Source organism: Saccharopolyspora sp. NPDC050642, from assembly GCF_040654735.1.
Lineage (GTDB): Bacteria > Actinomycetota > Actinomycetes > Mycobacteriales > Pseudonocardiaceae > Saccharopolyspora > Saccharopolyspora elongata.
Window position 1 is genome coordinate 113,445 of record NZ_JBFAIN010000003.1, and the last position, 56,123, is coordinate 169,567.

The 56,123-nt window shown below is 71.3% G+C and carries 55 protein-coding genes and 1 riboswitch (2 of these 56 cut by a window edge); of the genes, 23 read left to right on the forward strand and 32 right to left on the reverse strand.

Annotation, left to right across the window (positions count from 1 at the left end):
• The 4 genes from AB0H93_RS07245 to AB0H93_RS07260 form a co-directional block, all read left to right on the forward strand.
• A protein-coding gene (locus AB0H93_RS07245) for a hemolysin family protein (RefSeq protein WP_358568815.1) crosses the window boundary here: on the forward strand, positions 1-698 show its 3' portion. The gene continues 640 nt to the left of window position 1, outside the view; the window shows 698 of its 1,338 coding nt (coding positions 641-1,338); the start codon falls outside the window, past its left edge; its stop codon occupies positions 696-698.
• The gene (locus tag AB0H93_RS07250; protein ID WP_358568818.1) at positions 695-1,735 is read left to right on the forward strand and encodes a hemolysin family protein; all 1,041 of its coding nucleotides are present in this window, start codon (positions 695-697) and stop codon (positions 1,733-1,735) included. Before AB0H93_RS07245 ends, AB0H93_RS07250 begins: the two co-directional genes overlap by 4 nt.
• Positions 1,736-1,847: 112 nt before the next feature.
• Entirely contained in the window at positions 1,848-3,374 is a 1,527-nt protein-coding gene (locus AB0H93_RS07255) for a protein kinase (protein ID WP_358568821.1), read from the forward strand.
• Positions 3,375-3,410: 36 nt separating this feature from the next.
• Entirely contained in the window at positions 3,411-4,286 is an 876-nt protein-coding gene (locus AB0H93_RS07260) for a 3-methyladenine DNA glycosylase (protein ID WP_358568824.1), read from the forward strand.
• Here AB0H93_RS07260 and AB0H93_RS07265 read toward each other — a convergent pair whose 3' ends face one another.
• Entirely contained in the window at positions 4,287-4,667 is a 381-nt protein-coding gene (locus AB0H93_RS07265) for a helix-turn-helix domain-containing protein (RefSeq protein ID WP_358568827.1), read from the reverse strand. It abuts the gene before it with no gap.
• Between the two features lie 40 nt (positions 4,668-4,707).
• Positions 4,708-5,970 carry an MFS transporter gene (locus AB0H93_RS07270; protein ID WP_358568830.1) on the reverse strand — a complete coding sequence of 421 codons (1,263 nt, stop codon included), beginning with the start codon at positions 5,968-5,970 and terminating at the stop codon, positions 4,708-4,710.
• Positions 5,971-6,061: 91 nt separating this feature from the next.
• On the opposite strand from AB0H93_RS07270, the gene AB0H93_RS07275 reads away from it, so the two are divergent.
• A complete protein-coding gene (locus AB0H93_RS07275) occupies positions 6,062-7,024 on the forward strand; it encodes a DUF5937 family protein (RefSeq protein WP_358568833.1) in 963 nt (320 codons plus the stop codon).
• Here the strand turns inward: AB0H93_RS07275 and AB0H93_RS07280 are convergent, their stop codons facing one another.
• A complete protein-coding gene (locus AB0H93_RS07280) occupies positions 7,025-8,257 on the reverse strand; it encodes a Bcr/CflA family multidrug efflux MFS transporter (protein ID WP_358568836.1) in 1,233 nt (410 codons plus the stop codon).
• Between the two features lie 138 nt (positions 8,258-8,395).
• On the opposite strand from AB0H93_RS07280, the gene AB0H93_RS07285 reads away from it, so the two are divergent.
• A complete protein-coding gene (locus AB0H93_RS07285) occupies positions 8,396-8,977 on the forward strand; it encodes a TIGR03086 family metal-binding protein (protein WP_358568839.1) in 582 nt (193 codons plus the stop codon).
• A 58-nt stretch (positions 8,978-9,035) separates the two neighbouring features.
• Here the strand turns inward: AB0H93_RS07285 and AB0H93_RS07290 are convergent, their stop codons facing one another.
• From AB0H93_RS07290 to AB0H93_RS07350, 13 genes are all read right to left on the reverse strand, one after another.
• Positions 9,036-10,574: an AMP-binding protein gene (locus tag AB0H93_RS07290; protein WP_358568842.1), complete on the reverse strand. Its 1,539-nt coding sequence runs from the start codon at positions 10,572-10,574 to the stop codon at positions 9,036-9,038.
• Positions 10,575-10,744: 170 nt separating this feature from the next.
• Entirely contained in the window at positions 10,745-11,524 is a 780-nt protein-coding gene (locus AB0H93_RS07295) for an ABC transporter ATP-binding protein (protein WP_358568845.1), read from the reverse strand.
• Positions 11,512-12,279, reverse strand: a complete 768-nt coding sequence (gene cbiQ, locus AB0H93_RS07300; protein ID WP_358568848.1) for a cobalt ECF transporter T component CbiQ — start codon at positions 12,277-12,279, stop codon at positions 11,512-11,514. Before cbiQ ends, AB0H93_RS07295 begins: the two co-directional genes overlap by 13 nt.
• A gap of 2 nt (positions 12,280-12,281) precedes the next feature.
• Positions 12,282-12,623, reverse strand: a complete 342-nt coding sequence (locus AB0H93_RS07305) for a PDGLE domain-containing protein (RefSeq protein ID WP_358568851.1) — start codon at positions 12,621-12,623, stop codon at positions 12,282-12,284.
• Positions 12,620-13,291, reverse strand: a complete 672-nt coding sequence (locus AB0H93_RS07310; protein WP_358569503.1) for an energy-coupling factor ABC transporter permease — start codon at positions 13,289-13,291, stop codon at positions 12,620-12,622. The genes AB0H93_RS07305 and AB0H93_RS07310 overlap by 4 nt, the downstream gene beginning before the upstream one ends.
• A 177-nt stretch (positions 13,292-13,468) precedes the next feature.
• Positions 13,469-13,738, reverse strand: a complete 270-nt coding sequence (locus AB0H93_RS07315; protein WP_358568854.1) for a HesB/YadR/YfhF-family protein — start codon at positions 13,736-13,738, stop codon at positions 13,469-13,471.
• Between the two features lie 156 nt (positions 13,739-13,894).
• Positions 13,895-16,789: an aminomethyl-transferring glycine dehydrogenase gene (gene gcvP, locus AB0H93_RS07320; protein WP_358568856.1), complete on the reverse strand. Its 2,895-nt coding sequence runs from the start codon at positions 16,787-16,789 to the stop codon at positions 13,895-13,897.
• 172 nt (positions 16,790-16,961) lie between these two features.
• A riboswitch (glycine riboswitch) is annotated at positions 16,962-17,063 on the reverse strand.
• 87 nt (positions 17,064-17,150) lie between these two features.
• Entirely contained in the window at positions 17,151-17,720 is a 570-nt protein-coding gene (locus AB0H93_RS07325) for a MerR family transcriptional regulator (RefSeq protein ID WP_132484337.1), read from the reverse strand.
• A gap of 239 nt (positions 17,721-17,959) precedes the next feature.
• A complete protein-coding gene (locus AB0H93_RS07330; protein WP_029534961.1) occupies positions 17,960-18,436 on the reverse strand; it encodes a bifunctional nuclease family protein in 477 nt (158 codons plus the stop codon).
• Between the two features lie 391 nt (positions 18,437-18,827).
• Positions 18,828-19,295, reverse strand: a complete 468-nt coding sequence (gene garA / locus AB0H93_RS07335) for a glycogen accumulation regulator GarA (protein ID WP_101376763.1) — start codon at positions 19,293-19,295, stop codon at positions 18,828-18,830.
• A 133-nt stretch (positions 19,296-19,428) separates the two neighbouring features.
• Complete coding sequence (gene gcvH / locus AB0H93_RS07340; protein WP_358568861.1) at positions 19,429-19,812, reverse strand: glycine cleavage system protein GcvH; 384 nt, start codon at positions 19,810-19,812, stop codon at positions 19,429-19,431.
• A 190-nt stretch (positions 19,813-20,002) separates the two neighbouring features.
• Positions 20,003-20,716 carry a CDP-alcohol phosphatidyltransferase family protein gene (locus tag AB0H93_RS07345; protein WP_358568864.1) on the reverse strand — a complete coding sequence of 238 codons (714 nt, stop codon included), beginning with the start codon at positions 20,714-20,716 and terminating at the stop codon, positions 20,003-20,005.
• 169 nt (positions 20,717-20,885) lie between these two features.
• Positions 20,886-21,143, reverse strand: coding sequence for a hypothetical protein (locus tag AB0H93_RS07350; protein ID WP_358568867.1), 258 nt, complete (start codon positions 21,141-21,143; stop codon positions 20,886-20,888).
• 330 nt (positions 21,144-21,473) lie between these two features.
• Here AB0H93_RS07350 and AB0H93_RS07355 point away from each other — a divergent pair, with 330 nt between their 5' ends.
• A complete protein-coding gene (locus AB0H93_RS07355) occupies positions 21,474-23,354 on the forward strand; it encodes a propionyl-CoA synthetase (protein ID WP_358568870.1) in 1,881 nt (626 codons plus the stop codon).
• A gap of 10 nt (positions 23,355-23,364) precedes the next feature.
• On the opposite strand, the gene AB0H93_RS07360 is transcribed toward AB0H93_RS07355, so the two are convergent.
• Entirely contained in the window at positions 23,365-24,270 is a 906-nt protein-coding gene (locus AB0H93_RS07360; protein WP_358568873.1) for a LysR family transcriptional regulator, read from the reverse strand.
• Between the two features lie 548 nt (positions 24,271-24,818).
• Between AB0H93_RS07360 and AB0H93_RS07365 the strand changes: the two genes are divergently transcribed.
• Positions 24,819-25,196 carry an EamA family transporter gene (locus AB0H93_RS07365; protein ID WP_358568876.1) on the forward strand — a complete coding sequence of 126 codons (378 nt, stop codon included), beginning with the start codon at positions 24,819-24,821 and terminating at the stop codon, positions 25,194-25,196.
• Between the two features lie 105 nt (positions 25,197-25,301).
• Positions 25,302-26,879, forward strand: a complete 1,578-nt coding sequence (locus tag AB0H93_RS07370) for a beta-N-acetylhexosaminidase (RefSeq protein ID WP_358568879.1) — start codon at positions 25,302-25,304, stop codon at positions 26,877-26,879.
• Between the two features lie 66 nt (positions 26,880-26,945).
• Here the strand turns inward: AB0H93_RS07370 and AB0H93_RS07375 are convergent, their stop codons facing one another.
• The 6 genes from AB0H93_RS07375 to AB0H93_RS07400 form a co-directional block, all read right to left on the reverse strand.
• Positions 26,946-27,191 (reverse strand): phosphopantetheine-binding protein, encoded by a 246-nt coding sequence (locus AB0H93_RS07375; RefSeq protein ID WP_358568882.1) that lies wholly within the window; start codon positions 27,189-27,191, stop codon positions 26,946-26,948.
• 24 nt (positions 27,192-27,215) lie between these two features.
• Positions 27,216-27,869 (reverse strand): isochorismatase family protein, encoded by a 654-nt coding sequence (locus tag AB0H93_RS07380; RefSeq protein ID WP_358568885.1) that lies wholly within the window; start codon positions 27,867-27,869, stop codon positions 27,216-27,218.
• Positions 27,870-27,907: 38 nt separating this feature from the next.
• Positions 27,908-29,539, reverse strand: coding sequence for a (2,3-dihydroxybenzoyl)adenylate synthase (locus tag AB0H93_RS07385; RefSeq protein WP_358568888.1), 1,632 nt, complete (start codon positions 29,537-29,539; stop codon positions 27,908-27,910).
• Between the two features lie 10 nt (positions 29,540-29,549).
• Positions 29,550-30,785 (reverse strand): isochorismate synthase DhbC, encoded by a 1,236-nt coding sequence (gene dhbC, locus AB0H93_RS07390; RefSeq protein WP_358568891.1) that lies wholly within the window; start codon positions 30,783-30,785, stop codon positions 29,550-29,552.
• A 40-nt stretch (positions 30,786-30,825) separates the two neighbouring features.
• On the reverse strand, positions 30,826-31,611 hold the full coding sequence (locus AB0H93_RS07395) for a 2,3-dihydro-2,3-dihydroxybenzoate dehydrogenase (protein WP_358568894.1): 786 nt from the start codon (positions 31,609-31,611) through the stop codon (positions 30,826-30,828).
• A gap of 156 nt (positions 31,612-31,767) precedes the next feature.
• Entirely contained in the window at positions 31,768-32,364 is a 597-nt protein-coding gene (locus AB0H93_RS07400) for a TetR family transcriptional regulator (protein WP_358568897.1), read from the reverse strand.
• Positions 32,365-32,453: 89 nt separating this feature from the next.
• On the opposite strand from AB0H93_RS07400, the gene AB0H93_RS07405 reads away from it, so the two are divergent.
• Positions 32,454-33,224, forward strand: a complete 771-nt coding sequence (locus AB0H93_RS07405; RefSeq protein ID WP_358568900.1) for an SDR family oxidoreductase — start codon at positions 32,454-32,456, stop codon at positions 33,222-33,224.
• Positions 33,225-33,434: 210 nt separating this feature from the next.
• Here the strand turns inward: AB0H93_RS07405 and AB0H93_RS07410 are convergent, their stop codons facing one another.
• Complete coding sequence (locus AB0H93_RS07410; RefSeq protein WP_358568903.1) at positions 33,435-34,772, reverse strand: carboxyl transferase domain-containing protein; 1,338 nt, start codon at positions 34,770-34,772, stop codon at positions 33,435-33,437.
• A complete protein-coding gene (locus tag AB0H93_RS07415) occupies positions 34,765-36,213 on the reverse strand; it encodes an acyl-CoA synthetase (protein WP_358568906.1) in 1,449 nt (482 codons plus the stop codon). Before AB0H93_RS07415 ends, AB0H93_RS07410 begins: the two co-directional genes overlap by 8 nt.
• A 193-nt stretch (positions 36,214-36,406) precedes the next feature.
• Here AB0H93_RS07415 and AB0H93_RS07420 point away from each other — a divergent pair, with 193 nt between their 5' ends.
• The 4 genes from AB0H93_RS07420 to AB0H93_RS07435 all read left to right on the forward strand — a co-directional run bounded on the left by AB0H93_RS07420 (position 36,407) and on the right by AB0H93_RS07435 (position 41,760).
• Positions 36,407-37,132, forward strand: coding sequence for a FadR/GntR family transcriptional regulator (locus AB0H93_RS07420; RefSeq protein WP_358568909.1), 726 nt, complete (start codon positions 36,407-36,409; stop codon positions 37,130-37,132).
• 297 nt (positions 37,133-37,429) lie between these two features.
• Positions 37,430-37,924 (forward strand): VTT domain-containing protein, encoded by a 495-nt coding sequence (locus AB0H93_RS07425; protein ID WP_358568912.1) that lies wholly within the window; start codon positions 37,430-37,432, stop codon positions 37,922-37,924.
• 71 nt (positions 37,925-37,995) lie between these two features.
• Entirely contained in the window at positions 37,996-40,110 is a 2,115-nt protein-coding gene (locus AB0H93_RS07430) for a catalase (RefSeq protein ID WP_358568915.1), read from the forward strand.
• Positions 40,111-40,311: 201 nt separating this feature from the next.
• Complete coding sequence (locus AB0H93_RS07435; RefSeq protein WP_358568918.1) at positions 40,312-41,760, forward strand: amino acid permease; 1,449 nt, start codon at positions 40,312-40,314, stop codon at positions 41,758-41,760.
• Positions 41,761-41,820: 60 nt separating this feature from the next.
• On the opposite strand, the gene AB0H93_RS07440 is transcribed toward AB0H93_RS07435, so the two are convergent.
• Positions 41,821-42,033, reverse strand: coding sequence for a hypothetical protein (locus tag AB0H93_RS07440; RefSeq protein ID WP_358568921.1), 213 nt, complete (start codon positions 42,031-42,033; stop codon positions 41,821-41,823).
• A gap of 145 nt (positions 42,034-42,178) precedes the next feature.
• On the opposite strand from AB0H93_RS07440, the gene AB0H93_RS07445 reads away from it, so the two are divergent.
• Both AB0H93_RS07445 and AB0H93_RS07450 read left to right on the forward strand, forming a co-directional pair.
• Entirely contained in the window at positions 42,179-43,045 is an 867-nt protein-coding gene (locus AB0H93_RS07445) for a helix-turn-helix transcriptional regulator (RefSeq protein ID WP_358568924.1), read from the forward strand.
• Between the two features lie 2 nt (positions 43,046-43,047).
• Entirely contained in the window at positions 43,048-43,236 is a 189-nt protein-coding gene (locus tag AB0H93_RS07450) for a DUF397 domain-containing protein (RefSeq protein ID WP_358568927.1), read from the forward strand.
• Here the strand turns inward: AB0H93_RS07450 and AB0H93_RS07455 are convergent.
• Positions 43,225-44,673: an MFS transporter gene (locus tag AB0H93_RS07455; RefSeq protein ID WP_358568930.1), complete on the reverse strand. Its 1,449-nt coding sequence runs from the start codon at positions 44,671-44,673 to the stop codon at positions 43,225-43,227. The genes AB0H93_RS07450 and AB0H93_RS07455 overlap by 12 nt on opposite strands.
• 223 nt (positions 44,674-44,896) lie before the next feature.
• Between AB0H93_RS07455 and AB0H93_RS07460 the strand changes: the two genes are divergently transcribed.
• The 4 genes from AB0H93_RS07460 to AB0H93_RS07475 all read left to right on the forward strand — a co-directional run bounded on the left by AB0H93_RS07460 (position 44,897) and on the right by AB0H93_RS07475 (position 48,335).
• Complete coding sequence (locus AB0H93_RS07460) at positions 44,897-45,757, forward strand: TetR/AcrR family transcriptional regulator (protein WP_358568933.1); 861 nt, start codon at positions 44,897-44,899, stop codon at positions 45,755-45,757.
• Between the two features lie 75 nt (positions 45,758-45,832).
• Positions 45,833-46,717, forward strand: a complete 885-nt coding sequence (locus AB0H93_RS07465) for a 3-keto-5-aminohexanoate cleavage protein (RefSeq protein ID WP_358568936.1) — start codon at positions 45,833-45,835, stop codon at positions 46,715-46,717.
• 218 nt (positions 46,718-46,935) lie between these two features.
• Entirely contained in the window at positions 46,936-47,898 is a 963-nt protein-coding gene (locus tag AB0H93_RS07470; protein ID WP_358568939.1) for a 3-hydroxyacyl-CoA dehydrogenase NAD-binding domain-containing protein, read from the forward strand.
• Positions 47,895-48,335, forward strand: coding sequence for a thioesterase family protein (locus tag AB0H93_RS07475; RefSeq protein ID WP_358568942.1), 441 nt, complete (start codon positions 47,895-47,897; stop codon positions 48,333-48,335). The genes AB0H93_RS07470 and AB0H93_RS07475 overlap by 4 nt, the downstream gene beginning before the upstream one ends.
• 28 nt (positions 48,336-48,363) lie before the next feature.
• On the opposite strand, the gene AB0H93_RS07480 is transcribed toward AB0H93_RS07475, so the two are convergent.
• Positions 48,364-49,497: a hypothetical protein gene (locus AB0H93_RS07480; protein ID WP_358568945.1), complete on the reverse strand. Its 1,134-nt coding sequence runs from the start codon at positions 49,495-49,497 to the stop codon at positions 48,364-48,366.
• 139 nt (positions 49,498-49,636) lie between these two features.
• On the opposite strand from AB0H93_RS07480, the gene AB0H93_RS07485 reads away from it, so the two are divergent.
• Entirely contained in the window at positions 49,637-50,581 is a 945-nt protein-coding gene (locus AB0H93_RS07485) for an ADP-ribosylglycohydrolase family protein (protein ID WP_358568948.1), read from the forward strand.
• Between the two features lie 69 nt (positions 50,582-50,650).
• Positions 50,651-50,821 (forward strand): hypothetical protein, encoded by a 171-nt coding sequence (locus AB0H93_RS07490; protein ID WP_358568950.1) that lies wholly within the window; start codon positions 50,651-50,653, stop codon positions 50,819-50,821.
• A gap of 136 nt (positions 50,822-50,957) precedes the next feature.
• Here the strand turns inward: AB0H93_RS07490 and AB0H93_RS07495 are convergent, their stop codons facing one another.
• The 4 genes from AB0H93_RS07495 to AB0H93_RS07510 form a co-directional block, all read right to left on the reverse strand.
• Complete coding sequence (locus AB0H93_RS07495) at positions 50,958-52,343, reverse strand: FAD-linked oxidase C-terminal domain-containing protein (RefSeq protein WP_358568953.1); 1,386 nt, start codon at positions 52,341-52,343, stop codon at positions 50,958-50,960.
• Between the two features lie 107 nt (positions 52,344-52,450).
• On the reverse strand, positions 52,451-53,392 hold the full coding sequence (locus AB0H93_RS07500) for an NAD(P)-dependent oxidoreductase (RefSeq protein ID WP_358568956.1): 942 nt from the start codon (positions 53,390-53,392) through the stop codon (positions 52,451-52,453).
• 191 nt (positions 53,393-53,583) lie between these two features.
• Entirely contained in the window at positions 53,584-53,787 is a 204-nt protein-coding gene (locus tag AB0H93_RS07505) for a cold-shock protein (protein ID WP_093271248.1), read from the reverse strand.
• 266 nt (positions 53,788-54,053) lie between these two features.
• A complete protein-coding gene (locus AB0H93_RS07510; protein ID WP_358569506.1) occupies positions 54,054-55,220 on the reverse strand; it encodes a Glu/Leu/Phe/Val dehydrogenase dimerization domain-containing protein in 1,167 nt (388 codons plus the stop codon).
• Positions 55,221-55,807: 587 nt separating this feature from the next.
• Here AB0H93_RS07510 and AB0H93_RS07515 point away from each other — a divergent pair.
• On the forward strand, positions 55,808-56,123 hold the 5' portion of the coding sequence (locus AB0H93_RS07515) for a hypothetical protein (RefSeq protein WP_358568959.1). Its footprint extends 506 nt past the window's final position; 316 of the gene's 822 nt are visible here — the first part of the coding sequence; its start codon is at positions 55,808-55,810; the stop codon falls past the right edge of the window.

Below are 56,123 nucleotides of genomic sequence, written 5' to 3' on the forward strand. Positions count from 1 at the left end.
TGCGTTTCGGCGACCGGACCGCCGAGGAGCTGATGACCCCGCGCGTGCGCGTCGAGTCGCTGACGGCCGGCGAAAGCGTGCTGGACCTGCTCGACATCGCCCGCCGCACCGGGTTCTCCCGCTTCCCGGTGCACGGCGCCGACCTGGACGAGGTGCACGGTGTCGTGCACGTCAAGCAGGCGTTCGGCGTGCCCGCCTCCCGCCGTGCGACGACTCCGGTGGGGTCGCTGGCCCGGCCGGTGCCGACGGTGCCGGAGACGCTGGACGGCGACGCGCTGCTGAACCGGCTGCGCGGATCCGGGCTCCAGCTCGCCGTGGTGGTCGACGAGTACGGCGGCACCGCGGGCATCGTGACGCTGGAAGACGTCGTCGAGGAGATCATCGGCGACGTCCGCGACGAGCACGACCGCCGCGAGATCGCCGCCGTGCGCCGCGTTGGCGATGGCACCTGGATCATCTCCGGGCGGCTGCGCCCGGACGAGCTCGCCGAGGCCACCGAGTTCGCGGTGCCCGACGGGGACTACGAGACCGTCGCCGGTTTCGTGCTGGCCCGGCTGGGCCGCATCCCCGAGGTCGGCGATCGCCTCGACCCCGATGGATGGGAGCTGACCGTCACGCGGATGGACCGCCACCGCATCGCCGAGCTGCGGCTCACCCGACAGCCGGCGCCCGTCGAGGCCGTGGAGGAAGTCCGATGAGCGACGGTTTCGCGATCGTCCTCGGTGTCGTTCTGCTGCTGCTCAACGCGTTCTTCGTGGGCGCGGAGTTCTCGTTGCTGTCGTCCCGCCGGGACCGGCTGGAGGCGCTGCTGGCCCAGGGCAAGAGCCGGGCCAGGATCGTGATCAAGGCGAGCCAGGAGGGCTCGCTGATGCTCACCAGCGCCCAGCTGGGCATCACGCTGTGCTCGCTGGGCCTGGGGCGGCTGGGCGAACCCGCCGTCGCCCACCAGCTGGAGGTGCCCTTCGCCGCCCTCGGCGTCCCCGAGCCGGTCATGCACGCCGTGGCGTTCGCGATCGCGCTGGCGATCGTGGTCGTCCTGCACGTGCTCGTCGGCGAGATGGTGCCGAAGAACCTGGCGATCGCCGAGCCCGAGCGGCTCGCGCTGTGGCTGGTGCCGCCGCTGGTCGGGTTCGTCACCCTGGCCCGGCCGCTGATCGCCGTGTTCAACATGCTGGCCAACGCCGTGCTGCGGCTGCTGCGGGTGGAGCCCAAGGAGGAACTCGACACCGCCTACACCTCGGCGGAACTCGCCGAGCTCCTGGTGGAATCCCGCCGCGAAGGCCTGCTGGAGCAGTCCGAGCACCGCAGGCTGGCGCAGACGCTGTCGTCGGTGGAGCACACCGTGGCCGACGTCCTCGTGCCGCTGCCGGACCTGACGACGCTGCCGCAGCGCCCGACGCTGGGCGATGTGGAGCGGGTGGTGACCGAGACCGGGTTCTCCCGGTTCCCGGTGCGGGGTGATGACGGTGCGCTGCGCGGCTACTTGCACGTCAAGGACGTGCTGGACCAGGCCGGGCACGATCCCTCCACCCCCATCGCGCCCGGTCGCATCCGGCGGCTGCCGACGGTGCCGGTGGGCGCCCTGCTCGACGAGGCGCTGACGTCGCTGCGCCGGGCCGGGAGCCACCTCGCCGTGGCCGTCGACACCTCGGGCGAACCCGTCGGCGTCGTCGCCATGGAGGACCTCGTCGAGGAATACGTGGGCACCGTCCGCGACGCCACCCACGTGCACTGACGGCCGCGCGTCTTCCGGGCTGCCGCCGCGGCCCGGAAGACGCGGTTCGACAACCGTGGCCATTGGCCGATTTATCACCCATTAGGGTCACGGTGTGCGAGATGATCGGGTCGTGGCTCACCATCAACAGGTCAGCACCGCCCCCCGTGTCATCGGCGGCCGGTACCGGCTGGAGGGCACCATCGGCCGCGGCGCGATGGGTTACGTCTGGTCCGGCACCGACGAGCTGCTGCAGCGGCCGGTGGCGGTCAAAGAGCTCCGGTTGTCCCCCGGCATCCCCGAAGAGGAAGCCGCCGAGCTGCGCGAACGAGCCCTGCGCGAGGCGCGCTCGATGGCTGTGCTCAGCCATCCCAACGCCGTGATGCTCTACGACGTCGCGCGCGATGGCGAGCAGCCGTTCGTCGTGATGGAGCTGGTGCGGGCCCAGAGCCTGTCGAGCGTGCTCAACAAGCACGGGGCGCTGAACCCGCACCAACTCGCCGTGCTGGTCGACAGCGTCGCCGCGGCCCTGCAGGCGGCGCACCAGGTGGGCATCGTGCACCGCGACGTCAAGCCCGGCAACGTGCTGCTGGGGCGGCATGGCCAGGTCAAGCTCGCCGACTTCGGCATCTCCCGCAACGCCGCGGAATCGACGCTCACCCGCACCGGCGTCCTGGTCGGCACGCCCGCCTACCTGGCGCCGGAGATCGCGATGGGTCGCTCCCTGGGGCCGTCGGCCGACCTGTGGAGCCTCGGCGCGACGCTGTTCGCGGCGGCCGAAGGCCGGCTTCCGTACGACACCTCCGGCGACCCGCTGATCACCGTCAGCTCCATCGTGCACGGGCCGGTGCCGCAGCACCGCCAGAGCGGCCCGATCGGCGAGGTCATCAGCGGCCTGATGATCAAGGACCCGGAGCGGCGGATGCCGCTGCTCGAGGTGCGCCGCCGCCTCCAGGACCTGGCGCGCGACTCCGGGGAGGCCCCGTTCGACGCCCTGCTCGACGCCACCGAGCCCGCGCCGCTCCCACTCACCCACCCGAGCGCCTCGTCGCAAACCCTGCCCACCGCGCCGGTGAACGCGCCGAAAAGCCGGAACGGGCGCCGGGCGGCGGTCGTGGCGGGCGGGCTCGCGGTGCTGCTCGCGGGCGCGGCCGGGGTTGCCGGTTTCTACGCCGGAGTCGCCGAACGCCCGAGTGGAGCCCCGGGCGTGGCGCCGCTGGAGCCGACGTCCGGGCAGAATCTCGGCACGTCCGCCTACCGCATGATCGAGGCGGAGTCCTTCGTGACGGAGTCCGGTGGCGTCGCCACCGACAAGGAGGGGCAGGTCGGGTTCATCGGGCCGATCGACAACGGTGACGGGGTGCTGTTCCGGGGCATCGACTTCGGCTCCGCGCCTGCGACCCAGGTTTCCGCGCGGCTGCGGACGTGGGCCGACGACGGGGTGAAGGCGAAGATCGAGGTCCGGCTCGGCGGTCCGAAGGGCAAGGTCGTCGGCAAGATCAACGTGTCGTCCACGACCGCCGACGGCCAGGCGTGGAAGGAGGTGCCGGTCGACCTGCAGGAGCCCGTGACCGGCAAGCGGGACGTGTACCTGTCCTTCGCCTCGGACGGAGGCGGGGACTTCCTGGACCTCGACTGGTTCAAGTTCTTCCGCCGCTGACCGCCCCCGCACCCGCCTCGACTACCCTGACCGGCGATGATTGTGCTGTCTGAGCAGGACTGGCGCTCCCGGCAGGCCGCCCACCGGGAGCGGGTCGCGCGCTGGACGCAGCCGCACCGCCGGCGCCAGCACGAGCACCGGAAGCACCCGGTGCTGGACTTCCTCTTCACCTACTACTCGTTCCGCCCGGCCCGGCTGGAGCGCTGGCAGCCCGGCGTCGGCGTCGCGCTGGCGGGCGGCGAGGAGTTCCTGGCCCGCCGGGGCTTCGCCGAGACGCCGGAGGGCGTCGCGCTCGATCCCGCCGCGCTGACCGAGAAACGCCGCGCCAGCACCGAATTCGTGCTCGGGCTGCTGACCGCCACGGCCTCCCGCAAGGCCCGGCTCGGCTGCTTCGGCCTGCACGAGTGGGCCATGGTCTACCGGACGCGACCGGAAGAGATCCGGCACACCGGGTGGCCGCTGCGCCTCGGGCACGGCGGCACCGACGAGGTCGTCGAATCGATGCCGATCAGCTGCACGCACCACGACGCGTTCCGGTTCTTCACCCCGCAGGCCCGGCCGCTCAACGCGCTGCAGCCCGAGCGCGCCGACCAGGTCCGCCTGGAACAGCCGGGCTGCCTCCACGCGAACATGGACCTGTTCAAGTGGAGCTACAAGCTCGAACCGTTCGTGCCCGCCGAACTGGTCGCCGACTGCTTCGAGCTGGCCGTGCGGGTGCGCGAACTGGACATGCGCGCCAGCCCGTACGACCTGCACGAACTCGGCTACGAGCCGGTTCCGGTCGAAACCCCCGACGGCCGCGCCGACTACGTCCGGCGGCAGCGCGATTTCGCCACCGAGGCCGCGGTCCTGCGGCAACGGCTGATCGACACCTGCCGCGAGGTCCTCGACTGGGCGGCGCAGCCGGTGTGATCACCCCTGGTCGGCGGCGGCCCGGGCGGCGAGAATGCGGTTGACGTTGCGCTCGGACCAGTCGGCGATCGCCTCCACCGGCCCGCGCAGCGAATGCCCGAGGTCGGTCAGCTCGTAGGTCACCCTCGGCGGCACCTCCGGGTACGCGGTCCGGATCACCAGTCCGTCGCGCTCCATCGCGCGCAACGTCTGCGTCAGCACCTTCGGGGCGACACCGCCGATGCCGGTGCGCAGCCGGGTGAAGCGCATCGGGCCGTCGGACAGCAGCGTCACCACCAGCACCGTCCACTTGTCCCCGATGCGGTCCAGCACCAGCCGGGTCGGGCAGTTCGGATCGGTCAGATCCCCGCGCTTGAGGATGCTGTCCTCACTGGTAACCACCAGATACCTATAGCACGACCGAGAAGTCGGTTACAACTGGTTACCGAGGTGCCGGAACGCGCGGCTCCGCAGGCAGCTCTCGCAGGAAGCGCAGCGGCGAGCAGAAGACGACGAGCCAGCTCACCGCGAAGACGCCCGCCGAGACCCACAGCACCGCGCGGACGCCCACGAGTTCGCCGAGCACCCCGGCCAGCACGGATCCGACGGCCAGCGCGCCGGTCAGCAGGAACCGGAACGTGGCGTTCATCCGGCCCATGAGGCGATCCGGCGTGACGGCCTGCCGCAGGCTCACCGCGAGCACGTTCCCGATGCCGGCCTTCGCGGTGATCAGCGCCCACGCCACGGCCGCCGGCCACAACCACGAGCCGCTGCCGAGCAGCGGCACGAAGCACCCGGCGCAGCTGGCGACCGCCCCGGTGATCCACAGCATCCGGCCGTGCCCGAACCGCTCGCCGAGCGCACGCGCGCCGATCGCCCCGGCCAGCGCACCGCAGCCGCCGATGGCGAGGAACAAGCCCAGGCCCCACTCGCTGATCCCGAGTTCCCGGACGAACAGGACCGGCAGGATCGTGAGGGTCAGCGTCGTGGCGAAGTTCGTCAATGCGCCTTCGATCGCCATGGGCCGCAACAACCGGTTGCCGAGCACGTGGCGCACCCCCGCCGCGACGTCCGGCCACACCCGCGACGCTCGCGGCACCGGTGCGGTCACGCGCGCGCCCCGGATCCGCCCGATGGCGACGGCCGCGCACGCGTAGCTGATCGCGTCGAACGCGATCGTCACCGGCGCGGTGAGCACCGACACCAGCAATCCGCCGACGCTCCGGCCGACGATCTGGTTCACCCCGCGCATCCCCATCAACCGGGCGTTGGCCCGCACCAGCTGCGCCCGCCCCACGACTTCGGGCAGGAAGCTCTGGGCGGCCACTTCGGAGAACACGGTCGCGATCCCGCCGAGCAACGCGACCGCGTACAGCTGTGGCATCGTCAGCGCGCCCAGCAGCCACGCCGCGGGGATCGAGGCGTACACCACGGCGCGCACCACATCCGTGGTGATCATCACCGCGCGGCGGGGCAGCCGGTCCACCCAGGCCCCGGCGGGCAGCCCGACCAGCAGGAACGCGATGGTGCTGAGGGCGCCGACCGCCCCGACCTGCGCCGGGCCCGCGCCGAGCGCGAGGACGGCGGTCAGCGGCAGCGCGACGAAGCTGATCTGGGTGCCGAGGTCGCTGCCGCCGACGGCGGCGAACAGCAGCCGGAAATCTCCGGGCAACCGGTCGGGATCGGTGGTTCGGTCGTTGATCACCCGGCAACCATGCTTCTCCCCCTGCCGGGTGACCACGAATTTAGACTGGGCCGAATCCACCACCGGGAGGCATCGGGTGCTCAGGATGACGATGTCCGCCGGTGACCTCGCCCGCGTCCGGTTCGCGTTCTCCCCGTTGTGGGAGGTCGCGGCCAGCGTGCGGGTCCTGAAGGAGCCCGGCCGGCACCCGCTGCACGGCTCGTGGCGGGCCGAGGCCGAGCGGCGGCTGCAGCGCAGCACCGCCGACCTGTCGCTGCTGTTCGACCTGGTGCCGACCCCGACCAAGTACCTGCCCGGATTCCTCGCGCCGACCCCGACCACCTCGCGGCCGACCCTGGCCGAGGAGCTCGAAGCGCTGCGGGCGGTGCCGCCGCATTCGGTCCGGACGATGATCGAGAACGCCGGTCGCCCCGCGTCGGCTCCCGTCCGCCGGCTGCACGCCGACCCGGCCCGCGAACTGCACCGGCTGGCTGAGGTGATCGAGAGCTACTGGGACCGGGCGATCCGGCCGTGGTGGCCGGAGATGCTCGACCTGCTGGACCAGGACGTCCGGCATCGCGGCGCCCTGCTGGTGGAGGGCGGCACCACGCGGCTGCTCAACGAGCTCAGCCCCCGGGTCCGCTGGCACGACGACGGCCTGCAGGTGACGCACCGGTACTTCGTCGGCACGCACGCCCTGGACGGCCGGGGCCTCGTGCTGGTGCCGTCGACGTTCGTCTGGCCCACGGTCTTCTCGAAGCTGGAGCCGTTGTGGCCGGCGGCGCTGCGCTACCCGTCGCGCGGCATCGCCGAGCTCTGGACCCCGAAGCCGCGCACCGCGCCCGACGCGCTTGCCGCGGTCATCGGCAGATCCAGGGCCCTGCTGCTGGCCGAACTGTCCGCCCCGAGGTCGACCACGGAGCTCTCCCGCCGGACCCGGATGTCCGCCGGGAACGCCTCCCAGCACCTGACCGCACTCCGCGACGCCGGGCTCGTCTCGGTGCGGCGGGAGGGGCGCTACGTGCTCTACAGCCGGACGGACCTGGCCGAGGCCCTGCTCGCCCGGTCCAGCTGATCAGCGCTTGGACGTCTGGGGCTCCACGCGGTCGCCTGCCCGCGCCTCGGCGCGGGCGCGGCCGGTCAGCGCGAGGTAGACCACGACCGCGGACAGCGACAGGGCCCCCATCACCACACCCATCGGCAGTGCCGTGCCGGTGCCCGCCGAACCCACCAGCGGCGCCGCGAGGCCACCGGCCAGGAACTGCATGACGCCCAGCAGCGCCGATGCGCTCCCGGCCGTCTCGGGGTGCCCGGACAGCGCCAGGGTCGTGGCGTTGGGGAACACCACGCCCATGCTCGACGCCACCAGGAAGAGCGCCGGCAGCAACCCCGGCAGGCCCAGACCGAACGCGGCAGAGGCCGCCACCGCGACGCCGCCGACCGCGTTGACGCCGAGCCCGATGGCCAGCAGCCGGCTCGGGTCGACCCGGGCCACCAGCCGCCCGTTGAGCTGCCCGAAGAGCACGATGCCCAGCGAGTTCACGCCGAACACCAGGCTGAACAGCTGGGGCGACATGCCGTAGACGTCCTGCAGCACGAACGACGAACCGGCGATGTAGGCGAACATCGCCGCGAACGCCAGCGCCGCGGACAGCGAATACCCGACGAACGCCCGGTCGCCGAGCAGGCTTCCGAAGGTCCGCAACGTGCTGCCCAGGCTGCCGGGCCGCCGCGACTCGCCGGGCAGCGTCTCCCGCACCCCGAACGCGGTCGCCACCAGCAGCACCACCCCGATCATGCCGAGCACCAGGAACACGCCGCGCCACGACGTCACCCGCAGCATCTGCCCGCCGATCAGCGGTGCCAGGATCGGCGCCAGCCCGTTGACCAGCATGAGCAGCGAGAAGAACCGCGCCATCGCCACGCCCGAGTACAGGTCCCGCACCACGGCGCGGGCGATGACGATTCCGGCGGCACCGCCGAGGCCCTGCACCAACCGCAGCCCGGCCAACGCGTACGCGGACGGCGCGAGCGCGCACAGCAGCGACGCCAAGGTGAACACCACCAGCCCGATCAGCAGCGGCCGGCGGCGGCCGAAGGTGTCCGACAGCGGCCCGGCGACGAGCTGCCCCAGGGCCAGGCCGACCGTGCACGCCGTCAGCGACAGCTGCACCTGCGACGGCCCGGCTTGCAGATCGCCGGCGATCGTCGGAAAGGCGGGCAGGTACATGTCGATCGACAGCGGGCCGAACGCGGACAGCGCGCCCAGGATCAGCACGTACTTCACCCTGCGCGGTTGGTCCCCCATGCGTTAGCTCCCGTGGTGCTCGATACCGACCGGTACCGTAACTCCGCGGCGCACCCCGGGCAGCGGGCGGGCCCACCGATGAGAATCGGCCGCCGGAGCGGTCTACCCCACCAGAACGGACTGCGAAGGAGCCGCGAAATGACCGACCTGCCCGACCTCCGGCCGGCCGCCGAGCACCTGGCGACCCTGCTGGGGAACGTTGCCGACGACCAGCTCGGTGCGCCCACGCCGTGCACCGAGTACGCCCTCGGCGACCTGATCGACCACGTCGGCGGCCTGTCGCTGGCGTTCACCGCGGCAGCCGCGAAGGACTTCTCGCAGACCGGCGGAGGACCGTCCGGGGACGCCACCCGGCTTCCCGACGACTGGCGCACCCGCATCCCCGCCCAGCTGACCGCGATGGCCGAGGTGTGGCGCGACCCGGCGGCCTGGGACGGCATGACGCAGGCCGGCGGCATCCAGTTGCCCGGTTCGGTCGCGGGCGCCGTCGCGATGAACGAGCTGGTGGTGCACGGCTGGGACATCGCGAAGGCCACCGGGCAGCAGTTCCGGTGCGACGCCGCGTCGCTGGCGTCGGCCCTGGAGTTCGTGTCCGCGTGGGCAACCGAGGAGCCCAGCCCCGACAGCCCGTTCGGCCCGGCCGTCGAGGTCCCGACTGGCGCGACGCCGCTGGACAAGCTCGTCGGCCTCACCGGCCGCAACCCGGCCTGGCAGCCATGAGGAACCGTGTGCACTTTCGGTTGCCATAGCAGCCAAAGTGCACACGGGTTCTGAAGGCTCAGCGGCCCCAGACGGGGTTTCCCCACTCGGTCTGCTCGCAGAGTTGGCGTTTGAGCAGCTTTCCGCCCGGATTGCGGGGCAGCGGTTCCGCGCGCACCACGAAGTACTGCGGCACCTTGAAGTCGGCGAGGCGATCCGCCAGGTAGGCCAGCGCGGCCCGCAGGTCGAACTCGCCGTCCAGGGGCGGCACCACCACCGCGCCGACCTTCTCCCCCATCACGTCGTCCGGCACGCCGACGACCGCCACGTCGGCGACGCCGGGCGCCCCGGCCAGCGCGTTCTCCACCTCCACCGAGTACACGTTCTCGCCGCCCCGGTTGATCATGTCCTTGCCGCGGTCGACGACGCGGACCAGGCCGTGCTCGTCGATGCTCGCCAGGTCGCCGGTGTGCAGCCAGCCGTCGGCGAAGGCGTTCGCGGTCGCCTCCGGCTTGTTCCAGTACCCGGCCACGATGTTCGGGCCGCGGATGAGCAGCTCGCCGACGCCGCTTTCCGGGTCCGGCGCGTCCAGCGCCAGATCCACCACGGGCGCGGCGAACCCGACCGAGTCGGCGTGCTCGGCGGCCCACTCGTGCGGCAGGAACGTCGCGATCGACGACGTCTCGGTCAGGCCGAACCCGTTGCCCACCCGGGCCCGCGGGAAGCCCGCCTTGATCCGCTCGACCAGCGCCGGGGCGATCGGTGCGCCGCCGTAGTTGACCTGGGTGACCGCGCTGACGTCGAGGTCCGCGAACTCCGGCTGCGCCAGCGCCAGCGCGTAGATCGCGGGGACCGTGATGAGGGTGTTGATCCGCTCCTCGACGAGGGTGCGCAGGAACCGCTTCGCCTGGAAGTTCGGCAGCACGACGGTGGTGCCGCCGAGGGCGAGCTGCACGAGCAGCTGGGTGTTGCAGCCGGTCACGTGGAACAGCGGCACCGACACCAGATTGCGCTGCGCCGGGCCGTCGGCGCGGTCCGTGCCCATCACTCGCAGCGCGGTCTCCACATTGGACAGGAAGTTCTCGTGGGTCGTCATCGCCCCCTTCGGGAAGCCCGTGGTGCCGCTGGTGTAGAAGATCGCCGCGAGGTCGTCCGGCGCCAGGTCGTCGACCGCGTGGGCCGGACCGTCGGGCAGCGGATCGCCTGGTCGCAGCACGTGCTTCGCGCCGGAATCCGTCAGCACGTAGTCGATCTCGGGTGCGGCGAACCGGATGTTCACCGGCACCGCGACCGCCCCCGCCAGCTGCGTGCCCAGGAATCCCAGCACCCAACCCACCCCGGCGGGCAACAGGCTCGCCACCCGGTCCCCCCGGCCGATCCCGGCCGCGCGCAACCCGCCGGCGACGCGCGCCGCCCGGGCCCACAACTGCCGGTAGGTGAGCCGCTCGCCGTCGACCTCGACGAGCGCCTCGTTGTCCGGGAAGCGTTCCGCGGTGGACCGGAACATGGTCGCCAACGACGCGGGAAGACCGGTGTAGTGCGCGATTCCGCGGCTGTCGCGCCGGATTCCGGATGTGTCGAACGGGGCGGCACCGCGCGGATGCGGTTCGATCGGCATCCCGCTCACCCCTCCCCGCGCATCGGGCTCCTGCCCGGGTCGCCGGGATCTACCGGTCCGCGAACGGTTTCCACCGAACCCATCGGTGCCTCCTCGCCACGCTGCGACAGACCCGCTCACCCTCACCTCGCGAACAGGCGGGGTCAAGACGTCCGGAAGCGGGGATCGGCTCAGGGAACCCGGAATCCGTAGGGAAGTTCGAGGCGGTGCGCGGCCAGCAGCTCCGCGTCGGACAGCAGTTCCGCGGTAGGGCCGTCGGCGACCACCGCGCCGTCGTCGATCAGCACGCTGCGCGGGCACAGCTGCAGCGCGTACGGCAGGTCGTGGGTGACCATGAGCATCGTGCCGCCCCAGTCCAGCAGCACCTCGGCGAGTTCGCGCCGGGCCACCGGTTCGAGGTTCGACGACGGTTCGTCCAGCACCAGCAGCTCGGGACGGCAGGCGAGCACCGCGGCCAGCGCGACCCGCTTGCGCTGGCCGCCGGAGAGGTGCAGCGGTGAGCGGTCCGCGTGCTCGGCCATGCCCACCGCGTCGAGCGCCGACCGCACGCGCTCGGCCAGCTCCTCGCCGCGCACCCCGAAGTTCGCCGGGCCGAACGCGACGTCCTCGCGCACCGTCGGCATGAACAGCTGGTCGTCGGGATCCTGGAACACCAGCCCGACGCGACGGCGGATCTCCTTGAGGTTCCGCGAACTCACGGGCAGCCCGCCGACGTGGATGCTCCCCGACTCGGCCGTGTGCACCCCGTTGAGGTGCAGCGTCATGGTCGTCTTGCCCGCCCCGTTGGGGCCGAGCACCGCGACCCGCTCCCCGCGCTCGACACGCAGGTCGACCCCGCTGAGCGCGCGATGCCCGTCCGGGTAGCGGAACGCCAGCCCGGCCACCTCCAGCGCCGGGACGGACGCCGGCTCGGTGGTGCGCTCCGGCAGGGGTTCGGTCAGGCGGTCCACAAGGCCACTCCCAGCACGACGGCGGCGACGGCCGGTGGCGCCATGCCCAGCCACCACATCGCCGGTGATGTCCGGCGCGACTCCCCCAGCTCGGGCATCGCGCCGCTCCAGCCCCGCGACACCATCGCCAGGTGCACGCGTTCGCCCCGCTCGTAGGAGCGGATGAACAGGCTCCCGATCCCGCGCGCGGTCGCGCCGAGCTGCCACAGGAACCGCGGATCGTGCCCGCGGCAGATGCGCGCGACCCGCATCCGCTTGGCCTCCGCGACGATCACCTCGGCATAGCGCAGCATCAGCGTGATGATGGTGATCAGCAGCCGGGGCGCCCGCAGCCGCTGCAGCCCGACCACCAGCTCCCGCGGCGCGGTCGTGGCAGCCAGCAGCACCGACGTGGCCAACCCGAGTGTGCCCTTGACCAGGATGTTCCAGCCCGCCAGCAGGCCATCGGTGGACAGCGCGAGGCCCGCCACCTCGGTGGTCGCGCCGCCCGCGGTGAACGGCAGCACCAGCGCGAGCACCACGAACGGCACCTCGATCAGAAGGCGGCCGGCCAGCCAGCGCGGCGGAACCCGGGCCACCAGCACGAGCCCGAACAGCAGCAGCGCGTACCCGCCGAACGCCCAGAAAACCTCGCGCGGCGTCGCCACCACGCACAGCACCACCAGGAAGGCCGCCACGATCTTGACCTCGGGCGCCGACCGGTGCAGGACCGAGTCGCCAGGCAGGTGCAGCGCGCCGGCGTGACCGGCTCCCACCGCTATTCGCCCCCGGTCCGGCGCCGCAGGCCCCAGAACAGCCCTCCGGCGGCGCCGAGCGTGACCACCGCGCCGATCACCCCGGCCACCCCGGTCCAGCGGTCATCGCCGCCGACGGTGTAGTCCGCCAGCGGGCCGCCGGAGAACGCGTGGTCCTGGGCGTGCTGCGCGATGCACTGCCCTTCCAGCTGCTCGCCCTGCTCGGTCTCGACCACGGTGCATCCGCGCTGCGTGACCGCGTCCAGCCCGTCGGGGTCGGAGTCCGCGAAGTAGGCCACGCCACCCGCGATGACGAGGATGAACAGGCCGAAGGCCAGCAGGAAACGCCGACGTGGGGCGCTCATCGCACGTTCTCCTCCGTCTTCTTCCCCGTCCGCAGCAGGTGGACCAGGTCCGGTCTGGCGGCCGCGACGGCACCCACGGTGGCCGCCGTGATCACGCCCTCGCCGATGCCGATCAGGCAGTGCACCCCGACCATCGCGACCGCGGCCGTGCCGAGGCCGAAACCGGCCGCGCCGCCGACCGCGTACTCGAGGATGAAGCCGCCGGAGGCGGCGACGGTGTTCACCCAGGCCGCGACGAAGGCGGTCACCAGCAGTCCGGTCCGGCTCCGCCGCGCGAAGCGGCGCAATGCGAGGGCGACGAGGTAGCCGGCGGCGGTGCCGATCAGCGCCATGTTGGTGATGTTCGCGCCCAGCATGGTCAGCCCGCCGTCGGCGAACAGCAGCGCCTGCACCACCAGCACGATCGCCACGCACAGCGCGCCGACCCACGGCCCGGCCAGGATCGCCGCCAGCGCCCCGCCGAGCAGGTGCCCGCTGACGCCGGGCAGCACCGGGAAGTTGATCATCTGCGCGGCGAAGACGAACGCGGCGACCAACCCCGCCATCGGCGCCGTCCGGTCGTCCAGGTCGGCCCGCGCCTTGGTCAGCGCGACCGCCAGCCCGGCTATCGCCACGGCCGCGAACAGCACCGCCGTCTGCGCGTTGAGCAACCCGTCGCTCATGTGCATGGCGAGCGTGGTGGTCGGCACGACGCTCTCCCTCCTGGCCGGAACAGCTGCGCATCGAGAGTAGTTGCAGCAATACCGCAATCACCAGTAGCTGGCAGGAGGCCTAGATCGCAGTCCGGCGAGAAAAAACCGTCGTCCCGGGCATAACACCCAGGGCGACGGTTCGAGTCCGTTCGGTCAGTCTCGGACTGCCAGCGCCAGTTCGCCGTTGGAGTCCCGCTCGGCGTCCAGCACCTTGTCGCCGAGCAGCGCGGCGACCTGCGGTTCGAGGAACACCCGCACCCCGGATACCTCGACCACCTCGTCACCCGACTGCGGTTCGGCGGCGATCGACGCCTGCAGTCCTTCGCCCGCCGGCGCAATGCGCAGGCCGGAACCTTCCGGAGAGTCGCCGCCGACGAGGACGAGCTTGATGACCTCTGCGGCGCTCTCACTGATGGTGAGCATTGTGCTCAACCCCTTCTCCGAGCCGGTCGGTTTGAAGGGGCCACCGTGTCATCAGCCGCCGCCCCGACGCAAACCGAACCGTCCCCGGCGTGTCACCGGCCCCGGACACCACGACACCCCCGGCCGCAACAGCGGTCCGGGGGCGTCGTGGACGAATCACGCCTGGTAGGCGTCCAGGGGTGGGCAGGAGCAGACGAGGTTGCGGTCGCCGCGAGCGCCGTCGATGCGGCGTACCGGGGGCCAGACCTTCGTCACGTCGGTGCCCAGCGGGTAGGCCGCCTCCTCGCGGGAGTAGGCGTGGTCCCAGTCCTTGGCCAGCGACGCCGCCGTGTGCGGGGCGCCCACCAACGGGTTGTCGTCGGCCGGCCACTGCCCGGCGACGACCTTGTCGATCTCCGCCCGGATCGCGATCATCGCCTCGCAGAACCGGTCCAGCTCCGCCAGGTTCTCGCTCTCCGTCGGCTCGACCATCAGCGTCCCGGCCACCGGGAACGACATCGTCGGCGCGTGGATGCCGTAGTCGGCCAGCCGCTTGGCGACGTCGTCGACGGTGATGCCGCTGGTCTTGCTGATCTGCCGCAGGTCGAGGATGCACTCGTGCGCGACGAAGCCGCCCTTGCCGGTGTAGAGCACCGGGAAGTAGTTGTTGAGGCGGCGGGCGACGTAGTTGGCGGCCGCGACCGCGGTCAGCGTCGCCCGGCGCAGGCCATCGGCGCCCATCATCCGCACGTACGCCCAGGAGATCGGCAGGATCGAGGCGCTGCCCCACGGGGCGGCACTGATCGGGCCGACGCCGGTCGCCGGTCCGGCGGCGGGCTGCAGCGGGTGGTTGGGCAGGAACGGCGCCAGGTGCTCGCGCACGCCGATCGGGCCGACGCCCGGGCCGCCACCGCCGTGCGGAATGCAGAACGTCTTGTGCAGGTTCAGGTGCGAGACGTCGGAGCCGAACTTGCCCATCCGCGCGAGGCCGATCAGGGCGTTGAGGTTCGCGCCGTCGACGTAGACCTGGCCGCCCGCGTCGTGCACCAGCCCGCACACCTCGCGCACGGTGTCCTCGTACACGCCGTGCGTGGACGGGTAGGTGATCATGATCGCGGCGAGGTCGTCGGCGTGCTCGGTGACCAGCTCGCGCAGGTGGGCGAGCTCGATGTTGCCGGCATCGTCGCAGCGGACCACGATCACCCGCATCCCGGCCATCACGGCGCTGGCGGCGTTGGTACCGTGCGCGCTCGCCGGGATCAGGCACAGGTCCCGGTCCTCGTCACCACGGCTGCGGTGGTAGGCGCGGATCGCCAGCAGGCCGGCGAACTCGCCCTGGCTGCCGGCGTTGGGCTGCAGGCTCACCGCGTCGTAGCCGGTGACCTCGGCCAGCCAGGTCTCCAGGTCCTTGACGATCGACAGCAGCCCCTCGGCGTCCTGCGCGGGCGCGAACGGGTGCAGCGAACCGAACTCGGGCCAGGTGATCGGCTCCATCTCGGCCGTCGCGTTGAGCTTCATCGTGCACGAGCCCAGCGGGATCATGCTGCGGTCCAGCGCGATGTCCTTGTCCGACAGCCGCCGCAGGTAGCGCAGCAGCGAGGTCTCGGAGCGGTGGGTGTGGAACACCGGGTGGGTCAGGTACTCCGAGGTGCGCTCCAGCGCCGCGGGCAGCGCGTCCGGCGTCTCGATGTCGAGCTCGTCGACGTCACCGCCGGTGATGCCGAAGGCCTGCCACACCGTCGCCAGGTGCGCCCGCGTGGTGGTCTCGTCGCAGCTGATGCCGACGTGGTCGGCGTCCACGCGACGGAGGTTGATGCCGCCCCGGCGGGCCGTGGCGACGACGTCGTCGGCCTTGCCCGGCACCTTCGCGACGATCGTGTCGAAGAACTCCTGGTGCAGCACCTCGACGCCGCCGCGGCGCAGCTGCTCGGCGAGCACCGCCGCCATCCGGTGCGCGCGGGTCGCGATCGACCGCAGCCCGGCCGGACCGTGGTAGACCGCGTACATCGACGCCACGACGGCCAGCAGCACCTGCGCGGTGCAGATGTTGCTGGTGGCCTTCTCGCGGCGGATGTGCTGTTCGCGGGTCTGCAGCGCCAGCCGGTAGGCCTGGTTGCCGTCGGCGTCGACGCTCACGCCGACCAACCGCCCCGGCAGCTGCCGTTCGAGGCCCTTGGCCACGGCCATGAACCCGGCGTGCGGGCCGCCGAACCCCATCGGCACGCCGAACCGCTGGGTGTTGCCGACCACCACGTCCGCGCCGATCTCGCCGGGCGAGCGCAGCAGCGTCAGCGCCAGCAGGTCGGCCGCGACGACGGCCTTCCCGCCGCGCCGGTGGACCTCCGCGATGATCTCCTCGTGGTCCCGCACCGCACCGGAAGCGCCCGGGTAGGACAGCAGCACGCCGAAGAACTCGCCGTCCGGCAACGCCTGCGCGCCCGCGGCGAGGTCGGCGACGACGACCTCGATGCCCAGCGGCTCCGCGCGGGTCTCGATCACCGCGATGGTCTGCGGCAGCGTGTCGGCGTCCACCACGAACCGCGGCGACTTCGACCGGCCCGCGCGGCGCACCAGAGTCATGCCCTCGGCCGCGGCGGTGGACTCGTCGAGCATCGACGAGTTGGCCACCGGCACCCCGGCCAGGTCCGCGACCATCGTCTGGAAGTTCAGCAGCGCTTCGAGCCGGCCCTGCGAGATCTCCGGCTGGTACGGCGTGTAGGCCGTGTACCAGGCGGGGCTCTCCAGCACGTTGCGCAGGATCACCGGCGGCGTGACCGTGCCGTAGTAGCCGAGCCCGATCATCTCGGTGTGCGGGCGACAGCGGCGCGCCAGCTCGCGCAGCTCGGCCAGCGCCTCGGACTCGGTGGCCGGCTCCGGCAGCGCCAGCTGCAGGTCGCCTTCCCGGATCGTGTCCGGCACGGCGTTCTGCCCCAGCTCCTCCAGCGAGCCGACACCGATCACGTCGAGCATGCGCGCGAGCTCGGCCGGCATCGGGCCGACGTGCCGGTCGGCGAACGGCGTGCCGTGCTCCAGGGCGGCCAGGGGAATGCGGTCGTGGGTCACGTCGGTCATCGCCAAACCTCAATCGTCGCGGCGGCAAAGGGCGGCAGGCAGCCGGAACTGCCCTGCTCTCCCCCTCTGTCACTGTCCGCGAAGCGAACGCCTGAGAGCTTCACCCGGGAACCGGGCTTGCACCGTCGGCGGGGTGCACCACGGCCGTGGTGCGCCCTCTTTCCAGAGGTATCTCGCCCGTGCGGTCCAGGTGGCCTGAGAGGTTGTCGGGGAGGGTTGCTCCTTCGGCGCCGACCGCGGCCTAGGCCGGGCCGGACTCTCCCGCACGGGGTCGGCGATGTGCCGCAGCTTACCCGATCAGGGGGTCCGAGCGGACCAGCGATGTCACCGGCCGCACACCACCCGGTCGGGTCCGATCGGCTCAGCCGGTCTCGGCCTGCCGGTCGCGCCGCCGGCGGGACAGCTCGTCGTCCATCGGGACCAGCTCCGCGCCGTCGGCCCGTTCCGCCGGGAAGTCGTGGATCGTGCCGCTGATCTCGCGCATCGCACCGCTGACGGCGATGCCGAACACCCCTTGGCCACCCTGCAACAGGTCGACCACCTCCTCGGCAGAGGTGCACTCGTAGACCGTCGTCCCGTCGCTGAACAGCGTCAGCCTGGCCAGGTCCTGCACTCCCCGGTTGCGCAGGTGTTCCACCGCGACCCGGATGTTGTGCAGCGACACCCCGGTGTCCAGCAGCCGCTTGACCACCTTGAGCACCAGGATGTCCTTGAACGAGTACAGCCGCTGCGAACCGGAGCCGGCGGCGCCGCGGATGGACGGGCCGACCAGCTTGGTGCGCGCCCAGTAGTCCAACTGGCGGTAGGTGATGCCGGCGATCTGGCAGGCGGCCGGACCCCGGTAGCCGACCAGTTCGTCCGGCAGCGAGGCGTCGGGGAACAGCTCGCCCTGCTCCACGGCAGCATCCCGGTTGGACGCTTCCTCGACCACGCCTGCCTCCCCTCGTCCGGCACGAAGCCGACGACGACGATCACCAGCTCCCGGACCATCGCGGTCCGAGGCCGCGAACACCGCCCAGCGGCCGAATCACACCGGGGCAATTCGCGTAAGTTCGACGGTATGCCTGCCCCGCGGGGAGGTCAACGCGACGCGCGGGGCACCCTGACGACCCGGCCCCCGCCTGCTCGCGCAGACGGGGGCCGGGCTGTGTCGTCGGTCGATCGGCGGGCTCAGGTGTCGGCGCCGCGGAAGTCCTCCGGGGAGACGGAGTCCAGGAACTCGCGGAACTTCTCCACCTCGTCCTCCTGCTCGTCCGGGATGATCAGCCCCGCCTCGTCCAGCACCGATTCGTCGGCGTGGATGGGCACCCCGATGCGCAGCGCCAGCGCCACCGAGTCGCTCGGCCGCGCGGAGACCCGCACATCCCCGTCGAACACCAGCTCGGCGAAGAAGGTGCCGTCCTGCAGGTCGGTGATCCGCACCTGTTCCAGGTCGCGCCCGAGGGCGCCGATGACGTCCTTCAACAGGTCGTGGGTAAGGGGTCTCTGCGGCCGCACGCCCTGCTGCTCCAGCGCGATGGCGGTCGCCTCGACCGAGCCGATCCAGATCGGCAGGTAACGCTCGCCGTGCGCCTCGCGCAACAGCAGAATCGGCTGGTTTGCTGGTAGTTCAACTCGCACGCCGACGACGCGCATCTCGCTGCTCATCGTCACATCGCCTCCTCCAGCGCGCCGAAGCGTGACATCCCCGTCGAGGATCGCGCACCGACGCCTCCGACGCTACCCGCGTTGCGGCGGACACGCCCATCCCTTTAGCGGTCTGGTCGACCACCGAATCCGCGGCCTTCCTGCCGGTGCATCTGGCCCGAACCGCTGGCTGAGCTCTTCATCGAGCATTACCAGCACGATACACCGCCGACCCGTCCGCCGGACCGGTCGAAAGGCGGCCGCTACAACGTGGAAACCGGTTGCGACGGCGGGAAATTCCCCGCGCGGGGAGTCAGTCGATCTCGGCTGCGCACTACCTTCACGCGCCAGCGGGGCGACGCCGCTTCGGCGCCGCCCCGCTGGCGGATGGACTAGTCGGTCCAAGGGCCCCTCAGCGGGCGCCCGGGCCCCCATCGATCGGGCCGGTCAGGAACACCAGCCGGAACTTCCCGATCTGCACCTCGTCGCCGTTGGCCAGCACCGAGGTGTCGACCGGCTCCCGGTTGACGTAGGTGCCGTTGAGGCTGCCGACGTCGACGACCACGAAGTCGTTGCCCTCGCGCCGGAACTCGGCGTGCCGGCGGGAAACCGTGACGTCATCGAGGAAGATGTCGCTGTCCGGGTGCCGTCCCGCGCTGGTGGTCTCCCGGTCCAGCAGGAATCGCGATCCCGCGTTGGGGCCGCGCTTGACCACCAGCAGGGCGGACCCTGCGGGCAGCGCATCGACCCCGGATGCGGCGGCGGGCTCCGGGGACGCACTCTCGGTGCTCTCCGGCTCCGAGAGGAAGGGCCTGAAGACCGAGGTGGTCTCCGGTGACTGCTCCGGCGGAACGTCGCCGTGGCCGGGGAATTGGCTCACCTGAGCTCTCCTCTACGCGGATAGATCGTGCCAAGTATGTGCCCAACGTACAGTGCAGGTACAGACACTGGACGCGGGACTCCCGACATCTTCCTCTCGGCCCCTGACAGACCGACGATCTTGCCTGGTCGGATCAGGATTCGGTCAGCTTCTGGTACGCCGCGGCGTCGAGCAGACCGTCCAGCTGGGCCGGGTCGGCGAGCTTGAGCTCGACCATCCAGCCGTCGCCCAGCGGGGCCGAATTGACCAACTCCGGCTCGTCCTCCAGCTGCTCGTTGCGGGCCACCACCTCGCCGGTGACCGGCGCGTAGATCTCCGAGACGCTCTTGGTCGACTCCACCTCGCCCATCGAGTCGCCGGCGGTGACCTGCTGGCCGAGGTCCGGCAGCTGCACGAACACCACGTCGCCGAGCTGCTGCTGGGCGTAGTCGGTGATACCGATGCGCACCTTGTCGTCAGCCGTGCGCTGAATCCACTCGTGCTCTTCGGTGTACTTGATCTCGTCCGGGGCCGCCACGTGGTCCCGCCTCCCTGCTCCGCTGGTGCTGTGGATCACCGGTCACGGAGGTTCGCGTGATCGGCTCGGCGAGCGTATTCACCACGCGGCGCAGGCCGCAAGGCGACCCTCCAGCGCGCGACGCGAAAGGGCGCCGCCCGCCGATCGGCTCGGCAGGCGGCGCCCTTCGCGCGGGACGTCCGGACGGCGCTCAGGCCGGTCTGGCGCGGGCCTGGTGGACCGCCGCCATCACCTGGCCGAGGTAGAGGATGCCGGCCCACAGGTAGAGCGCGCCGCCCCAGCAGGTGAAGGCGTAGGCGATCGGTCGGACCACTTCGGACAGCGGGAAGTCCTCCTGCACCAGCAGCAACAGCGGGAACGCGTACATCAGGCAGAACGTCGCGGCCTTGCCGAGGTAGTGCACGTCCGGCGGTTCGTAGCCGTGCCAGCGCAGCACCGGCAGGCAGAGCGTCAGCACCAGGTCGCGGATGACCAGCGCGGCGGCGACCCACCAGGGCACCACGTCCCGCAGCACGAAGGCCACCAGGGTCGCGACTATGTAGAGGCGGTCGGCGGCCGGGTCGAGGAGCTCGCCGATGCGGCTGTACTGGTTGAGCCAGCGGGCGAGCTTGCCGTCGAGCCAGTCGGTGATGCCGCTGATCACCAGCACCAGCAGGGCGAGCAGGTCGGCCTTCGGACCCAGCAGCAGCCAGAGGAACACCGGCACGCCGGCCAGCCGGATCACGCTGAGCAGGTTCGGAAGTGTCCACCATGGATCGGCCCACACGCCGGCGGCGGCCTCCCGTATCCGGGCCATGCCCGGATCGGGGCGCTCCGCCGCGGGGCCCTGCCCCGCCGGATCGGGATTCATCCCGCGATCCCCGCTCGTGGTGTCTTCCGTGGTGCGCTCAGCATCCTGCACCACGAGCCTCCCCTGAATGGTTGTGCGTCCTGCCCCCGCTTCGGACGCAACTTGTGCATCCCGACCACATCAGGGTCTCACATTCCTCGCACAACACACTTGGCGGCCGGGCTCCCGCGAAGCCGGTCGATCGGGCTGCTCCACGGCGGGAGCCGTCGGCCACCGGGCGCGGCTACGCCCTGGTGCGGCTCCAGCCGCGGCGGCGGAGGTCCGCATCGGTGAGGAACCGGGCCCTGCCGCGGTCGTCGACGCCCGCCCAGCGGGCCCCGGTGGAGCCCTCGAGGACGTAGGAATGGCCACCGCTCCACACCACGCTGCACGGCGCGGTGGGCAGTTCGGTGGTCGCGGGGCCGCAGCCCGGTTCGACCCGGGTGGCAGCGGCGGTCTGGGCGGCGGATGCCTGTGCGGACAAGGCCGGTTCCGTGCTCATCGTTGTAGCACCTCCGATTCGGTTGTCGGCGCGATGCGCCGTGGTGTTAGCCCGATCATCGACTTCGGCTTGATTGTGTTCGGACGAGCACGCTCTGTCGCGCCGATCTATCCGTCCAGCGCCAAACGGACACGTTGTGTCGCCGAGTTGCACCCGGGCGTCCGGGCGGCGCTCAGCGCGACCGAAGTCCGCGCGGCCGTTCGTCCGATCGGCCGTGTTTCGGTTGTGACAAAAGCGTTTCGCACGTCGCTACCGGTGACCCTGGCGCTACGCCGAGTTGTGCGGTAGGACGACAGGCGACATCGGGGCGGATGCAGGAGGAACGTGGTCATGGGTGCCTATGCCGAGGCCTACCGGCGGAGTTCGGCCGATCCGGAGGGCTTCTGGCTCGACGCGGCGGCCGCGATCGAGTGGGAGCGCGCACCGTCGCGGGCCCTGGACGCCACCGCGGACCCGTTCTTCCGGTGGTTCCCCGACGGTGAGCTCAACACCTGCTTCAACGCGCTGGACCGGCACGTCCGCGACGGGCGCGGCGACCAGCCGGCGCTGATCTGGGACTCGGCGATGACCGGCGAGGTGCGCCGCTGGACGTACCGGGAGCTGCTGGACCGGGTGGCGCTGTTCGCCGGGGCGTTGCGGGCGCAGGGCGCCGAGCCGGGCGACCGGGTCGTGATCTACATGCCGATGATCTCCGAGGCCGTCGTCGCGATGCTGGCCTGCGCGCGCATCGGCGCGGTGCATTCGGTGGTCTTCGGCGGTTTCGCGCCGAAGGAGCTGGCGGCGCGCATCGACGACGCACGGCCGACGGTGATCGTCGCCGCGTCGTGCGGCCTGGAGCCGAACCGGATCGTCGAGTACAAGCCGATCGTCGACGAGGCGCTGCGGGCGACCGAGCACCAGCCGAAGCGGGTGATCGTGTTCCAGCGCGAGCAGGCCCGCGCGGAGCTCGGGCCGCGCGACGTGGACTGGCACGATGCGCTGGCGCAAGCCGAACCGGCCGACTGCGTGCCGGTGAAGGCCACCGATCCGCTGTACGTCCTCTACACCTCGGGCACCACCGGGCGGCCGAAGGGCGTGGTGCGCGACAACGGCGGGCACGCGGTCGCGCTGCGCTGGTCGATGGCCAACATCTACGACATCGGGCCGGGCGACGTCTTCTGGACCGCCTCGGACGTCGGCTGGGTGGTCGGCCACTCCTACATCGTCTACGCGCCGCTGCTGACCGGGGCGACCACCGTGGTCTACGAGGGCAAGCCGGTGGGCACGCCGGATGCGGGCGCGTTCTGGCGGGTCATCGCCGAGCACCGGGCCAAGGCGCTGTTCACCGCGCCGACCGCGTTCCGGGCGATCAAGCGGGTGGACCCGAACGCCGAGCTGCTGGCCGGCCACGACATCTCGAGCCTGCGGGCGCTGTTCCTGGCCGGCGAGCGGCTGGACCCGGAGACCTACCACTGGGCGTCGGAGAAGCTCGGGGTGCCGGTGATCGACCACTGGTGGCAGACCGAGACGGGCTGGCCGATCTGCGCGAACCTGCGCGGGCTGGAGCCGATGCCGGTCAAGCCGGGTTCGCCGACCGTGCCGGTGCCCGGCTACGACGTGGCGGTGCTGGACCAGGCCGGGAACCCGCTACCGCCGGAGACCGACGGCGCGATCTGCCTGAAGCTGCCGCTGCCGCCGGGCACGCTGCCGACGCTGTGGGGCGACGACGAGCGGTTCCGCGAGTCGTACCTGTCGCGCTACCCCGGCTACTACCTCACCGGCGACAACGGCTACGTCGACGCCGACGGCTACGTGTTCGTGATGGGCCGCACCGACGATGTGATCAACGTCGCCGGGCACCGGCTGTCGACCGGCTCGATGGAGGCGGTGCTCGCGGCGCACCCGGCGGTCGCCGAGTGCGCGGTGATCGGCGTGCGCGATTCGCTGAAGGGCCAGGTGCCGCGCGGGTTCGTGGTGCTGAAGTCCGGTGTGGACATCTCCGAGGAGGCGCTGCGGGGCGAACTGGTCGCGGCGGTGCGGGCGCAGATCGGGCCGGTGGCGGCGTTCCGCGACGTGTCGGTGGTGGACGGGCTGCCCAAGACGCGTTCGGGGAAGATCCTGCGGAAGTCGATGCGCGAGATCGCCGACACCGGTGACACCAGGGTGCCCTCCACCATCGAGGACCCGGCGGTGCTGGACAAGCTGCGGCCCGCGCTGCGCGGCGAGGGGTAGGCGCGACGCCTCACCCGCTCTGCCGGTTCCGCGCGACCTCCTCCAGCGCTTGGAGGACGGCGTCGATCGCGGGTTGCGCCCGGCTGCCCCGGCGCACGCAGGTGAGGATGCTGCGCGATGGCGCCGGCTTGTCCCGCAACGGGATTCGCACCACGCGGTGGTCCGGCGAGACGGTGGCGAGCCTGGGCAGCAGGCAGATGCCGAGCCCGTGCGACACCAGGGTCAGCACCGAGTTCCACTCCGCCGCCTCGTGCGCCACCCGCGGGGCGAAGCCGGCCGCCGCGCACGCGACCTCGATCAGCTGGAACTGGTCGTGGTGCGGCGCGATCCAGGTCTCGTGCGCGGTCTCGGCCAGCCGCACGGAGTCGCGCTCGGCGAACCCGTGCGCCGCGGGCACGACCAGGTCCTGCGGGTCGTCGAGCAGTAGCCGCTGGTCGAACCGCGGATCGTCCAGCGGTGGGGTGCCCGGGACGGGCAGGATCGCGATGTCGGCCTGCTCCGCCAGCAGCAGCCGAAGGCTGTCGTCGATGTCGGTCTCCCGCAGCCGCACCTCCAGCCGCGGGTGGGAGTCGCGGAGCCGGGCGGCGGCGGGCGCCAGCAGCGAGCCGAAGCTGGTCGCGAAGCCGCCCACCCGGACCTGTCCGACCGCGCCGCCGGAATGCGCGGCCAGGTCGGCGCGGGTCTGCTCCCATTCGGCCGCGATCGCGTCGGCGTGCTCCAGGACGATGTGCGCGGCGGGCGTGAGCCGGACCCGGCGGCCTTCGGGCTGCAGCAGCTCGGCACCGATCTCCCGGGACAGCAGCCGGAGTTGTTGCGAGACGGCCGAGGGCGTCAGGTAGAGCGCCCGCGCGGTCGCGGTCACCGTGCCCTCCTCCCGGAGCACCCGGAGGACCTGGAGCCGGCGCAGGTCGATCATGTAGGTGATTCTTCACAATGCGCGGCAGAAATGCGAGATGGACCTGAACGGGCGGTGAGCCCCAGGCTTCAGCCGTGAAGACTTCGACCCCGCCGCAGCGCTCCGCTACCGGCGCATCTCCGTTCCTGTTCGTGCTGGGGGCTGTGGTCAGCGTTCAATTCGGGCAGGCCTTCGGGACTGTTCTCCGCCGCAGGGCCGCTCGGCGTCGCGGCGTTGCGGCTGTCGCTGGCGGCCGCGGTGCTGCTGGTCCTGTGGCGCCCGCAGATCCCGCCGGATTGGCGCTCGCGGGGGCTGATCATCGCGTTCGGCGCGGCGATCGCGGCGATGAACGTCGTCTACCTCGCGCTGCCACACCTCCCGGTGGGAGTCGCCAGCACGCTTCAGCTGCTCGGCCCGCTCTCCGTAGCGCTCCTGGGCTCCCGGCGGCCGCGCGACGTGCTGTGGGCCGCGCTGGCGGCCGTGGGTGTTTTCCTGTTCTGCGGCCCGATCGGCGCGCCACTACCGGCCATCGGCGTCTCTCTCGCCCTGGTCTCGGCGGTCGGCATGGGTTGCTACCTCCTGCTGAGCCATCGCGTCGGCGGGCTCAGCAGCACGGCTCACCACTGGCGCTGGCCGTCGCGTGCGCCGCCGTCATCGCGCTGCCGTTCGGCATCGCCGAGTCCGGGACGGCGTTGCTCTCCCCTGCCGTTCTGCTGGCCGGGCTGGGGATCGCCGTGCTGTCGGCGGTCGTGCCCTATTCGCTGGAAATGGCCGCGCTGCGCCGGATTCCGCCCAGGGTCGTGGGCGTGCTGCAGAGCCTGGAGCCAGCGGCCGGCGCCGCGGCGGGCCTGCTGCTGCTGGCCGAGCTGCTGACCCCGTCCCAGGTCGTCGCGCTCGGTTGCGTCACCGCGGCGTCCATCGGTGCGGTGCTCACCCGGGCTCGTTGAGGCGGGCGACCGTTCCACGTGCCCGATACGCCCAGTTGGAGGCTGCCGCTTCCAAATATGGTCTATACCTTTATGGGGCCGTTCCCCGATCATGGAGCGAGGCACATGACCAGACCGCCCCTACCGACGGTGCGCAACGCAGCGCTCGCCGTCGTGGCGGGTGCGCTGCTCACCGGTGGGCTGGTAGCGCCCGCCGGCGGCGCACCGGCCGAGGAGAACACCGCGATGGAGAACATCATCCCCGCACCCGAGTCGGTGCGGCCCGCCCCCGGCACCACCTACGAACTCACCGAGCAGACCTCGATCGAGGCCGCCGGCGATGCCGCCGAGGTCGGCGAGTACCTGGCCGGGGTCCTGCGCCCGGCCACCGGTTTCCCGGTCCCGGTCAACGAGGGTTCCGGCGGGATCTCGCTGGCGCTGGACGGATCCCCCGAGCTCGGCCCGGCCGGGTACCGCCTGCAGGTGGCCGACGACGGCATCGGCCTCCACGCGAGCAGCCCCGAAGGCCTGTTCAACGGCGTGCAGACGCTCCGGCAGCTGCTGCCCGCCGCGATCGAGAGCCCGACCGAGCAGTCCGGGCCGTGGACCGTGCCCGGCGGCGAGATCGTCGACAAGCCGAGGTTCGAGCACCGGGCCACGATGCTCGACGTCGCCCGGCACTTCTTCACCGTGGAGCAGGTCAAGCTCTACATCGACCAGGTCGCCCGCTACAAGATCAACTGGCTGCACCTGCACCTGACCGACGACCAGGGCTGGCGGATCCAGATCAACAGCTGGCCGCGGCTGACCGAGCACGGCGGCAGCACCGAGGTCGGCGGCGGCCCGGGCGGCTTCTACACGCAGGAGGACTACGCGGAGATCGTCGAGTACGCGGCGTCCCGGCACATCACCGTCGTGCCCGAGATCGACATGCCCGGGCACACCAACGCCGCGCTGGCCTCCTACGCCGAGCTCAACTGCGACGGCGTCGCGCCGCCGCTGTACACCGGCATCGAGGTGGGCTTCAGCTCGTTCTGCGTGGACAAGGACATCACCTACCGGTTCGTCGAGGACGTCATCCGCGAGCTCGCGGCGATCACCCCCGGCCCGTACCTGCACATCGGCGGCGACGAGGCGCACTCGACCACCGACGAGGACTACAAGCAGTTCTTCGAGCGGGTGATCCCGCTGCCCGCCAAGTACGGCAAGACCGCGCTGGGCTGGCACGAGTACGGCAAGGGCGCGCCCGAGGGCGACGCGGTGCTGCAGTACTGGGGCACCACCGACACCGATCCCCTGCTCGACGAGGCGGTCGCCCGCGGCAACAAGATCCTGGCGTCGCCGGCGAACCTGTCCTACCTGGACCACAAGTACGACGAGAACACCGAGCTGGGCCTGCACTGGGCCGGCTACATCGAGGTCGCCGACGCCTACGGCTGGGATCCGGGCAGCTACCTCAAGGGCGTTCCCGAGGAGTCGATCCTCGGCGTGGAAGCCCCGCTGTGGTCGGAGACCCTGGAGAACTCCGATCACATCGAGTTCATGGCCTTCCCACGGCTGCCGGCCATCGCCGAGCTCGGCTGGTCCCCCAAGTCCACCCATGACTGGGAGTCCTTCCGCCAGCGCCTGGCCACCCACGGCCCGCGAATGACGGCACCCGGCATCGACTACTACCGCTCCCCACAAGTCCCCTGGCAGGACTGAGAACCGGCGGCGTTCATCCGGGGGTGGGCGCGATTTCCCGCGAAATCGCGCCCACCCCCGAACGCGTCACTCCCCCGCCGGGAGCTTGGGTTCCAGGACCGCCCACCATTCCGCCAGGGTCGGTCGTGCGGCGAGGTCGGCGAAGGTGATCTGAACGCCGAGGCGGCGCCAGTTCTCCACCAGCGTCATGATCCGCACCGAGTCCAGACCCCAGTCGATGAGGTTCTCCTCGTCGGTGAGCTCCGCCGGGTCCTCGTACAACAGCTCGGCGACCTGCGCCCGCACGTCTGCCAGCGTCAACTTCTGCGACATTCCCACGTTCTCCCCGAAAACTCGTCAGGCCACTTCGGACTCGTGCAGCACCAGCGAGCGCGCCAGCCCCCGCGAAGTGTCCACCACGGCACAACGCTTGGCGGCGTAGTCCAGCGCCATCCGGTGCTCCGCCAGCGAGAAGTCCGCGACCGCGTCGGCGGCCAGGAACGCCTGGACGTCCTGCTGGAAGGCCTCGGCCGCCGTCATCAGGCAGCCGATGTGCGCGTAGATGCCGGTGATGATCAGCTGGTCGCGGTTCCAGTCCCGCAGCAGCTCGCGGAGCTCGGTGCGCTGGAACGCGCTGTAGCGCCACTTGGTCAGCTGCACGTCGCCGGCGCCGGGCGCCAGCTCGTCGATGATCGCCTCCTGCGTCGGGTCGGCGACACCCGGGCCCCACCACTCCAGCTGCAGTCCGCGCTGTTCCGGCGTCTGGCCGCCGGGCTGCGCGCAGTACACCACCGGCACGCCAGCCGCACGGGCGCGCTCGCGCAGCATGCGGATGTTCGGCACCACCTGGTTGAGCGGTTCGCTGTTGCGCGGATAGGCGTTGACGAAGTGCCGTTCCATGTCGTGGATCAGCAGCACCGCGCGATCCGGCTCGGGCCGCCAGGCCACCCGGTTCTCGGGCAGCTCGTCCTGCTGCGGCACGCGGTACGGTGCGATGGCCGGAAGTGCCACCGGTCCTCCCTGTCTGTCGTGGTTTGCGGGCGCTCGGCTCACGTCCGGTTCCGCAGCTCCGGGACCAGCTCGCGGGAGATCGCCTCCCGCAGGTCCCGCTTGCTGACCTTGCCGACCCCGGTCTGCGGGAACTGCTCGACGAACTCGACCCGGTCCGGCACCTTGTACGCGGCCAGGCCGCGTTCGCGCACGAACTTGATCAGCTCCCGCGCCTTCGGCGGGGTGCCGCGCGGCACGACGAACGCGCAGCTGCGCTCGCCGAGGTAGTCGTCGGGCATCGACACCACCGCGGCGTCGTGCACCGCCGGGTGCGCCAGCAGGTGGTTCTCCACCTCCTCGGCGGCGATCTTCTCGCCGCCGCGGTTGATCTGGTCCTTCGCGCGGCCTTCGACGACGACGTTGCCCGCCGGCGTGAGCCGGACGACGTCGCCGGTGCGGTAGAAGCCGTCCGCGGTGAACGCCCGGGCGTTGTGCTCCTCGGCCCGGTAGTAGCCGCGGATGGTGTAAGGCCCCCGGGTGAGCAGGTGCCCGGTTTCGCCCGGTGCCACCGGGTTGTCCTCGTCGTCGACGACGAGCACCTCGTCGTCCGGCGAGATCGGGCGGCCCTGCGTGCCGAGGACGACGTCTTCGGGGTCGTCGAGGCGGGTGTAGTTGACCAGGCCCTCGGCCATGCCGAACACCTGCTGCAGGGTGGCGCCGAGCACCGGCCGCACCCGCCGCGCGACCTCCTCGCTGCACTTGGCGCCGCCCACCTGCAGCACTTCCAGACTGGACAGGTCGTGCTCGGTGTTCGCAGCGGCGTCCAGCCACACCAGCGCCAGCGGCGGCACGGCCGCGAGGAGCGTGACGCGTTCGCGCTCGATCAGCGGGAACACCTCGTCCGGGCTGGGCCGCCGGGCCAGCACGACGGTGCCGCCGGCGTGCAGCACGCCGAACGTGCCGGGCGAGCTCATCGGGAAGTTGTGCGCGATCGGCAGCGCCCCGAGGTAGACCGTGCCGGCGGTGACGCCGCAGATCTCGTTGCTGGCGCGGAAGGAGTAGATGTAGTCGTCGTGGGTGCGCGGGATCAGCTTCGGCACGCCGGTGCTTCCACCGGAGAGCTGCAGGAAGGCGATGTCGCCGGGCTCCGGGCCGGTGAGCTCCGCGGGTTCGGCGTCCACATCGGACAGCGCCCGGAACTCACCTGGTTCACCCGCGATCAGCACCTGCAGGCCGGGGACCTTCGCGACGACCTCGGCCGCCAGCTTCCGGTGGTCGAACCCGGCCTCGACGTCGACGGTGATGTAGGCGGTGGCCTCGCTGAACTCGCAGAAGTAGGAGATCTCGGTCAGCCGGTGCGAGGGCAGCGCGAACACCGGGATCGCGCCGAGCCGGAACAGCGCGAAGCACACGTCGAAGAACTCGGCGATGTTCGGCAGCTGCACCACGACCCGGTCGCCCGCGCCGACGCCGAGCCCGCGGAGCCCGGCCGCGAGCCGGTCGGCGCGGACGTCGAGGTCCCGGTAGGAGACGCGGCGGTCGCCGTCGACGACGGCGGTGCGGTCGGGATGTTCGGCCGCGCGTTCGCGCAGCAGCTGCCCGAAGGTGTAGCCGCGCCAGTAGCCCGCGGCCCGGTAGCGCTGCGCGAACTCCGCCGGCCAGGTGGGGCAGCCGGGTAGCGATGCGGTCATGTTCTCCCCCTCAGACGGCCTGGTCCAGGCCCATCGCGGACAGTGCGGTGCGGAACTTCGCGGACGTCTCGGCGAGTTCGTCGGCCGGGTCGGAACCCGCGACGATGCCCGCGCCCGCGTACAACCGCATCGAATCGTCCTCGATGTCGGCGCAGCGGATGGCGACCACCCACTCGCCGTCGCCGGCGGCGTCGCACCAGCCGACCATGCCCGCGTAGTAGCCGCGCTCGAACGGTTCGGTCTCGGCGATGACGTCGCGGGCGCGCTGCAACGGGGTGCCGCAGACCGCGGGCGTGGGGTGCAGCGCGTCGGCCAGTTCCAGCGAGGAGGTGGCCGGATCGCGGAGCTCGCCGGTGATCTCGGTGGCCAGGTGCCACATGGCGGCGGTGCTGATCACCGACGGCGCGGGGACCTGCAGGTCGCGGCAGAACGGGCGCAGCGCCCGCACGACCGCGTCGACGACGGCGGCGTGCTCGCGATGATCTTTGTCCGAAGTGGACAGTTCTGCGGCGCGGCGCCGGTCCTCGACCGGGTCGGCGCTGCGCGGCCGCGAACCGGCCATCGGGTTCGACCGGACCTGCATGCCGCGGCGGGAGACCAGCAGTTCCGGGCTGGCGCCGAGGAAGGTGCGCCGCAGCGGCGGCGGCGCGCCGAAGCTGTCGCGGGTGCCGTCCTCGCCGTGCCGCGGCAGATCCACCGCGAAGGTGTAGCTGGCCGGGTCCGCGAGCGCGAGGTTGCGCAGCACGCCGCGGACGTCGATCGGCTCGGCGGCGGTCAGCTCCAGGGAGCGCGCGAGGACGACCTTGCTCAGCTCGCCGTCTTCCAGCCGCCGCAGCACCCGGCTGACGCCGCGCTCGTACTCGGCGGGCGCGGGCACCGGGCGGACGGAGCAGTCCGGCGCGCCGTTGCGCGGCGGCTGCGGCACCACGACGTTCAACGGTGCGGCCCGGACCACTTCGTCGGGCAGCACCAGGTGCGCGGGCAGGCTCTCGCCGAACGGCACCGCACCCACCACCATCGGGTTGCGGCGGCCGAATTCCGTTGCGCTGTTGAGGAAATCGGCCACCCGCCGGGGCAGTTCCTCGCGCGCGCACTGGGTCTTGGGGACGATCGCGGACACGCCGCGGGCTAAGAGCACGCCGTGCGGCGCGGAGAAGAGGAACGACGAGCCTGCCTCGTACGCCGCCAGCAATCGGGTCGCCTCGTCGTCCGCGACGAGGCCGATGCTGTCGGTTTCGCTGTCCATCGTGGTCATGGCAACCTTTCCGGGTGTGCGGCAGGCGTGGTCAGGCGCGCAGTGTCGCGCCGCCGTCGACGTACAGGTCGTGCATCGTGATGTGCCCGGCCTGGTCGGAGGCCAGGAAGACGACTGCGTCGGCGATGTCTTGCGGGGTGGCGAGCTTGCGCAGCGGGATACCCGCCTTGAACGTCTCCGGAGAGCCGGCGATGACACGCTCGGCGCCGCGCTCGTCGGCCCACATCCCGCGCTGCATCTCGGTGTCGGTGGAGCCGGGCGCGACGACGTTGCACCGGATGCCGTACTCGGCGAGTTCCAGCCCGAGCGACTTGGTGAACAGCGTCGCCGCGGCCTTGGAGGCGGCGTAGGCGGACATCCCGTGCCGAGGCACGCCGGCGGCGTTCGAGCTGACCGTGACGATGGCGCCGCGCCGCCGGCCGATCATGTGCTTGGACACCGCGCGGGACAGGTTGAACACCCCGGTGGTGTTGACCGCGAAGGTGCGGTGCCAGTCCTCGTCGGTGAGCTCCTGCACGGTGCCGACCTGCAGGACGCCCGCGACGTTGGCGAGGACGTCGATGGGGCCGTGCGTGCGCTCGACGCGGTCCACGACATCGTTGACGGCGGCAGCGTCCGCGACGTCGGCGCGGTAGGCGTGGACCGCGTGGCCGCGCCCGGTCAGCTCGGCGGCCACGGCTTCGGCCTGCTCGCCGTTTCGGTCCACGGCCGCGACCGTGGCGCCGAGCTCGGCGAGCGCGGTGGTCACCGCCGCCCCGATGCCCTGACCCGCGCCTGTCACGATGGCGACCTTGCCGCCGATCCCCGTCCGGTTCATCGCGCCCTTCTGTCAACTCAGGCAAGCCTAACCTTTGTCAGGCGAGCCTGAGTTTAGAACACGGACGTGTCCGGATCTTCCCTCCATCGAGGTGGCATTGATCACCGAGCGCAATCCGCCGCGCCACGAATGCCTCGGCTTCGTAACCCGGCCGAACTAGCGGCCGAGACCCGCAGTGAGCTCGCGCATGCAGCGGACGGCGAGCTCCGCAGCCGAACCCGCGCCGTCCGCAGGGGCGTCGCTCACCGCCCACGCCTCGACGGCCACCCGGATCGCGGCCGTGGCCGCCGCGGCCAGCAGGCGGATCTGCAGATCGTCGGCGGTGCGCTCGGCGAGCAGCGGCACGAGCTGCTGCTCCGACTCCTGGTTGACTCTCGCCCACACCGCCAGCAGCGCGGGATCGCCGGCGGCCGCGCGCAGCAGGCCCCGCGTCCACCCGAAGGACTCGACGTCCTCCTCGTCGCGGACGGCCAAGGCGCGTTCGGCGGCCTGTTCCAGCGCATCCGGCAGCGGAATGTCGCGCGGCGTGGCCGCCAGCAGGTCCTGCCAGCGCCGTGCGCCGAACGCCAGCAACGGCGCGACGGAGTCCTGCTTGGTGCGGAAGTAGCGGTAGAAGGTGCGAAGGCTCACCCCGGCGCGCTCCGCGATGACCTCAGCTGTCGTGCCGTCGGAGCCGCGCTCGGCGAACAGCGCGGCGGCGATGCGGGCGATTTCCAGCTGGGTGGCGGCCTTGCGGCGTTCGGTGAGGTTCACTCCCCCAGTTTAGGAATAAGGTGGCAATGTGGCAGGTTGTGCCACATAGACACGATGTGTCGAGTCCGTGCAAGAGAGAGGGAACTCCCATGGAGCGCTTCGAAGGACGTCGCATCCTGATCACCGGGGCCGGTTCGGGCATCGGGCAGGCCACGGTGCACCGGATCCTCGCCGAGGGCGGCCGGGTCGTCGGGTTCGACCGCAGCGAGCAGGGCCTGGCGGCCACCGCCGCCACCGCCGCCGGGAACGGCACCGCCGAGCGGCTGACCACCGCCGTGGTGGACGTCGCCGACGAGAGCTCCGTGCGCGCGGGCGTGGCCGACGCCGTGGCAACGCTCGGCGGGCTTGACGTGCTGGTGAACGCGGCAGGCATCCTGCGGTCGGCGCACACGCACGAGACCACGCTGGAGTTCTGGAACACGATCCTGGCGGTCAACCTGACCGGCACGTTCCTGATGACTCGCGAGGCGTTGCCCGCGCTGCTGGAGTCCGGGCGCGGTGTCGTGGTCAACTTCAGCTCGACCTCGGCGAGCTTCACGCACCCCTACATGGCGGCCTACGCGGCCTCCAAGGGCGGCATCCAGTCGTTCACCCACGCGCTGGCCGGCGAGTACGCCAAGCAGGGCCTGCGCGCGGTCGCCGTGGCACCCGGCTCGATCAGCAGCGGCATGACCACCGGCCGCGGCCCGGGTCTGCCGGAGGACGCCGACATGAGCCTGTTCGCGAAGCTGATGCCCGCCATCGGGCAGGGCATGGCGGGGCCGGAGACGGTCGCGGGCGTGGTGGCGATGCTGGCCTCCGACGACGGCGCGTTCGTCACCGGCACCGAACTGCGCATCGACGGCGGCACCCACATGTAGGGGCTGTTTCCAGAACTCGTTTTGCGTGGCGGTGCGGGTAGCGGCCCCCTGCGGGAATTACGGCCGCCGCCTGGATTGTGGGAGCCCCGACTTACGTATGGACCGATACGCGGCATCGGGGACTGGCCTCGCCAGAGGCGCCTGAGAACCCGCGGCGGCGCAATAGCCACCGGAGTCGCGCTGATGTCCACCGCGAGTTCGCGGTGGACATCAGCGCGCGATGCCCTGGACGAAGCCCAGGTCCAGCAGGTCCTGGGGGCGCAGCCGCAGGTGGTCGGCCAGGTCCGGCGCCTCCGCCGGGTCGCGCTTGAGGATGGCCGCGCTGGATTCGGGCGCGATGACCGCGAAGTAGGCGTCCGAGGTGATCCAGGTCCGCTCCGGCGCGGCCAGCGCCAGCGCACCGCCCGAACCGCCTTCTCCGATGACCAGCGTGGTCACCGGCACCCGGGCGTCGGCGACCGCGGCGAACACCTCCGCGATGGCCGGCCCGATGCCGCCGTGCTCGGCCGCCGCGTCGTTGGCCGCGCCCGGGGTGTCCACCAGCGTCAGCACCGGGACGCCGAGCTGGTCGGCGAGCCGGATCAGTCGGGCCGCAGTGCGGAACCCGGCCGGGGTGTTCGCGGTGCCCGTCTGGGCGGCGAACGCGACCGTGCGCCCGTCGTGGTCGCCGAAGCCGCAGATCATCCCGCCGTCTCGGCCGCCGGCGCGGTCGCCGCTGATCTCGAAACGCCGGGTGAAGTAGGCGTCCAGGTACGCCCCGGCGCGCGGCCGGTCCGCCGAGCGCGCCCGCTGCACGGCTTCCCAGCCCGAGGCGGGCGGCTCGCCGCCGGCCAGCGACGCCGGGACCGGGGCCGGTTCCGGCGGCCGCACCAGGCGCTGCGGATGCAGCAGCGACACCAGATCCGCCAGCGCGGCAGGCAGTTCCGCGTCGTCGACGACCTGGTCCACCTGGCCGTCGGCCAGCTTGCCCTCGGCGTGGAACGCCTCGCCGGTTTCGGACGCTTCGCGCACCCGGCTGCCGCCGAAGGCGACCGCCGCGCCGGGCGAGGCCAGCACGACGTCGGCCGCGGCCGCAAGCGCCACCCACATGCCGCCGGTGGTCGGGTCGCGCAGCACCGCGATGTGTGGGATCCGGTCCTGGCGGGTCAGCAGGCAGGCCCGCGCGATCTCCTGCAGCTGGCGCAGGGCGCAGATCCCCTCCTGCATCCGGCTGCCGCCGGAGGCCACCAGCGAGATGACCGGCAGCCGCAGCTCACGGGCCTGCTCGAAGGCCGCGACGATGCGCGCTCCGGCCGCCTCGCCGACCGAGCCGCCGAGGAAGGCGAAGTCGAAGGCGATGAGCACCGCCTGCCGCTGCCCTACCCAGCCGCGACCGCACAGGACCGACTCCTCCGAGCCGGTCCGCGCGGTCGCGCGGGCGCGCTGCTCGTCGTAGCCGGGCCAGCCCAGCGGGCCGTCCCCGGCCGGCGGCCCGGCCGGGGGCTCGAACTCCTCGAACCCCCGGCTGACCGACTCGACGACCGCGCGAGCAGCGGTGTGCTCAGCCATGCTGCAGCGCCTTCTTCTGCACCTTGCCCATCTCGTTGCGCGGCAACGCGTTCAGGAACCGCACCTCGCGCGGCCGCTTGTGCGGGGTGAGCAGGCGGGCCACGTGGTCGACCAACTCCTGCTCGGCGGGCTCCTGACCGGGCGCGCGCACGATCCAGGCGATGATCCGCTCGCCCAGGTCGGCGTCGGGCTCGCCGGTGACCGCGACCTCGGCGACCGCCGGGTGCTCCAGCAGGCAGTTCTCGATCTCGCCCGCGCCGATCTTGTAGCCGCCGCTCTTGATGATGTCGGTGGCCTTGCGGCCGACGATCCGGATGTAGCCGTCCGGCGCGCGGGTGGCCACGTCGCCGGTGCGGAACCAGCCGTCGGCGAACGCCGCCTCGGTGGCGTCCGGCCGGTTCAGGTAGCCGCTGAACAGGTTCGAGCCGCGCACCAGGATCTCGCCGACGGTCTCGTCGTCGCTGGCGGTGATCTCGCCGCCCTGCTCGTCGACGAGCTTCAGCTCGACCCCGGCGAACGGGCGCCCCACGTAGCCGGGCCGCCGGTCGCCGTCGGCTCGCACGCCGCAGTTCATGATCGTCTCGCTCATGCCGTAGCGCTCCACGACCCGCTGGCCGGTCAGCCGCTCGATGCGCTCGTGCTCCACCGCCGGCAGCGCCGCGGAACCGGAGACCAGCAGCCGGGCCTTGCCGACAGACTGCCCGATCTGCGGGTCGAGCTCGGCGTCCTCGGCCAGCCGGTGGTACATGGTCGGCACGCCGAACATCATCGTCGCGGGCCCGGCGAGCTCCTCCGCCACGGCGGCGGACGAGAACTTGCCCAGGTGGTGGACGGTGCCGCCCAGCCGGACCGGGCCGAGCGTGCCGAGGATCAGCCCGTGCACGTGGAACAGCGGCAGGGCGTGCACCAGCACGTCGCGCTCGGTCCACTCCCAGGCCTCCGCCAGCGCGTCGAGGTTGGCGCGGATCGCGCGGCGCGGCAGCACGACGCCCTTCGGCGGCCCGGTGGTGCCCGAGGTGTAGACGATCAGCGCGGGGTCGTCCTCGTCCGCTTCCGGCGGCAGTTCTCCGCCGCGCACGTCCAGGTCGACCTCGTGCACCGGCACGTCGCCGAGGCCTTCCGGCCGCTGGAAACCGGGCGGCGCGAACAGCAGTTCCGGGCGGCTGTCACCGAGGATGTGCGCGAGCTCGCGCTCGCCCACCTTCGGGTTGATCGGCACCACCGCGACGCCCGCGCTCAGCCCGCCGATGACCGCCGCGCAGGTCTCCGGCGACGCCGTCGCCCAGACCGCGATCCGCTTCGCCGTCCCGACGCGCTCCGCGATCCCGGCGGCCACCGCCGCCAGCTCCCGGTAGGTCAGCGCCTTCTCGCCGAAGCGCAACGCTTCCTTCTCGTCGGGCTTCCGCAACTTGGGGAACAGCACCTGCGCCGCGCCGGCCATGACCACCTCCACGATCCTGAATGTCCCGCCTGCGGACCCGCGATGCCCGGCGAGCCGGCATTGGTCCACTGGCTCGACCACTTTTGCGCCGTTTCGGACACCGCGTCAAGTGGATGTGGCAAAATTGGCTCATCCACTCGACCAAAAGGTCGGTGTTAGCCTGATCACCATCCGTCCGGCCTGGAGGAACCCGGTGTCCGAAGCCCTGCGACCGCTCGCCCGCCCGCGCCTGTACGAGCAGGTGGTGCAGCGGCTGCGGGAGCACGTGGCGGATTCCGGCCTGCGCGTCGGCGACCGGCTCCCGCCGGAGCGGGAGCTCGCGGAGCGCCTCGGCGTCAGCCGCGCGTCGGTCAAGCAGGCGATCGTGGTGCTGGAGGTGCAGGGCCTCGTCGAGGTGCGCCACGGCGGCGGCACCTACCTGCGCCGCGAGTCGCTGGACGCAGAGCCCGTCGCCGAGCTCGTGGCGCGCAAGCGCCGCCTGCCGGACGTCCTGGAAGCGCGCGAAGCCCTGGAGACCAAGCTCGCGGAGCTGGCCGCGCAGCGGCGCACGGACGCCGACCTCGCGGAGATCGAGGCGGCGCTGACGGACATGCGCCGCGAGATCGCCGAAGGCGGGCTCGGCAACGAGGGCGACCGCCGGTTCCACGCCGCGATCACCGCCGCCGCGCACAGCTCGCTGCTGGCCGACTTCATGCGCACCATCGCGACCGAGATCGCGGAGAGCCGCCAGGAGTCGCTGCGCCAGCCCAACCGGCCGGGCAAGTCGCTGGCCCAGCACGAACGCATCGCCGAAGCGATCCGGGAGGGCAACCCGCGCGCGGCGGTCACGGCGATGCGCCGCCACCTCCAGACGGTGAGCCGGGTCCGCCTCCTCTCCTGGGACCCCGACGCCGACCCCACCCGCTCCGACGAGGCGTGAACGGGGCACCCCGGCCGAACGCGGAGCCCGCGCCGATCGGGTGATCTGGCGTTTTCGCGCGAAAACGGCGCGGCCAGGCGTGGAAAACGCCGCTTTCGCGCGAAAACGCCGCCCCGCCACCCGGGCAACGGCACCGGAGATCGGCGAAGCGCGCCTCGTCCGGCCGAACCGCCCGGTTGGGGCGTGATCCGTTCGGGCCGGTAGGCTCGGGCAGGCCTGTTTCCGCAGCTACGGAGCATTCGACTTGATCCACCACCCGGTTTCGCAGCACGGGCCTGCCGTCGGCCGGGTGATCGGATGATCGGGTGGCTGCTGGCCACCGCGGGCACCGCCGCGCTCGGCAGCGTGTTCCCCCTGGTCAACATCGAGCTCTACCTGCTCGGCGTGGTCTCCACCGTGGACGGCGTCAGCTGGTGGGCGTTCGGGCTGGCCGCGGCCGTCGGCCAGGTCGCCGGGAAAACGCTGTTCTACCTGGCGGGCAAGGGCGGCTTCGCGCTCGGCGAGCGGTTGCGCAAGCGCGTCGAGGCCAAGCGGAAGGGCCGGTGGGCCGGCTGGTTCGAGAAGTTCCACCAGCGGACCGAGGAGCGCCCGTGGTGGGGCCTGGGCGTGCTGTGCCTCAGCGCCGTGCCCGGCATCCCGCCCTACAGCCTGATGTGCTTCCTCTCCGGCGCGGCCGGCATCCCGCTGCTGGGTTTCCTTCTCGCGAGCCTCGTCGGCCGGTCGGCGCACTTCCTGATCGTCGCCGGCGCGCCGGAGCTGCTGCACTGGCTGCCCGCCGCGCTGGGCTCGTAGCCGGCGAATACCGGTCCGGGCGGCCGGGAACCCCCCTGGGCGGTTAGCCGACATCGAGGGGAGCCAGCCGCATGGGCACGGATGGGCACGATGCCAAGCAGCGACAGCTCGACCAGGCCCGCCAGGACCTGACCGACACCGAACTGACCACCCAGCAGGGCGTGCGCATCGACCACACCGACGATGCGCTGAGCGCCGGTGAACGCGGCCCGACGCTGCTGGAGGACTTCCAGGCCCGCGAGAAGATCACCCACTTCGACCACGAGCGGATCCCGGAGCGCGTGGTGCACGCGCGCGGCGCGGGCGCCTACGGGCACTTCCAGCCCTACGACGACAACGGCCTCGCCGATCTCACCACCGCGCAGTTCCTGACCGATCCGGGCCGGCGCACCCCGGTCTTCGTGCGGTTCTCCACCGTCGCGGGCTCGCGCGGTTCCGCCGACACGGTGCGGGACGTGCGCGGATTCGCCACGAAGTTCTACACCGACGAGGGCAACTACGACCTCGTCGGCAACAACATGCCGGTGTTCTTCATCCAGGACGGCATCAAGTTCCCCGACTTCGTGCACGCGGTGAAACCCGAGCCGGACAACGAGATGCCGCAGGCGGCCTCGGCGCACGACACGTTCTGGGACTTCGTCGGCCTGCAGCCGGAAACCCTGCACATGGTCATGTGGCTGATGTCCGATCGCGCGCTGCCGCGCAGCTACCGGATGATGCAGGGCTTCGGGGTGCACACCTTCCGGCTGGTCGACGCGCAGGGCCGCGGGACGTTCGTGAAGTTCCACTGGAAGCCGCTGCTGGGCAGCCATTCGCTGGTGTGGGACGAGTGCCAGAAGATCGCCGGCAAGGACCCCGACTACAACCGCCGCGATCTGTGGGAGTCGATCGAGGCCGGGCAGTTCCCGGAGTACGAGCTGGGCGTGCAGCTGGTCGAGGAGTCCCGGGAGTTCGACTTCGACTTCGACCTGCTCGACGCCACCAAGATCATCCCGGAGGAGATCGTGCCGGTGCGGCCGGTGGGCCGGATGGTGCTGGACCGCAACCCGGACAACTTCTTCGCCGAGACCGAGCAGGTCGCCTTCCACACCGCCAACGTCGTGCCGGGCATCGATTTCACCAACGACCCGCTGCTGCAGGCCCGCAACTTCTCGTACCTGGACACCCAGCTGATCCGGCTGGGCGGCCCGAACTTCGCGCAGCTGCCGGTGAACCGCCCGGTGGCCGAGGTCGCCAACAACCAGCGGGACGGCTACGGCCAGCAACGCATCCACAGAGGACGGACCAGCTACTTCAAGAACAGCCTCGGCGGCGGCTGCCCGGCGCTGGCCGACGAGGGCGCCTTCACGCACTACCAGGAGAAGGTCGAGGGGCACAAGATCCGCAAGCGCAGCGAGAGCTTCAAGGACTTCTACGGCCAGGCCACGCTGTTCTGGAACAGCATGGCGCCCTGGGAGAAGGAGCACATCGTCGCGGCGTTCCGCTTCGAGCTCGGCAAGGTCGACCACCAGCACGTCCGCGAGACCGTGGTGCAGCAGATCGAGCAGATCGACCACGAGCTGGCCGTGGCGGTGGCCGAAGGCGTCGGGGTGGCGGCGGCCCCGAGCGGCGGCACGCCCAACCACGGCCGCAGCTCCCCCGCGCTGAGCCTGGTGAACCAGGGCGCCGACACCATCGCGACCCGCCGCGTCGCGGTGCTGGTCGCCGACGGCGTGGACGCCACCGAGGTCTCGCAGATCCGGCGCGAGCTGTCCGAGCGCGGCGCGATGGCGGAGGTCCTCGGCCTGCGCGACGGCGACGTCCGCAGCGTTGACGGCGACGAGGTCCCTGTAGACCGCGCCATGAACACGATGGGCTCGGTGCTCTACGACGGCGTGATCGTGCCGGGCGGCGCGGAAAGCGTCCGGACGCTTTCCGGCGACGGGTTCGCCGTGCACTTCGTGGCCGAGGCGTACAAGCACAACAAGCCGGTGGCGGCCAGCGACGAGGGCATGGAACTGCTGCAACGGGCCGGGGTCGCGGAGGCCCGCAAGCCCACCGGCACCGACGGCGTGGTGACCGAGCTCGGCGTGGTCACCGCCGCGCACACCGGGGGCGCGCTGCCGGAGGGGTTCATCGCGGAGTTCGCCGCGGCTCTCGGCAAGCACCGCGCGTGGGAGCGGGACACCTCGGCGGTGCCCGCCTGATCGGCACCGCGTCGGGTGCCGTTTTCGCGCGAAACGGCACCCGGCGTGCGTGGCCGCGACGATTTCGCGCGAAATCGTCGTCCGGTTCCTCCCGGTTCGTACTGGTTTCACATCGGTGTTGATAACTTTTCGTGCCCTCATCGACACTCATAGCGATTGTTCACTGGGCGTTGGCGCGGGAGTCATCTACGGTGCCTGCCTGTGAGCGTCTTTCGAACAATGCCCGTCGAGGACGTCCTGACCCGCGGCGAGCGCAGCGGCCTGATCCGCCGGCTCACCGGGCGCGACCTGGTCGGATTCGGCATCGGCATCATCATCGGCACCGGCGTCTTCACCTTGGCCGGGATCGAGGCCAAGGAGCACGCCGGCCCCTCGGTGGTGCTGTCGTTCGTGGTCGGCGGCATCGTCGCGGCGCTCGCCGCGCTCGCGTACGCCGAGCTCGCGTCGGCGGTGCCGACCGCCGGCAGCGCCTACACGTACGGGTACGCCACGCTGGGCGAGCTGTTCGCCTGGATCATCGGCTGGGACCTGCTGCTGGAGTTCGCGCTCGGCGCGGCGGTGGTCTCGCGCAGCTGGTCGGGGTACGTCTCGAACCTGCTCGGCCTGCCGCCGCAGTGGTTCGGCGAGGACGCCACGATCAACGTCGGCGCGATCCTGATCATCGCGATCCTCACCGTCATCGCGGTGGTCGGCATCCGCGAATCGTCGTGGGTGACCAACGCGCTGGTCGTGGTCAAGGTCGCGGTGTGCGTGCTGGTGATCGTCGCGGGGCTGTTCTTCTTCAACGGCGCCAACCTCACCCCGTTCATCCCGCCCGCCCAGCCTGCGCCGGAAACCGCGAGCGGGCTGGAACAGCCGCTGCTGCAGGCTGCGCTGGGCATGGAGCAGTCGATGTACGGCATCGGCGGCATGTTCACCGCGGCGGCGATCGTGTTCTTCGCCTACACCGGCTTCGAGGCGCTGGCCAACCTCGGCGAGGAGACCAAGCGCCCCAAGCGCGACCTGCCCGTCGGGCTGCTGGGCAGCCTGATCGTGTGCACCGTGCTGTACGTGGCGGTCGCGATCGTGCTCACCGCGATGGTCGACTACCGGCAGATCGACGAGGCCGCCCCGCTGGCGGCGGCGTTCCAGTCCGTCGGCCAGCCGTGGGTGGCGGCGCTGATCGCGCTGGGCGCGGTGACCGGGCTGACGTCGGTGATGATGGTCGAGCTGGTCACCATCGGCCGCATCGGCTTCGCGATGAGCCGCGACGGCCTGCTGCCGCCGAAGCTCTCGCAGGTGCACCCGAAGTGGGGCACGCCGCACCGGATGACCATCGGCGGCGCGGTGGTGATCATGCTGCTGGCGGGGTTCATCCCAATCTCGGAGCTGGCCGACATGGTCAGCATCGGCGCGCTGTCGGGCTTCGTCATCGTCTCGATCGCGGTGCCGGTGCTGCGCAGCCGCAAGCCGGACCTGCACCGCCCGTTCAAGATGCCGCTGTCGCCGGTGCTGCCGATCATCTCGGCCCTGGCCTGCCTGTACCTGATGTCCAACCTGGACGTCATCACCTGGATCCGCTTCGGGGCCTGGCTGGTCCTGGGCCTGGCGATCTACTTCGGCTACGGCCACCGCCACGCCCGCCTCGCCGACCCGTCCCGTTCGAAGTGAAGGGCGCCTTCGACCGGTACAGCCGATCAAGATGCCCTTCACCACTTCGAACGGCGTGCTTCAGGCCGCGGTGAGCTCTTCGATCGCCTTCGCGCCGAGCGAGATCAGCGCGGCGAGGTTTTCCCGGCCGATGCTGAGGACGTACTCGCCGTTCCGTCCACAGTAGAGGATCACGAGATCGTTGTGCCGATCGATCTCGTACCGCATCGGCACCTCGTCCTCCATCTCCACGAACGAGTCGATGGATATCCCGGAGTAGTGCAGCAGGGCCATGTTCCCGACCTTCCTCAGTGGACGACTAGGGTGACTGTTTGCAACCAGACCATCGCTAAGCGCGACCGTCGCGTTTAAGATTAGGGCGACAGTCGCGTTCAGGGCAGGTCCCTGATCGGGTGTTTCGAGATCGTGGAGGTCGTCGATGGCGCGAGCCCGCCAAACCTTGGAGCGACGGCAACTCGGCCTGGCTCTGCGTCGAATCCGCGAAGACTCCGGCAAGACCCAGCAGGCGGCGGCCGAAGCGATCGGCCGGGTTCGCTCGCGCATCGTCGAGCTGGAAGACGGGAAAGGCACGCTGAGCCGAGAAGATCTTGTCGGTCTTCTGGACTTCTACGGCATCTCCGGAGATGAAAGGGAAACGGTTCTCGCCCTCGGCGCGCAGGCACGGAAGCGCCAGCGCGGCCGCACCTACACGGACCTGCTCCCCGGAGCCTTCCAACGCTTCGCCGACCTCGAAGCCAGCGCCACCGAGATCAGCAGCTACGAGTGCGGAATGGTGCCTGGGCTGCTGCAAACACCTGCATACGTCCGAGCCCTGATCAACGAAGGCGACGGGATCTGGTGGGATTCATCGGAAGCCGAGCTGGAGCAGCGCGTGGCGTTCCGCCTCGATCGCCAGGAACGAACGCTGAAGGCCCCGCTGGGCAAGAAGATGACTTTCATCCTCACCGAAGAGTCACTTCGGGCACGGGTAGGAAACCTGAAGCTCATGCGCGAGCAGCTGGCACACCTACTCGCTCTCATAGACGAGCGCGGCGACCTGACCATCCAAGTCTTGTCTCCCGAGAGCTACCTGAATCCAGCGCGTGGAGGCGGTTTTACGCTGTTCGAGTTCGCAGGGCGAGGCTCTCCAGTGGCGTTCGCGAACGTCGTTTACGGGCCCTCGACCTACTTCCACGACGAGGCCGATACTGCGACGATGTTTCGTGTCTTCCAGCGGCTCCGCGAGCTCGCGCTGAGTCCGCAGGAGTCGCGACAACTGATCCGCAGAATCATGAAGGATGGCTGATCATGCCAGGGCTTGCGCGGGACACCGGCTGGTTCAAGAGTTCAAGGAGTGCCGCAGCAAGCGACAACTGCGTCGAAGCCCGCCTTCTCGACAACACCGTGCAGATCCGGGACTCCAAGGCTCCCCACGACGGCGTGCTGACTTTCAGCTCCGTCGCCTGGAGCTCGTTCCTGTCCTCGTTAAAGGCTTGACGTTTCCGCTGCGGAAGCGGTGCGCTTTGACAGGAAGACCTCGGCCAGGGCCACCAGCAGGGCTGCTCCGACGAAGCCGACCGAGACGATCAGGCCGTCCGAGATCGCCGCGTCGAAGCCGCTGGTCGTCAGCGTTCCGAAGAACAGGCCCGAGGCCGCCGCCGTGCCCACCGCCGAGCCGATGCGCTGGCCCGTCTGCTGGACGCCTGCCGCCGTTCCGCCGTGGGCCGCGTCGATTTCGCTGAGCGTCACCGTCTGGTTCGGCGAGATCACCAGGCCACTCCCGGTCCCGGCGACCAGCAGCGGCAGCGCCGTCACCAGCCCCGCCGCCTCACCCGGGTGCATGGCCAGCAGCAGATCCGTCGCCAGCAGGCCGAGCAGTGCCGCCGCCAGGCCGATGATCACCAGGCGGCGGCCCATCCGGTACACGATCCGGCCGCCGAGCGCCGATGCCACCGCCGACCCCACTGCGAACGGCGTCAGCGCGAGCCCGGCTTGCAGCGCCGAGTAGCCCAGCCCGCGCTGGAAGTACACCGCCAGCACGAAGAAGATGCTGGTGAAGCCCGCGAAGTACAGCAGTCCCAGCGTCGCGCCGAACGAGTAGCTGCGGATCTTCAGCAGCCGCAGGTTCACCAGCGGCGAGTGACCCCGCACCCGGTACCAGTGCTCCCACGCCACGAACAGAACCAGCAGCACGACGGCGACGATCAGCAGGAACCACGGCGCGCCGCCCCCCTGCTCGACCAGCGGCAGCAGCAGGCACAGCAGGCCACCGCCGAGCAGCAGCACTCCGACGAGGTCGAGGCTGCGGGACTGCTCGCGCGCACCGTCGCGAGGCAGCACCTTCAGCCCGTACAGCACCGCCGCGACACCGATCGGCAGGTTCACGAAGAACACCCAGCGCCAGCCGTGCTCCTGCCCGGCGAGCTGGATGATCAGGCCGCCCAGCAGCGGGCCGATCGCCGTCGAAATGCCCACCACCGCGCCGAACAGGCCGAACGCCTTGCCGCGCTCGCGGCCGTGGAACAGCTGCTGCATCAGGCCGAGCACCTGCGGGTTGAGCAGTCCGCCCGCGACGCCCTGCAGCAACCGGGCGATGACCAGCCACAGCGGCGTCATGGCGAACCCGGCCAGCGCGCTGGCCACCGTGAACGCCCCCAGCGCCACCAAGAACATCCGGCTGCGGCCCCGGTCGTCGCCGAGCCTCCCGGCGGGCACCAGGACCAGCCCGAAGGTCAGGGCGTAGCCGGAGACCACCCACGACAGCGCCGCCGCCGGCGCGTCCAGGCCCTGCTGGATCGACGGCAAGGCGACGTTGACGATGCTGACGTCGAGCAGGGTCATGAACCCGGCGACCAGGCAGATGGCCAGCACCCGCCAGCGCCGCGCGCTCTCCCGCCGCTCCGTCGTCTTCGCCGCCGGCTCGATGTGGTTCACGGGTCCAGCTCAGCACGTTCGTACTACCCTCGCACCATCCGGTCCGGGCCGACATTGCGACCGACTGACGTATCAATCACAGTCCGACTCCTCGCCGATCGTCGCCGGGATCCCGATTCAGGCGATTGGCTAGGCATGTTGGCCCGATCGGCGGCAACCCGACCGGATCGCAACACCACCGACTAATTGCGATTCTCGCAATGGACTGTTAGCGTTCCGTCCCGTGCAGGACACGACGGCGGCGTTGCGCCAGCGAGTGCGCGACGCGTTGCGCGAGTACCCGGGGAGCCAGCGTGCCTTCGCCGAGCAGATCGGGCTCGACCCGACCAAGCTGTCCAAGTCGCTGACCGGCACCCGCCGGTTCACGCCGATCGAGCTCACCCGCATCGCCGAGCTCACCGGCGTCACGGTGAACTGGCTGATCTACGGCGGCGAGGACGTCGAGACGGTGGCCGCCGCGCCGCAGCGCACCGCGCGGCCCGAGCGCGAACCCGGCGACCTCCGCGAGGCGGGCCGGTACCAGCAGATCCTCGACGCCGCCTGGACGCTGGTCGCCGAGCGCGGCTACCACTCGGTGCGGATCGCGGATGTCGCCAAGGCCTGCGGCACCAGCGCCGCGACGATCCACTACTACTTCCCCGGCCGCAACGACCTGCTCACCGAGACCCTGCGGTACTCGGTGCGGCTGGCCTTCGACCGGCAGGTCGCCGAGCTGCACAGCATCGAGGACGCGCACGAGCGCCTGCTGCGGCTGGTCGAGCTCCAGCTGCCCACCCCGGGCCTGCTGCGCGCGGAGTGGTCGATCTGGCTCCAGGTGTGGACCGAGAGCGCCCTGAACCCGGATCTCCAGGTGCTGCACAACGATTCCTACACCCGCTGGCACGACACGATCGCCCGCACCATCCGGCAGGGCCAGCAGCAGGGCGTGTTCACCGACACCGATGCCGAAGAGCTCACCGTGACGCTCACCGCGCTCATCGACGGCCTGGGCATCCAGGTCCTCGCCGGGCGGCCCGGCCGGTCGGTGGAGCGGATGCGCCGCGTGCTGCGCGAGTTCGTCGAACGCGAGATCGTCCGCCACTGACACCCGAAGAACCCACCCGGGCGCGGATCACGGCGCGCCCGGGCGATCAGCCGCACCCACTGAAGGGAGAGCCCCATGGGCAACGAAGTGATCATCACCGCAGCGCTCACCGGCGCCGGTGACACCACCGGCAAGAGCGAGTTCGTCCCGGTCACCCCGGAGCAGATCGCGAAGTCCGCGGTCGAGGCCGCCGAGGCCGGCGCGGCCGTGGTGCACATCCACGTCCGCAACATCGAGACCGGGCAGGGCTCCCGCGACGTCGCCCTCTACCGCGAGGTGGTGGAGCGGATCAGGGAAACCGGCATCGACGTGGTCATCAACCTGACCGCCGGGATGGGCGGCGACCTGGTCATCGACGCCGACGACCCGCTCAAGCCGGTGGACGGCACCGACCTGGTCAACGGCCTGGACCGGCTGCCGCACGTCGAGGAGCTGCTGCCGGACATCTGCACGCTGGACTGCGGTTCGCTGAACTTCGGCGAGGGCAGCCAGCTCTACATCTCCACCCCGGACATGCTGCGCGCCGGCGCCAAGCGGATCCAGGAGTTGGGCGTCAAGCCGGAGCTGGAGATCTTCGACACCGGCAACCTGTGGTTCGCCACCAAGCTGATCGAGGAGGGGCTGATCGACGCCCCGCCGCTGTTCCAGCTGTGCGCGGGCATCCCGTGGGGCGCCCCGCCGGACCCGGGCCTGCTGCAGGCGATGGTGAACATGCTGCCCGCCGGCGCGAACTGGGCGAGCTTCGCCATCGGCCGCGACCAGCTGCGCTGGGTCGGCCTGACCGCCGCGCTGGGCGGCAACGTCCGCGTCGGCCTGGAGGACAACCTCTACCTGAGCCGGGGAGTCAAGGCCACCAACGGACAGCTGGTCGAGCGCGCGGTGACGATCGTCGAGGGCATGGGCGTGAAGGTCGCCACCCCCGACCAGGCCCGAGAGCAGCTCGGCCTCCAGAAGCGTTGAGCGGAACAACTCAGAACTCGGTTTGCGTAGCGGTGCAGGTAGCGGAACCTCAGACGCCCCTCGGTCCGGGATCCCCGACTCATGTATGTCCAACAGCGCTGGGGCTGTCCTCCCTAGGAGACGTCTGAGAACCCGCGGCGGTGCGCGTTGAGTCCCGCACCGCAAGCGGCTCCCGCCGCTTCCAAAGCCAAAAGCCTTGCTTGAAAAGGAATCCCCAGTTGAACGAGAACACCCCCTCCCCCGCGGCGGTGCGGCGGGTCGCGTGCATCGGTGCCGGTGTCATCGGCGGCGGTTGGGTCGCGCACTTCCTGGCGCGCGGCTACCAGGTGACCGCGTGGGACCCCGCGCCCGGCTTCGAGGCCAAGCTGCGCCGCCTGGTCGACGCCGCGTGGCCCGCCCTCATGGAGCTCGGGCTCGCCGACCGCGCCTCCCGCGACAACCTCGTCATCGCCCCGACGCTGGAAGAGGCCGTCGCCGAGGCCGAGTTCGTGCAGGAGAGCGCGCCGGAAGACCTTGCCCTCAAACGGGATCTGCTGGCCCGCATCGACGCCGCGACCCCGGCCGGCGTCGTGATCTCGTCGTCCACCTCCGGCTACGGCATGACCGAGATGCAGGCTGACTGCCCGACGCCGCAGCGGCTCGTGGTCGGGCACCCGTTCAACCCGCCGTACCTCATCCCGCTGGTCGAGGTCGTCGGCGGCGAGCGGACCGAGGCGTGGGCGGTGCAGTGGGCCGCGGAGTTCTTCGAGGTCGCAGGCAAGTCCGTGATCACCATGGACCGCGAGGTGCCGGGCTTCATCGCCAACCGGTTGCAGGAGGCGATCTGGCGCGAGGCGCTGCACATGGTCGCCAACGGTGAGGCCACGCCCGCGCAGATCGACGCGTCGATCACCGAGGGGCCCGGCCTGCGCTGGCCGCTGCTCGGCCCGTGCCTGACCTTCCACCTCGCCGGCGGCGAAGGCGGCATGGCGCACATGCTCGACCACTTCGGCCCGTCGCTGAAGTCGCCGTGGACCCGGCTGGAGGCGCCGGAGCTCACCGACGAGCTGCGCGACGCGATGGTCCAGGGCTGCGAAGAAGCCGCCGACGGCCGCAGCATCGCCGAGCTCGTCGCCGACCGCGACCGCGCGGTGATCGCGGTGATGCGCGCGATCGACGGCGTGCGGAACGGCAAGTCGTGACCGGGTTGCGGGAGCACCGGGAGCACGTCCGTCCAGAGTGGATCGACTACAACGGTCACCTCAGCGAGGCGTACTACGTGCTGGTGTTCGGCTTCGCCACCGACGCGGTCATGGACCAGGTCGGACTCGACGCGGCGTACCGCGCCGGCACCGGGTGCTCGCTGTACACGGTCGAGGCGCACGTGCGCTACCTGCGCGAGGTCGGGCCGGATTCGGAGCTCGTGGTCACCAGCCGCGTCGTGGGCACCGGCGCGAAGAAGGTGCGCATCTGCCACGAGATGGCGGTCGGCGGCACGGTGGTGGCGACCGAGGAGATCATGGCGCTGCACGTCGACGGTGCGCAGGGCGGCACCACGCCGTTCCCGGCGGCGATCGCCGAGCGGTTCGCCGCGCTGGCCGAGCAGCCTCCGGAGTACGCGGGGCGGTCCATCGGTTGAGCGTGAGCGGGACTCCCCGGAGTCCCGCTCACCTGGCAGAGACGACCCGGTCCAGCGCCGCGCACACCGCGATGGCCACGACGAAGAACGCGCCGGCGGCGGCGAGCAGCCGGGCCTCGGGATATCCGCCCGTGGCGAGGAATCCGGCGCACGCCGCCGCCGCGCCCACCGCCGCCGCCAAGACCAGCTCGACGGCCCGCACCCGCCACGACATCGCCGAGCTGCGGGCCGCTTCGTGCACGCCGCAGACCACCGCGGCGGCGACGATGATCAAACTGACCGTCGCCGACAGCATCGGGGTGCCGAAGGAGATCCCGTAGCGGATCGGCAGCGCGGGCGCGAAGAAGAACACCAGGAACCAGCCGAGCGACGCGCTGACCGCCGTGATGCCCGGCCCGGCCTGCGCGGTCGGCAACCGGCGCGCGACCAGCCGCGCGACGACGAGCACGCCGGCCGCCGCCGCCATCACCGGCGCCGTGGCCGCGAGGTGCCCGAGGTTGTAGAGCAACGCGGTGTCGTAAACAGCCAGTACCAGGACGCCCAGCGCCGCAGCCGAAACCACGAACGCCACCAGCTCCGCCACTGAGCCGACCCGCTCCCGGCGGCCCGCGGTCAACCGCGCCAGGAACCACGGCGCCACCAGCCCGGACACGACGCGGAGCGCGATGTCCTCGGCCGTGTAGGGGTTGGCCAGCGACCACTCGATCAAGCAGAACGTCGCGGTGTAGGACGCCGCCACCGGCCACACCAGGACCCGCCGGAACACCTCGGCCCCGAACCACCGGCAGATCGTCAGGTACGCCAGCAGCACGAACGGCAGTTCCAGCAGCGCCGGCACCCGCAACAGGCTCCACGACAGCAGTTCCGGGCGCGGCCACACCTCGGCCAGCCAGGCGATCACCGGGTTGTCGTCGGCCAGCGCGAACCAGCCGGTCGGCAGGTAGCGCGCGATGAACGCCGGGTCGCCGTGCCACACGCGCATCAGGTAGATCGTGCACAACACCTGGTTCAGGTAGATCGCGCCGGTGACCACCAGCAGCCAGAAACCGGGGTGCCGCAACAGGGTTGGCTGCGAGCCGCGTTGCCGCCGCGGCCACCGCCAGCCGACCAGGGCGACCACCGCGGACAAGACGATCAAGGCGCCGAGGACGACCGCCACCATGAACTCCCGGGTTGAAAAGCGCTTTCGCGGCAGAGACTATCCGGCGACCGCCGGTCGGCGGGCGAAGTTGACCACGTTCGCCGGCCCATGCCGGGCGTACCGTTGACACCAACCGCCTGTGTTCTCGGGAGGCCCCGGGGTGAACTCGACCGGTCCCCCGCCGGCGCACGACCGCGCCCGCGGGCTGTTCACGGGAGTCGGGCTCGGCGACGCGATGGGTGCCGCGTTCGAAGGCCAACCGTCGGTCACCGAGCTGGCGCTGCTGGAGTTCGAACGCGCCCACCACCAGCTGCGCTACACCGACGACACCGCGCTGACCATCGCCGTGGCCGAACACCTGCTGGAACGTGCCCGCCGCGGCGGGCACCTGCTCGACGAGGGCGAGCTGGCCGCCGCCCTGGCCTGCGCCTGGACCCGCGAGCCGTGGCGCGGGTTCGCCGACTCGGCGGCGGCGATGTTCGAGCGGCTCGACTCCGGCATGCCGTGGCGGGACGCGGCGGTGTCGGTGTTCCACGGGCAGGGTTCCTTCGGCAACGGCGCGGCGATGCGCAGCGCGCCGGTGGCGCTCGCCGCGCAAAGCGCTCACCACGCCGCGGAACTGGGCCGGCGCGCGGCGTCGGTGACCCACGCGCACCCGGACGGTCAGGAAGGAGCGGCGGTGCAGGCGTGCAGCGCGTACCTGGCCCTGCACCACCACGGGCCGCTCGACCCGGAATCGTTCCTGGAGAAGCTGGCCCACGTGATCCACGAACCGGAATGGGTGCGACGGCTGCACTCCGTCGCCGCGCAACTCGGGCACCGGGACCCGCACCGCGCCGCCGAGGAACTCGGCAACGACGTGCGGGCAACGCACTCGGTGCCGCTGGCGCTGTGGGCGTTCCTAGCCCATGCCGAGGCCCCGGTCGACGTCGTGCGGCAGTGCATCCGGGCGGGCGGCGACACCGACACCATCGCCAGCATGGCGGCGGCGCTCGCCGGGGCGCTGCGCGGCGCCGCCGGTTGGCCGCAGTCGTGGCTGCGCCGGATCGAGGGGCTCCCCCGGCTGCACGACCTGGGCGACCGGCTGGCCCGGCTGTCGGCGTGAGCCGCGCGCCGCGCGGCCGGGCTCGTTACCGTGGCGGTTGATCCGACCAGCTATCGACGGGAGGACTCGATGAACGCGGAAACCCCGGAAGCCGACGCCGCCGAGCAGGCCCGGCAGGCCGAGGAAATCCCCGAAGAGGAGGAGCCGGAGGAGTTGGAGGTTCCGCTCGACGCCGACCCGGCCGACCTCGCCGACCAGCACCGCCCGGTCCCGGTCGACGACGCCTACGACCACGACTGACCTCCGTCCGGCCGAGACGCGAGCGACGCCTCCCAGCAGGAGGCGCGTGCTTCGCGTCGGGCCGGAGATGTGCCGTTTTCGCGCGAAATCGTCGCAGCCACGCCTGCAGAGTGGCGATTTCGCGCGAAACCGGTGTTCAGCCCGCGTCGGGGAGGACCCGGCCGGGGTTGAGGATGTTCCGGGGGTCCAGGGCGTTCTTGATCGCCTGCTGGGTCCACAGGCCCGCCTCGTCGAGTTCCTCGCCCAGCCAGCGCCGCTTCAGGTGGCCGACGCCGTGCTCGCCGGTGATGGTGCCGCCGAGCTCCAGGCCCAGGGCCATGATCGCGTCGAACGCCTGCTGGGCGCGGGCCGACTCCTCCGGGTCGCTGGAGTCGAAGGCCACCACCGGGTGCATGTTGCCGTCGCCGGCGTGCCCGGCGCACAACACCTGCACCCGGTACCGCTCGGCGATCGGGGTCAGCCCATCGACCAGGTCCACCAGGCGCCGCCGGGGCACGCACACGTCGTCGACCAGCGTCGCCAGGCCGAGCTTCTCGTGCGCGTCCCCGACCAGCCGCCGGGCCTGCATCAGCAGCTCGCCCTCGGCCGGATCGTCGGCGACGACCACCTCGGTGGCGGCGAAGGACCGGGCCACCCGCTCGAACGCCGCCAGGTCGCCCGGCGCGGCGTCGCCGCGATCGGACTGCACGAGCAGCATGCCCGCCACGCCGTCGGGGAAGCCGAGGTCGGCGATGCGCTGCACCGCGTGCACCGTCGGGGCGTCCATGAACTCCAGCACCGACGGCCGGTAGCCCTCCCCGAGGTACCCGGCCACGGTGCGGGCCGCGTCGGCGATGGTCGGGAAGAACGCGACCGCGGTCAGCGGTTGCGCGGTGGCGGGCCGCAGCGCGACCGTGATCTCGGTGACCACGCCGAGGGTTCCCTCGGAGCCGACGATCAGCCGCGTCAGGTCGTAGCCGGCGACGCCCTTGGCGGTGCGGCGGCCGGTGCGCATCACCCGGCCGTCGGCGAGCACCACCTCCAGGCCTCGCACGAAGTCGCCGGTCACGCCGTACTTCACGCAGCACATGCCGCCGGCGTTGGTGGCCACGTTGCCGCCGATGGTCGAGATGCTGCGGGAGCCGGGGTCAGGCGGGTAGAACAGCCCGTGCTCGGCCGCCTTCGCCGCGAACACGCCGTTGACCACGCCGGGCTGCACGACCGCGATCTGCTCCTCGGTGTCGATCTCGAGGATGGCGTCCATCTTCTCCAGCGACAGCAGGATGCAGCCGTCGATGGCGTTGGCCGCGCCGGAGAGCCCGGAGCGGGCGCCTTGTGGCACCACCGGGACCCGGTTCTCGTGCGCCCACCTCAAGGTCGTCGCAACGTCCTCAGTGGACCGGGCGCGGACCAGCACCGACGGCGTCCCGGCCGGGCAGAAGGTGGCCCGGTCCCTGCAGTGGGCCTCCAGCACGTCGGCGTCGTCGAAAACGCTGCCGTCGGGCAGCAGTTCTCGCAGCGGGTGCACGTCAGTGGCGGTCATCGGTTGCTCGTCTCCGACCTCGAGGGGCATGGTCTTACCTCTGAACCTAACCCGTGCCACCCCGGATCTCCCAGCCCCGCGACGCACATGAGTCGGGGATCCCAGTCTCAGGCCGCCCAGAGGCCGAACAACGAGGCGAAGCCCTCCCGCCAGCTCGGCCACGCCGGCCGCCAGCCCAGCGTCTCGCGCAATCGGAAGTTGGTGGCGCCGCGCTGCTCGGTCAGCTGGTGCACGGTCAGCCAGTCCAGCTGGGTCCGGGCCTGGTCCATGGTCAGCGACACCGGCGCCGGGCCACCCGCCATCCGCGCGTAGGCCGGGAGCCATTCCGCCGATTCGGCCGGCTCGTTGTCCACCACGTTGTAGGTGCCGGGCTCGCCGTTGGTGAGCAGTTCGAGCACCGCCCCGGCCGCGTCGTCGACGTGGGTGAACGACGTCAGGCCCACGCCGTCGTCCACCAGCGGCAGTTCGCTGCCGCACACCCGCGCGTGGATCGCGCCGCCCGGCGCGTACTGGGTGTCCGGGCCGTAGAGAGCGCCGTAGCGCAGCGCGATGCCCTCGATTCCCGGACGGGTCAGCACCGCTTCTTCCATCGCCGCCAGGGCGCGCACCGCGTCACCCCAGCAGCCCGGCGCTTCCGTCCACAGTGGAGATTCTTCGTCCAGCACGTCGTGCCCGTGCGGACGGTAGGCGGCAGTCATGCTCTGCCCGATGATTCGCCGCGCGCCGACCGCCACGGCGGCGTCGACCAGGTTCCTGGCCCCGTTCTCGCGCAGCAGCGCGGTCCGGCGCAGGCCCTCGTCCGGGTCCGCACCACCGAAACCGGACGTCTGGTCGATGACCACTTCCGGCTCCACGCGGGCCAGTTCCCGGCGCAACTGCGGCGGATCCAGCACATCGGCGACGGCGACGTCGTCGACCGAAACCGCACCATCAAGTCGGTCCGCGTGCCGGACGAGCGCGGTCACATGATGACCGCGATCCCGCAACAACGGCAGCAGGGTTCTCCCGACAACGCCGGTCGCACCGGCGACAACCACACGCAGGGGCACATCGACCTCGCACCGGGTTAAACGTCAGCGGGCTGGAAGCCTACCCCGGCGACGTACCCCTCAACGGGTGAAAAAGGCCGTCCTCCTCGGCGGCAGACCGGCACCGCAGGCGGCCCGGTACTGCCGCCCCATCGGAGGCGGCATCAGAGCTATCTCCGATGCTTCGTCATGCCCGTAGGGCACGATCCGGTTCAGACCGCGCGGATGTCCGCGGCCTGCGGCCCCTTCGGCCCCTGAGCGATCTCGAACTCCACCCGCTGCTGTTCCTCCAGCGTGCGGAAACCGGTGGACTGGATCGCGGAGTAGTGGGCGAAGACGTCAGCGCCACCGCCGTCGGGGGTGATGAACCCGTAGCCCTTCTCCGCGTTGAACCACTTCACCGTACCGGTAGCCATTCCCTGTTTCTCCTGATTCTGCTGGCCAGGGTCCACACTTCGCAGACCCCCGGTCGCCGAGCTGATCACCCGGTGCCCGGCGCGGCCGGAACACCACGGCACAAAAAAAGCGCCTGCGTTCTGGCAGGCACTTTTCCAGTACTGCTAGGACCAAAACTGCAACCACCGCAAACGCTAGCACTCGGACTGCGGGTTGTCACACATCGATCGCAGTGCGTGAACGACGTGTGCAACCCGCAGCCGCTGCGGGTCGAAAACCGCAGGTGTCAGGGGATGCTGAGCAGCCCCTGCCCGCTCTCCTCGGCGACACGGTTCTGCTCGCTGCGGAGCTCCGCGAGCCGCAGCGCCGCGGCGCGCGGCGTGAGGCCTTCGGTCTCCCAAGCCGCCAGCAGCGGCGGGATCTTGGCCAGCATCTCCTCCCGCAACACCTGGAAGGACAGCACCGGGTCGGCGTCGACCCGGCCGAGCAGCAGCCACCACGCCCAGGCCACGGCGCCGGCGTTGGCCACGAAGTCCGGGATCACCGGAATCCCGCGCGTAGCGAGCATTTCCTCGGCGTCCTCGGTGACCGGGGTGTTCGCCGCCTCGATGATCACCTTCGCGTTGACCTCCGGCACCTGCGGCGCCTTGATGGTGAACGAGACCGCCGCCGGGATCAGCACGTCGACCTCGGCGGAGAGGACGGCTTCGCGGGGCAGCTGCTCGACGTCCGGGGGCACCTGGGCGCGGTCGATCTCGCCGAACCGGTCGCGGGTTTCCAGCAATGCCGGGACATCGAGCCCGTCGGGATGCCGCAGCGTGCCCGCCGCGTCGGCCAGCGCGACGACCTTCAGCCCCGCCTCGTGCAGGTAGTAGGCCGCGCCGCCGCCCATCGTGCCGACGCCCTGCACGGCCACAGTGGTCTCCGCCTCCGCCCAGCCGCGGGCGTGCACGACACCCAGGCAGCTCTGCGCGACGCCGTAGCCGCCGACCACGTCGCCGAGCAGAAGGCCGCCCGGCACCGGCGCGTTGAGCCCGGCGCGGACGCGGCGCAGCGTGCGCTCCGCGTCGGGCGCCCGGCGGATCGCCGCGTGGTACGACTGGTGCAGCCCGAGCTCGGCGAACACATCGTCGATCAGGTGCTGCGGCACCCCGAGGTCCTCGGCCGTCACCCAGTGCGCGTCCACCCACGGCCGCATCGCCTGCAGGAAGCGGCTCAGCACGCCGCGGGCGGCGGGATCCTTCGGATCGCAGTCGATCCCGCCCTTGGCGCCGCCGACCGGCAGGTCGAACACGGCCGTCTTGCGCGCCATGCCACGGGCCAACGCCTCCACCTCGGACAGCGTGCAACCGGCACGCATCCGAGTCCCTCCGGTGGCGAGACCGGACACGAGGCTGTGCACGACCAGATAACCGTTGCAGCCGGTTACCGAGTCCGTCCAGATCACCCTCATCAGCGGGTCGCGGTCGACGAATACCACGGGCCGAACCTCCTCTCAGAGCGCATACCTGACGCGGGCGCGCACGCCCGGATTTCATCGGGAAACGATGTTCAGGCGACCCGCGGGGCACCCGCGACGGTCACCGGCCACTGCCGAAGGAGTCGGTCAGTGATGTCGCAGCCAGAGCGAGGAAGAAGACAGCCATCGGGCCGGGCGGGGGTTGCGGTAGGACTCGGTTCGCATGGCCCACCTCCCACATCCGGCCGGAATGGCTCCAGGACTGTTCTTCGATAGCGGCTTGCTCAGCGCAGGGCGCTGGCACCGCTTATGAATCAGACCATGGCCCAGAAATTAAACGCCACGTCGTCGGATTGTCAACAATCTGCGGTTACGTCGCCGGAACGGGTGCGTGTCCCCCGGTTACCTGCGGGTTCGGGATGGCTCCAGGAGGTGCGGAAACGTGATCAACTCGGCCGCGACCGCCCACCCGGTGGGGTTCTAAGCTTCCGGGCACGACGTACGACTGCGTCGCGCGAACCGGTGTGCGATCTTGGCCGAAACGACTCCCACGGTTCCCGCGCGACTGGGAGGATGCAGGAATGAGCCAACCGGGACCCCATGACCGACCGGGATCGCTGGACGAGGTCGCGCAACAGCAGCTGATCCAGGAGATCGGCCGGGTTGTCGTGCGCGCCCTGCCTCCGGGCTGGCAGGAAGCCACCGTCGAATACCGCGAACTCGGCGACCACCGCGAACTCGTCGCGCAGCTGCTCGCCCCCAACGGCACGGCCGTCCCGCTCGCCGTCCCCGTCGACGTCACCGAGCTGTTCCTGCGGCTGCGCAGCGGCATGTACCAGCCCGACCGCGGCACCTGGGTCAGCGCGCTCTACCGGCTGCAGCGTCCCGGCAGCTACA

Bases quoted from the DNA above. Each gene is read 5' to 3' on its own strand.
- AB0H93_RS07310 (WP_358569503.1), bottom strand. From the start codon at position 13,291: ATGCACATGAGCGACGGGTTGCTCAACGCGCAGACGGCGGTGCTGTTC.
- AB0H93_RS07480 (WP_358568945.1), bottom strand. From the start codon at position 49,497: ATGGTGGCGGTCGTCCTCGGCGCCTTGATCGTCTTGTCCGCGGTGGTC.
- AB0H93_RS07280 (WP_358568836.1), bottom strand. From the start codon at position 8,257: ATGGGGGACCAACCGCGCAGGGTGAAGTACGTGCTGATCCTGGGCGCG.
- AB0H93_RS07350 (WP_358568867.1), bottom strand. From the start codon at position 21,143: ATGAGCACGGAACCGGCCTTGTCCGCACAGGCATCCGCCGCCCAGACC.
- AB0H93_RS07260 (WP_358568824.1), top strand. From the start codon at position 3,411: ATGATTGTGCTGTCTGAGCAGGACTGGCGCTCCCGGCAGGCCGCCCAC.
- AB0H93_RS07445 (WP_358568924.1), top strand. From the start codon at position 42,179: ATGGCGCGAGCCCGCCAAACCTTGGAGCGACGGCAACTCGGCCTGGCT.
- dhbC (WP_358568891.1), bottom strand. From the start codon at position 30,785: ATGGACAGCGAAACCGACAGCATCGGCCTCGTCGCGGACGACGAGGCG.
- AB0H93_RS07505 (WP_093271248.1), bottom strand. From the start codon at position 53,787: ATGGCTACCGGTACGGTGAAGTGGTTCAACGCGGAGAAGGGCTACGGG.
- AB0H93_RS07465 (WP_358568936.1), top strand. From the start codon at position 45,833: ATGGGCAACGAAGTGATCATCACCGCAGCGCTCACCGGCGCCGGTGAC.
- AB0H93_RS07440 (WP_358568921.1), bottom strand. From the start codon at position 42,033: ATGGCCCTGCTGCACTACTCCGGGATATCCATCGACTCGTTCGTGGAG.
- AB0H93_RS07425 (WP_358568912.1), top strand. From the start codon at position 37,430: ATGATCGGGTGGCTGCTGGCCACCGCGGGCACCGCCGCGCTCGGCAGC.
- AB0H93_RS07415 (WP_358568906.1), bottom strand. From the start codon at position 36,213: ATGGCCGGCGCGGCGCAGGTGCTGTTCCCCAAGTTGCGGAAGCCCGAC.
- AB0H93_RS07275 (WP_358568833.1), top strand. From the start codon at position 6,062: ATGTCCGCCGGTGACCTCGCCCGCGTCCGGTTCGCGTTCTCCCCGTTG.
- AB0H93_RS07355 (WP_358568870.1), top strand. From the start codon at position 21,474: ATGGGTGCCTATGCCGAGGCCTACCGGCGGAGTTCGGCCGATCCGGAG.
- AB0H93_RS07405 (WP_358568900.1), top strand. From the start codon at position 32,454: ATGGAGCGCTTCGAAGGACGTCGCATCCTGATCACCGGGGCCGGTTCG.
- AB0H93_RS07285 (WP_358568839.1), top strand. From the start codon at position 8,396: ATGACCGACCTGCCCGACCTCCGGCCGGCCGCCGAGCACCTGGCGACC.
- AB0H93_RS07305 (WP_358568851.1), bottom strand. From the start codon at position 12,623: ATGAGCGCCCCACGTCGGCGTTTCCTGCTGGCCTTCGGCCTGTTCATC.
- AB0H93_RS07410 (WP_358568903.1), bottom strand. From the start codon at position 34,772: ATGGCTGAGCACACCGCTGCTCGCGCGGTCGTCGAGTCGGTCAGCCGG.
- AB0H93_RS07360 (WP_358568873.1), bottom strand. From the start codon at position 24,270: ATGATCGACCTGCGCCGGCTCCAGGTCCTCCGGGTGCTCCGGGAGGAG.
- AB0H93_RS07375 (WP_358568882.1), bottom strand. From the start codon at position 27,191: ATGTCGCAGAAGTTGACGCTGGCAGACGTGCGGGCGCAGGTCGCCGAG.
- gcvP (WP_358568856.1), bottom strand. From the start codon at position 16,789: ATGACCGACGTGACCCACGACCGCATTCCCCTGGCCGCCCTGGAGCAC.
- AB0H93_RS07385 (WP_358568888.1), bottom strand. From the start codon at position 29,539: ATGACCGCATCGCTACCCGGCTGCCCCACCTGGCCGGCGGAGTTCGCG.
- AB0H93_RS07250 (WP_358568818.1), top strand. From the start codon at position 695: ATGAGCGACGGTTTCGCGATCGTCCTCGGTGTCGTTCTGCTGCTGCTC.
- AB0H93_RS07430 (WP_358568915.1), top strand. From the start codon at position 37,996: ATGGGCACGGATGGGCACGATGCCAAGCAGCGACAGCTCGACCAGGCC.
- AB0H93_RS07510 (WP_358569506.1), bottom strand. From the start codon at position 55,220: ATGAGGGTGATCTGGACGGACTCGGTAACCGGCTGCAACGGTTATCTG.
- AB0H93_RS07450 (WP_358568927.1), top strand. From the start codon at position 43,048: ATGCCAGGGCTTGCGCGGGACACCGGCTGGTTCAAGAGTTCAAGGAGT.
- AB0H93_RS07370 (WP_358568879.1), top strand. From the start codon at position 25,302: ATGACCAGACCGCCCCTACCGACGGTGCGCAACGCAGCGCTCGCCGTC.
- AB0H93_RS07495 (WP_358568953.1), bottom strand. From the start codon at position 52,343: ATGACCGCCACTGACGTGCACCCGCTGCGAGAACTGCTGCCCGACGGC.
- AB0H93_RS07395 (WP_358568894.1), bottom strand. From the start codon at position 31,611: ATGAACCGGACGGGGATCGGCGGCAAGGTCGCCATCGTGACAGGCGCG.
- AB0H93_RS07290 (WP_358568842.1), bottom strand. From the start codon at position 10,574: ATGCCGATCGAACCGCATCCGCGCGGTGCCGCCCCGTTCGACACATCC.
- AB0H93_RS07490 (WP_358568950.1), top strand. From the start codon at position 50,651: ATGAACGCGGAAACCCCGGAAGCCGACGCCGCCGAGCAGGCCCGGCAG.
- AB0H93_RS07315 (WP_358568854.1), bottom strand. From the start codon at position 13,738: ATGCTCACCATCAGTGAGAGCGCCGCAGAGGTCATCAAGCTCGTCCTC.
- AB0H93_RS07330 (WP_029534961.1), bottom strand. From the start codon at position 18,436: ATGAGCAGCGAGATGCGCGTCGTCGGCGTGCGAGTTGAACTACCAGCA.